Origin of the sequence: Pedobacter gandavensis, from assembly GCF_014172405.1 — a bacterium.
Lineage (GTDB): Bacteria > Bacteroidota > Bacteroidia > Sphingobacteriales > Sphingobacteriaceae > Pedobacter > Pedobacter gandavensis.
On record NZ_WNXC01000008.1, the window covers coordinates 230,686 to 288,356 of the forward strand.

General features: G+C 40.2%; 56 protein-coding genes (2 of these 56 only partly in view). 39 read left to right on the forward strand and 17 right to left on the reverse strand.

What is annotated here, in order from left to right:
- The 8 genes from GM920_RS19700 to GM920_RS19735 all read left to right on the forward strand — a co-directional run.
- Nucleotides 1-228: the 3' portion of a cytochrome c oxidase subunit 3 gene (locus tag GM920_RS19700; RefSeq protein WP_182960684.1), read on the forward strand. Its footprint begins 480 nt before the window's first position; the window shows 228 of its 708 coding nt (coding positions 481-708); its start codon lies beyond the left edge, outside the window; it ends in the stop codon at nt 226-228.
- Nucleotides 229-247: 19 nt separating this feature from the next.
- Nucleotides 248-595 (forward strand): cytochrome C oxidase subunit IV family protein, encoded by a 348-nt coding sequence (locus GM920_RS19705; protein ID WP_182960686.1) that lies wholly within the window; start codon nt 248-250, stop codon nt 593-595.
- Nucleotides 595-1,302, forward strand: coding sequence for an SCO family protein (locus tag GM920_RS19710; protein WP_182960688.1), 708 nt, complete (start codon nt 595-597; stop codon nt 1,300-1,302). Before GM920_RS19705 ends, GM920_RS19710 begins: the two co-directional genes overlap by 1 nt.
- Before the next feature lie 22 nt (nt 1,303-1,324).
- A complete protein-coding gene (locus GM920_RS19715) occupies nt 1,325-1,894 on the forward strand; it encodes a DUF420 domain-containing protein (RefSeq protein WP_182960690.1) in 570 nt (189 codons plus the stop codon).
- Between the two features lie 135 nt (nt 1,895-2,029).
- Nucleotides 2,030-2,278 (forward strand): hypothetical protein, encoded by a 249-nt coding sequence (locus GM920_RS19720; RefSeq protein WP_182960692.1) that lies wholly within the window; start codon nt 2,030-2,032, stop codon nt 2,276-2,278.
- 50 nt (nt 2,279-2,328) lie between these two features.
- Nucleotides 2,329-2,727, forward strand: a complete 399-nt coding sequence (locus GM920_RS19725; RefSeq protein ID WP_182960694.1) for a DUF983 domain-containing protein — start codon at nt 2,329-2,331, stop codon at nt 2,725-2,727.
- A complete protein-coding gene (locus tag GM920_RS19730) occupies nt 2,724-3,386 on the forward strand; it encodes a DUF2461 domain-containing protein (RefSeq protein WP_182960696.1) in 663 nt (220 codons plus the stop codon). Before GM920_RS19725 ends, GM920_RS19730 begins: the two co-directional genes overlap by 4 nt.
- Before the next feature lie 5 nt (nt 3,387-3,391).
- A complete protein-coding gene (locus GM920_RS19735; protein ID WP_182960850.1) occupies nt 3,392-4,234 on the forward strand; it encodes an OmpA/MotB family protein in 843 nt (280 codons plus the stop codon).
- A 94-nt stretch (nt 4,235-4,328) separates the two neighbouring features.
- Here the strand turns inward: GM920_RS19735 and rfbC are convergent, their stop codons facing one another.
- The 3 genes from rfbC to GM920_RS19750 are packed head-to-tail and all read right to left on the reverse strand — an operon-like array spanning nt 4,329 to nt 7,018.
- Nucleotides 4,329-4,883 carry a dTDP-4-dehydrorhamnose 3,5-epimerase gene (gene rfbC, locus GM920_RS19740; protein ID WP_182960698.1) on the reverse strand — a complete coding sequence of 185 codons (555 nt, stop codon included), beginning with the start codon at nt 4,881-4,883 and terminating at the stop codon, nt 4,329-4,331.
- A gap of 6 nt (nt 4,884-4,889) precedes the next feature.
- A complete protein-coding gene (locus GM920_RS19745; protein ID WP_182960700.1) occupies nt 4,890-5,192 on the reverse strand; it encodes a DUF4286 family protein in 303 nt (100 codons plus the stop codon).
- 17 nt (nt 5,193-5,209) lie between these two features.
- Nucleotides 5,210-7,018 carry a tetratricopeptide repeat protein gene (locus GM920_RS19750; protein ID WP_182960702.1) on the reverse strand — a complete coding sequence of 603 codons (1,809 nt, stop codon included), beginning with the start codon at nt 7,016-7,018 and terminating at the stop codon, nt 5,210-5,212.
- Nucleotides 7,019-7,244: 226 nt separating this feature from the next.
- Between GM920_RS19750 and GM920_RS19755 the strand changes: the two genes are divergently transcribed.
- From GM920_RS19755 to GM920_RS19765, 3 genes are read left to right on the forward strand one after another with little or no spacing between them, the layout of a single operon-like run.
- The gene (locus GM920_RS19755) at nt 7,245-9,140 is read left to right on the forward strand and encodes a S9 family peptidase (protein ID WP_182960704.1); all 1,896 of its coding nucleotides are present in this window, start codon (nt 7,245-7,247) and stop codon (nt 9,138-9,140) included.
- 11 nt (nt 9,141-9,151) lie between these two features.
- The gene (locus tag GM920_RS19760; RefSeq protein WP_182960706.1) at nt 9,152-10,819 is read left to right on the forward strand and encodes a sensor histidine kinase; all 1,668 of its coding nucleotides are present in this window, start codon (nt 9,152-9,154) and stop codon (nt 10,817-10,819) included.
- 5 nt (nt 10,820-10,824) lie between these two features.
- Nucleotides 10,825-11,514, forward strand: coding sequence for a response regulator transcription factor (locus GM920_RS19765; protein WP_182960708.1), 690 nt, complete (start codon nt 10,825-10,827; stop codon nt 11,512-11,514).
- On the opposite strand, the gene GM920_RS19770 is transcribed toward GM920_RS19765, so the two are convergent.
- From GM920_RS19770 to GM920_RS19795, 6 genes are all read right to left on the reverse strand, one after another.
- Nucleotides 11,511-12,392, reverse strand: a complete 882-nt coding sequence (locus tag GM920_RS19770) for a UbiA prenyltransferase family protein (protein ID WP_182960710.1) — start codon at nt 12,390-12,392, stop codon at nt 11,511-11,513. The genes GM920_RS19765 and GM920_RS19770 overlap by 4 nt on opposite strands.
- A gap of 17 nt (nt 12,393-12,409) precedes the next feature.
- Nucleotides 12,410-13,687: a metallophosphoesterase gene (locus GM920_RS19775; RefSeq protein WP_182960712.1), complete on the reverse strand. Its 1,278-nt coding sequence runs from the start codon at nt 13,685-13,687 to the stop codon at nt 12,410-12,412.
- 42 nt (nt 13,688-13,729) lie between these two features.
- Nucleotides 13,730-15,226 carry a sigma 54-interacting transcriptional regulator gene (locus GM920_RS19780; RefSeq protein ID WP_182960851.1) on the reverse strand — a complete coding sequence of 499 codons (1,497 nt, stop codon included), beginning with the start codon at nt 15,224-15,226 and terminating at the stop codon, nt 13,730-13,732.
- A 25-nt stretch (nt 15,227-15,251) separates the two neighbouring features.
- Nucleotides 15,252-16,349, reverse strand: a complete 1,098-nt coding sequence (locus GM920_RS19785; RefSeq protein WP_182960714.1) for a vWA domain-containing protein — start codon at nt 16,347-16,349, stop codon at nt 15,252-15,254.
- A gap of 193 nt (nt 16,350-16,542) precedes the next feature.
- Nucleotides 16,543-17,424 carry a cupin-like domain-containing protein gene (locus tag GM920_RS19790; protein ID WP_182960716.1) on the reverse strand — a complete coding sequence of 294 codons (882 nt, stop codon included), beginning with the start codon at nt 17,422-17,424 and terminating at the stop codon, nt 16,543-16,545.
- A gap of 406 nt (nt 17,425-17,830) precedes the next feature.
- Nucleotides 17,831-18,376, reverse strand: coding sequence for a fasciclin domain-containing protein (locus GM920_RS19795; RefSeq protein ID WP_182960718.1), 546 nt, complete (start codon nt 18,374-18,376; stop codon nt 17,831-17,833).
- Nucleotides 18,377-18,500: 124 nt separating this feature from the next.
- On the opposite strand from GM920_RS19795, the gene GM920_RS19800 reads away from it, so the two are divergent.
- From GM920_RS19800 to GM920_RS19810, 3 genes are all read left to right on the forward strand, one after another.
- On the forward strand, nt 18,501-20,456 hold the full coding sequence (locus GM920_RS19800) for a DUF1800 domain-containing protein (RefSeq protein ID WP_182960720.1): 1,956 nt from the start codon (nt 18,501-18,503) through the stop codon (nt 20,454-20,456).
- 12 nt (nt 20,457-20,468) lie between these two features.
- The gene (locus tag GM920_RS19805; RefSeq protein WP_182960722.1) at nt 20,469-21,734 is read left to right on the forward strand and encodes a DUF1501 domain-containing protein; all 1,266 of its coding nucleotides are present in this window, start codon (nt 20,469-20,471) and stop codon (nt 21,732-21,734) included.
- A gap of 91 nt (nt 21,735-21,825) precedes the next feature.
- The gene (locus GM920_RS19810) at nt 21,826-22,992 is read left to right on the forward strand and encodes a formylglycine-generating enzyme family protein (RefSeq protein WP_235964590.1); all 1,167 of its coding nucleotides are present in this window, start codon (nt 21,826-21,828) and stop codon (nt 22,990-22,992) included.
- Nucleotides 22,993-23,027: 35 nt separating this feature from the next.
- On the opposite strand, the gene GM920_RS19815 is transcribed toward GM920_RS19810, so the two are convergent.
- A complete protein-coding gene (locus tag GM920_RS19815) occupies nt 23,028-24,338 on the reverse strand; it encodes a DUF3472 domain-containing protein (protein WP_235964591.1) in 1,311 nt (436 codons plus the stop codon).
- Between the two features lie 167 nt (nt 24,339-24,505).
- On the opposite strand from GM920_RS19815, the gene GM920_RS19820 reads away from it, so the two are divergent.
- On the forward strand, nt 24,506-27,664 hold the full coding sequence (locus GM920_RS19820; protein WP_182960726.1) for a glycoside hydrolase family 2 TIM barrel-domain containing protein: 3,159 nt from the start codon (nt 24,506-24,508) through the stop codon (nt 27,662-27,664).
- Nucleotides 27,665-27,811: 147 nt separating this feature from the next.
- Here GM920_RS19820 and GM920_RS19825 read toward each other — a convergent pair whose 3' ends face one another.
- The 3 genes from GM920_RS19825 to hemW all read right to left on the reverse strand — a co-directional run bounded on the left by GM920_RS19825 (nt 27,812) and on the right by hemW (nt 30,180).
- Nucleotides 27,812-28,141 carry a phage holin family protein gene (locus GM920_RS19825; RefSeq protein ID WP_182960728.1) on the reverse strand — a complete coding sequence of 110 codons (330 nt, stop codon included), beginning with the start codon at nt 28,139-28,141 and terminating at the stop codon, nt 27,812-27,814.
- A 96-nt stretch (nt 28,142-28,237) separates the two neighbouring features.
- Nucleotides 28,238-29,023 (reverse strand): SDR family oxidoreductase, encoded by a 786-nt coding sequence (locus GM920_RS19830; RefSeq protein ID WP_182960730.1) that lies wholly within the window; start codon nt 29,021-29,023, stop codon nt 28,238-28,240.
- A gap of 14 nt (nt 29,024-29,037) precedes the next feature.
- Complete coding sequence (gene hemW / locus GM920_RS19835) at nt 29,038-30,180, reverse strand: radical SAM family heme chaperone HemW (RefSeq protein ID WP_182960732.1); 1,143 nt, start codon at nt 30,178-30,180, stop codon at nt 29,038-29,040.
- Between hemW and GM920_RS19840 the strand changes: the two genes are divergently transcribed.
- From GM920_RS19840 to porN, 9 genes are all read left to right on the forward strand, one after another.
- On the forward strand, nt 30,118-30,366 hold the full coding sequence (locus GM920_RS19840) for a hypothetical protein (protein ID WP_182960859.1): 249 nt from the start codon (nt 30,118-30,120) through the stop codon (nt 30,364-30,366). The genes hemW and GM920_RS19840 overlap by 63 nt on opposite strands.
- Before the next feature lie 25 nt (nt 30,367-30,391).
- Complete coding sequence (locus GM920_RS19845) at nt 30,392-30,850, forward strand: mobile mystery protein A (protein ID WP_182960734.1); 459 nt, start codon at nt 30,392-30,394, stop codon at nt 30,848-30,850.
- On the forward strand, nt 30,841-31,437 hold the full coding sequence (locus tag GM920_RS19850; protein WP_182960736.1) for a mobile mystery protein B: 597 nt from the start codon (nt 30,841-30,843) through the stop codon (nt 31,435-31,437). The genes GM920_RS19845 and GM920_RS19850 overlap by 10 nt, the downstream gene beginning before the upstream one ends.
- Nucleotides 31,438-31,773: 336 nt before the next feature.
- Nucleotides 31,774-32,757, forward strand: a complete 984-nt coding sequence (locus GM920_RS19855; RefSeq protein ID WP_182960738.1) for a DUF4271 domain-containing protein — start codon at nt 31,774-31,776, stop codon at nt 32,755-32,757.
- A gap of 17 nt (nt 32,758-32,774) precedes the next feature.
- Nucleotides 32,775-33,545 carry a uroporphyrinogen-III synthase gene (locus GM920_RS19860; protein ID WP_062550569.1) on the forward strand — a complete coding sequence of 257 codons (771 nt, stop codon included), beginning with the start codon at nt 32,775-32,777 and terminating at the stop codon, nt 33,543-33,545.
- A 221-nt stretch (nt 33,546-33,766) separates the two neighbouring features.
- Nucleotides 33,767-35,128, forward strand: coding sequence for a T9SS ring complex lipoprotein PorK/GldK (gene porK / locus GM920_RS19865; protein ID WP_182960745.1), 1,362 nt, complete (start codon nt 33,767-33,769; stop codon nt 35,126-35,128).
- A gap of 32 nt (nt 35,129-35,160) precedes the next feature.
- Nucleotides 35,161-35,964, forward strand: coding sequence for a type IX secretion system motor protein PorL/GldL (gene porL / locus GM920_RS19870; protein ID WP_182960747.1), 804 nt, complete (start codon nt 35,161-35,163; stop codon nt 35,962-35,964).
- Between the two features lie 45 nt (nt 35,965-36,009).
- Entirely contained in the window at nt 36,010-37,548 is a 1,539-nt protein-coding gene (gene porM / locus GM920_RS19875) for a type IX secretion system motor protein PorM/GldM (protein WP_182960749.1), read from the forward strand.
- Between the two features lie 8 nt (nt 37,549-37,556).
- On the forward strand, nt 37,557-38,441 hold the full coding sequence (gene porN / locus GM920_RS19880; protein ID WP_182960751.1) for a type IX secretion system ring subunit PorN/GldN: 885 nt from the start codon (nt 37,557-37,559) through the stop codon (nt 38,439-38,441).
- Nucleotides 38,442-38,509: 68 nt separating this feature from the next.
- On the opposite strand, the gene uvrC is transcribed toward porN, so the two are convergent.
- Genes uvrC through porW form a run of 3 tightly spaced genes read right to left on the reverse strand, consistent with a single transcriptional unit; the run spans nt 38,510 to nt 45,382 of the window.
- Nucleotides 38,510-40,330: an excinuclease ABC subunit UvrC gene (uvrC, locus tag GM920_RS19885; RefSeq protein ID WP_182960752.1), complete on the reverse strand. Its 1,821-nt coding sequence runs from the start codon at nt 40,328-40,330 to the stop codon at nt 38,510-38,512.
- 22 nt (nt 40,331-40,352) lie between these two features.
- A complete protein-coding gene (locus tag GM920_RS19890) occupies nt 40,353-42,575 on the reverse strand; it encodes a transglycosylase domain-containing protein (RefSeq protein ID WP_182960754.1) in 2,223 nt (740 codons plus the stop codon).
- A 2-nt stretch (nt 42,576-42,577) separates the two neighbouring features.
- Entirely contained in the window at nt 42,578-45,382 is a 2,805-nt protein-coding gene (gene porW / locus GM920_RS19895; protein WP_182960756.1) for a type IX secretion system periplasmic lipoprotein PorW/SprE, read from the reverse strand.
- A 110-nt stretch (nt 45,383-45,492) separates the two neighbouring features.
- Between porW and GM920_RS19900 the strand changes: the two genes are divergently transcribed.
- The 10 genes from GM920_RS19900 to GM920_RS19945 all read left to right on the forward strand — a co-directional run bounded on the left by GM920_RS19900 (nt 45,493) and on the right by GM920_RS19945 (nt 52,627).
- Nucleotides 45,493-45,714, forward strand: a complete 222-nt coding sequence (locus GM920_RS19900; protein ID WP_182960758.1) for an AtpZ/AtpI family protein — start codon at nt 45,493-45,495, stop codon at nt 45,712-45,714.
- Between the two features lie 51 nt (nt 45,715-45,765).
- Entirely contained in the window at nt 45,766-46,155 is a 390-nt protein-coding gene (locus GM920_RS19905; RefSeq protein ID WP_182960760.1) for a hypothetical protein, read from the forward strand.
- A 14-nt stretch (nt 46,156-46,169) separates the two neighbouring features.
- On the forward strand, nt 46,170-47,324 hold the full coding sequence (gene atpB, locus GM920_RS19910; protein ID WP_182960762.1) for a F0F1 ATP synthase subunit A: 1,155 nt from the start codon (nt 46,170-46,172) through the stop codon (nt 47,322-47,324).
- Between the two features lie 41 nt (nt 47,325-47,365).
- Nucleotides 47,366-47,575, forward strand: a complete 210-nt coding sequence (gene atpE / locus GM920_RS19915) for an ATP synthase F0 subunit C (RefSeq protein ID WP_062551197.1) — start codon at nt 47,366-47,368, stop codon at nt 47,573-47,575.
- A 77-nt stretch (nt 47,576-47,652) separates the two neighbouring features.
- Nucleotides 47,653-48,147, forward strand: a complete 495-nt coding sequence (locus tag GM920_RS19920; RefSeq protein ID WP_182960764.1) for a F0F1 ATP synthase subunit B — start codon at nt 47,653-47,655, stop codon at nt 48,145-48,147.
- 31 nt (nt 48,148-48,178) lie between these two features.
- Entirely contained in the window at nt 48,179-48,727 is a 549-nt protein-coding gene (gene atpH / locus GM920_RS19925) for an ATP synthase F1 subunit delta (RefSeq protein WP_182960766.1), read from the forward strand.
- 51 nt (nt 48,728-48,778) lie between these two features.
- Nucleotides 48,779-50,353, forward strand: coding sequence for a F0F1 ATP synthase subunit alpha (atpA, locus tag GM920_RS19930; RefSeq protein WP_182960768.1), 1,575 nt, complete (start codon nt 48,779-48,781; stop codon nt 50,351-50,353).
- Between the two features lie 28 nt (nt 50,354-50,381).
- Nucleotides 50,382-51,266: an ATP synthase F1 subunit gamma gene (gene atpG / locus GM920_RS19935; RefSeq protein WP_182960770.1), complete on the forward strand. Its 885-nt coding sequence runs from the start codon at nt 50,382-50,384 to the stop codon at nt 51,264-51,266.
- Nucleotides 51,267-51,418: 152 nt separating this feature from the next.
- Entirely contained in the window at nt 51,419-51,634 is a 216-nt protein-coding gene (locus tag GM920_RS19940) for a hypothetical protein (protein WP_182960772.1), read from the forward strand.
- Nucleotides 51,635-51,775: 141 nt separating this feature from the next.
- Complete coding sequence (locus tag GM920_RS19945) at nt 51,776-52,627, forward strand: DUF4349 domain-containing protein (RefSeq protein WP_182960774.1); 852 nt, start codon at nt 51,776-51,778, stop codon at nt 52,625-52,627.
- A 97-nt stretch (nt 52,628-52,724) separates the two neighbouring features.
- Here GM920_RS19945 and ruvC read toward each other — a convergent pair whose 3' ends face one another.
- Nucleotides 52,725-53,288, reverse strand: coding sequence for a crossover junction endodeoxyribonuclease RuvC (ruvC, locus tag GM920_RS19950; RefSeq protein WP_182960776.1), 564 nt, complete (start codon nt 53,286-53,288; stop codon nt 52,725-52,727).
- Nucleotides 53,289-53,331: 43 nt separating this feature from the next.
- Here ruvC and GM920_RS19955 point away from each other — a divergent pair, with 43 nt between their 5' ends.
- The 5 genes in view from GM920_RS19955 to GM920_RS19975 are tightly spaced (at most 28 nt apart) and all read left to right on the forward strand, a layout consistent with a single transcriptional unit that may run on beyond the window.
- Nucleotides 53,332-54,309, forward strand: coding sequence for a lysylphosphatidylglycerol synthase transmembrane domain-containing protein (locus GM920_RS19955; RefSeq protein ID WP_182960778.1), 978 nt, complete (start codon nt 53,332-53,334; stop codon nt 54,307-54,309).
- Entirely contained in the window at nt 54,287-55,423 is a 1,137-nt protein-coding gene (locus tag GM920_RS19960; protein WP_182960780.1) for a glycosyltransferase family 2 protein, read from the forward strand. Before GM920_RS19955 ends, GM920_RS19960 begins: the two co-directional genes overlap by 23 nt.
- The gene (locus tag GM920_RS19965; RefSeq protein ID WP_182960782.1) at nt 55,423-56,514 is read left to right on the forward strand and encodes an ABC transporter permease; all 1,092 of its coding nucleotides are present in this window, start codon (nt 55,423-55,425) and stop codon (nt 56,512-56,514) included. Before GM920_RS19960 ends, GM920_RS19965 begins: the two co-directional genes overlap by 1 nt.
- Nucleotides 56,515-56,542: 28 nt before the next feature.
- Entirely contained in the window at nt 56,543-57,154 is a 612-nt protein-coding gene (locus GM920_RS19970; RefSeq protein ID WP_182960784.1) for a ribonuclease HII, read from the forward strand.
- 18 nt (nt 57,155-57,172) lie between these two features.
- Nucleotides 57,173-57,671 carry the 5' portion of a glycosyltransferase gene (locus GM920_RS19975; protein WP_182960786.1) on the forward strand. Its footprint extends 704 nt past the window's final position, so 499 of the gene's 1,203 nt are visible here — the first part of the coding sequence; the start codon lies at nt 57,173-57,175; its stop codon lies off the right edge, out of view.

Genomic DNA, 57,671 nt, shown 5'->3' on the forward strand with positions numbered 1-57,671 from the left:
TCTACCGTATCTGCTTTACAGTTTTCAAATCTATTTTTCACGATTACAGGATTCCACGGATTTCACGTATTTACTGGAGTGCTTATCAATATCATCATCCTAATCATGACCATTAATGGTACGTTCGAAAAACGTGGACATTACCTAATGGTGGAGAAAGTTGGTTTATACTGGCACTTCGTTGATTTGGTATGGGTATTTGTATTTACATTCTTCTATTTAGTTTAATCATTCAATAAAAAATATTATGTCAGATCACGCACACACAGAGCACGGACACGGAGAACACGAAGGTTTATCCAAGAAAAAAATATGGCAAGTATTCGGTATTCTTTTACTGATCACATTAATTGAATTCTTTATTGCCCTTTGGGTATTGCCACATGGTTACATGAGTCATGGATTCGGTAACTTCGTTTACATCGCGCTTACTTTGTTGAAAGCATTTTATATTGTTGCTTACTTCATGCACTTAAAGTATGAGAAACTCGGGTTGCAATTAGCATTAACTGTATCGTTTATTTTTATTTTCTATTTTACAACACTTATGCTAATTGAAGGCGGGTATCTGCATCTTCATATGCCCCTTGTTTAATGAGTAGTTCACAAATAAAAAAAATATTAATCCTGGTCACCATTTTAGCGGTACCAGGATTTTTGTATTATTTACTACAGGAAAAAGGAAAGAACAGGTATAAACCACTCCCTGTTTTTGGCCCTAAAGAGGTGGCATCTACCTTTCATTCTGTTAAGGGTAAACAAATTCCTGACACCATTTACCACCTTGTTCCTGACTTTAAGTTAGTCAATCAAAATGCCGATAGCATCAGCTGGAAAAACTACGAAGGAAAGATCCTGGTATTAAATTTATTTTATACCACTGGAAATTCCGGAGCGGTAAGTTTTGCCAATAAGGCGATGAAGGCTTTCGAAACCACTTATGATCATAATAAGACGGTTAACTTTGTTGGGATTACGATAGATCCTACACGGGATACACCTGAGGTACTGTCAAAATATGCACAGACACTGGATGCAAAGCCGGGGAAATGGGATTTACTAACAGGTGATAGTACGACGATTTATAGTTTATTGAATAAGGGACTATTTATCGATGCACATCAGGAAATCGCTGCTGGAGATCGCAAATTCGTTTATAGTAATATGTTCGTTTTACTTGACCCTCAACGTCGCATTCGTGGGTATTATCCAGCCAGCAGTCAGGAAGCACTTTCTCAGCTGAATGATGAGATCAAGGTATTGATCACAGAAGAATTAAGAAACAATAAAGACGGAAGGTAAACCTTTCAAAATACCAATTAAGATGAATAATGATAAGTTTTTTCTAAGACTAATTTGGATCGTAACGGCCGTTGTACTAACTGTTGTGATTGCTTTAAAACTAGTTCCACCTCCAAGTAATAAACCTGCTTTCATTTATTTGTTACCTCATATTATTGGGGGCATCAATGCGACTTGTTCAGTTTTACTGATTGTGTCCTTGATCTTCATTAAAAAGGGGAACATTAAAGCGCACAAAATAACGAACATTGTTACCTTTCTTTTATCGGCTATATTCCTGATTTTCTATATTCTATTTCATTTGTATGAGAAGGATACTAAGTTTGGTGATATTGACCATAATGGTATTTTATCAGCTGCAGAACTGGCAGCCGTTGGAAGCACCAGGTACATCTATTTCTTTATTTTAGCGACGCATATTATCCTTGCAGTGGTGGTATTGCCCTTAATCCTGGTGAGTTTTTACAGGGGATTAACGATGCAGGTTGCACTTCATAGGAAGATCGTTCGCTGGTCTTACCCGGTGTGGTTATACGTAGCAGTAACGGGGGTTATTGTTTATTTGATGATCTCTCCTTATTACAATTTTTAGTCGGGTTATTTACAATTAACTCTTGTACAAATAACAAAAAAGGTTGCTGAATTCGAATTCAGCAACCTTTTTTATGTGATATTTTTTACAATAGCAATTGCCTTATTCTTAGCGTTCTTTCTCTATATTTGTAGGATGAAAAAGATAGTTTTTATCTTCCTTTTTATGGTCACCTTGTTGATCTCTATTGTGCCGGCAGCAAATGCACAATGTGCCATGTGTACTGTAAGTGCAGAGCAAAGTGTGAAAAACGGGAATACACAAGGAAATGGCCTGAACTCAGGAATCCTTTACCTATTGGCAATTCCTTATTTGTTAATTACTGGAATGGGCATTCTTTGGTATGTTAAGTTTCGTAAGAAAAATACAGAAGAAGTCGCTTAATATTTTCGAAATTATTCCCGCTCATCGCCTGTTGCGATTTACTGATCTTTATGAAGAAAACATCAAAATTGTACGCAGTTGTGCATGGTAAATGCCCACAATGTCGCAGAGGCGATATTTTCAGTGGGAGCATGTATGGTTTTAATATTCAACGAACCAACACCAATTGTAGCCATTGTGGTTTCCGATTTGAGATTGAACCGGGATATTTTTATGCGGCTATGTATGTAAGTTATGCAATGAATTGTGCAGAAATGATCAGTTTGGGTGTTGCAGCTTATGTGTTATCCGGCGGTTGGTTAGATTACGATTCTTTCTGGATGTATATTACTGTCATCTTTACCGGGTGTTTAATTTTAGCACCTTTTAACTATCGTTATTCGCGTGTGATGTTATTACATTTTCTATCCCCCAAAATAAAGTACAAACCAGCCTACGATAAACCATGATTAAACCAGAAACATTTGCTTTTATCACCGATGTGGCCCGAAATAACAATCGGGAATGGTTTGGGGAGAACAAAGCAAGATATGAAAGCGCAAAGGAAGATGTATTGGCCTTTGTAGCGCAATTAATTCCTGTCCTGGCAGGAATAGACCCTCATTTTTCTATAGACACCCCAGCAAAGAAATGTTTGCTGCGTATTTACAGGGATGTGCGGTTCAGTAAGAATAAAGATCCCTATAAGAACAATTTCGGAATTTCCTTTAATATAAAGGGCAGTGGTATTCATGGCCCGGGATATTATCTTCACCTTCAACCTGGAGAATGCTTTTTAGGTGCGGGTTTCTGGATGCCAGAAGCTCAGGTACTAAAAAAGATCAGGGAAGAGATCGATTACAATAGCTCGGAATTTTTGGACATTATTCATGCTAAAAGTTTTGAAAATACGTTTAAGCTAAGTACGGAAGATACTTTGAAAAATGCGCCGAAGGGTTATGAGCTCGATCACCCTCAGATCGAATTTTTGAAACTGAAGAGCTTTATTGCGGTTTATCCTTTATCGGATAAGGCGTTTTTACAACCGGGGATTGTGGACCAATTGAAAACAGCCTTCGAAAGTGTATATCCGTTTATATTATTTTTGAGAAATGCCGTAGCGCAATAATTATGATGAGAAGAATTGCTTTGTTTTTATTTGTTGGATTGTTTGCTTGCGCATTCAGTGCCTGTGTGGTTTTATCGCCACAAAAATATAAGGCCTTATTGGCGAAACAAGATTCGTTGAGTACTGGTTTAGATCAGTCTCAATTGAAAAATGAATATCTGGAAGATTTGATCGCCAGATTAAAAAAGGATACGACCGGGCTTAGTGCCTCATTAAATGACCTGAGGGGGAAGTATTCTGAAATCGATAACAATTATGCCAAGTTAAAGGATAATAGCTCTACAGAGATCAATAAGCTGTCTCAGGACCTTAAAAAACGTGAGCAGCGTCTGAAAGAAGTGGAAGAGATTTTGCGTAAACGTGACGAAGCAACCAATCAATTGAAAGAAAAGCTGCAACAAGCTTTATTGGGCTTTACAAAAAGCGGTTTAACGGTAGAGATTAAAAACGGAAAAGTATATGTGTCCTTAATGGATAAATTATTGTTTCCTTCTGGTAGTATTGTGATTGATGAAAAAGGGAAACAAGCATTGACACAACTGGCAACTGTATTGAAGGAGCAACCAGAGATTAATATTGCGGTTGAAGGGCATACAGACTCTCAAAAGATCAGCAACCTTGGGCAGATCAAGGACAACTGGGATTTGAGCGTATTGAGGTCAACTTCTGTCGTCCGGTACCTGACTGAGGTCGCTAAAGTAGAAGGGGTAAGAATGACAGCCACTGGAAAAGGAGAGTTTCAGCCCTTGGCATTAAATACCAATGCGGATGGAAGAAGTAGAAACCGTAGAATAGAAATCGTACTTTCTCCAAAATTGGATGAGTTGTATAACCTGATTAAACAATAATATAGGTGTTTAAAACACAAAGCCCGTCAGGATGATCTCCTAACGGGCTTTGTGTTTTTATGGAATTTCTTCTGTTAAAAAAGAGTTTTTTCTCTTAAAATGGGCTGCTAAAATCTTTGAAAGCAGGTAATACCAGGTCTTTATCAGAAAGTAAAAGATCTTCCAGGGGAATGTCTTTACTCCAATTGATGTTTAATTCTGAATCATTCCAGATCACGCCTATTTCTGATTCCTTATCGTAGTAATTACTTACTTTATAAGTGAAAATCGTCTGATCTTCTAAGGTTAAGAAGCCATGTAAAAAGCCTGGTGGTACCCAAAGTTGTCTATGGTTCTCTCCACTTAACTCTATGGTAAAATGTTGGCCGTAAGTAGCAGAGTCTTTTCTGATGTCTACTGCGACGTCTAATACTTTACCCTGGATCACTCGTACGAGTTTTCCCTGGGCGAAAGGAGCTTTTTGGGCATGTAGGCCACGTAAAGTACCCTTCTGAGAGAAAGATTGATTGTCCTGAACGAAGTTGACATTCACGCCGGCTTCTGAAAGGGTTTTTGCATTGAAACTTTCATAGAAATAGCCACGGTTGTCATTCCAGACTTTAGGCTCTATGATCAGCAGATCAGCAATAGGGGTTTCTAAAATATTCATATATGATTAATCGATGATTTCCATTAATGTTCGAAAAGCAACAAGTTGATTTTCGAATCTTAGGGTAACTTCCGCCTGTAAAGCTGGTGCGAAGTTTTCCTGATAATCCAGGTAAGCGTCCATGTCATCTACCGCATATTGCGCACAATAAGTAACGCCTTCATTTGGAGAGTCTACTACTTTAAGCAAACGGTGGGAAGCAAATTTCCCTGTGGCCATTACAGCTGGAATATGTGATTCCTGCATCCATTGCAACCAGCGATCTGCTGCTGCATCTTCAATTATTGAGGTAACATTGTATACTAACATTTTGCAAAGATAGGATATTATGTACCAATAATATCCCCGCGAAGTTTTCTAAAACGTTTGCGTGCTTCTGTGGTGTACATACTGCCAGGATAATCGTTGATGAGCTTCTGATAGACGGCTTTAGCTTGCTCGGTATCTTTCAGGTTATTTTCATAAAGACCGCCAAGAATGAACAAAGCATCGTCTGCCCAGATACTGGTGCCATGTTTTTCAGTCAGGAGTTTTAATACTTCGATTGCCTTATTAATTTCGTTGTCCTTTATCCATATTTTAGATTTCGCCATCAATATGTCGTCCTGTAAACTATTGTTTGGAAATGTGATCTCGATGCTGTCTAATTTGACCATTGCCTGGGAGGAAAGGTTTCTAAACTGCAGCATTTCTGCATCTGCGTACATTTTTAAAGCACTGCTGTCTGTTGGGGACTGTAAGTTGTCTGAGATGAGCAGGCTGAGGTTGAGCGCATCATTGGCAATTAGCTGGGAAGTGGAAGCTTTGAGGACATCCGCTTGTGATTTTGCATAAGCGAAATTACCCTGATAGTAGGATAACCTGGCCGAACGGTATCGCGCTTCATTGCCGATCGCCTGGTTTTCGAATTGTTTCGCTACCTGTTCATAAATAAGAATAGCTTCCCAAGGTTGTTGTGTTAAGATATAAAGATCTCCGAGTTCTAGTTTAAGCTGTCCAAGGTCTGTTAGCGAGAGGCCGGGGATTTTAATGGCTTCTTCTAGTGCCTTTTCGGCGGTTTCTAATTGATTTAGATAGTAAGCCTGTAGGTTAATCCATTTTTTTAGGGCGAAAACAGTTAGTGGCGTTTTGCCATATTCATCAAGAATAGATTGGTAGGCTGCTGCCAGTTCTGTAATCGCATTCTTATCATATTTCCCGGCAATTAAGAGTTCATATCGGGTATTAATGAGTTCCACCTTTGCAGGAAGGTAATAGGTGTTTTCTTTTCCTTTTAGTAACAGGTATTCATAAGCTTTAATTGCTACTGTATAGGCCTGATTGCTGAGAAAAGTATTTGCAGCCTGGTAAAGAATTCCTCCATCATCTTTGATTCGCTTATCCTGGGCAATCAATTGCCTCAATGCCATTTCATATTCCTGCTGCTGGAGGTATTGCCAGATGAGCAATTTAGTATAGATTTCTATTTGTGGTTCTTTTTGGATTTTCTTTAATAACGCTCCTTGTAGTAGTTGGTAGTCGCTGTTTTCTTCAAATATGGTAGAAAAAACACTTTCTGCTTGTGGCAGGAGTTGTGGCATTTCGGGTAAGGCATCCAGGTATTCCTGAATGAGCATTTGTTTGTCTTTTTTATATCGATAGATACTCAATAGCTCAAAAGTGAAGGGCTTATTGCTTTTTAAAAGTTTCCTTCCTTGCTGGAAAGCAGTAATGGCAAGATCATAGGCTTGGAAGTTGTAAAATTGGGTGGCAATTTCTCTGATTTTGAACTCATCGGCAGGAAGATTACTGAGGGCTTCCATGTACTGTTTATTGGCTTCCTGGGCTTGTCCTTTTTCCTGAAATAACCGGCCAAGTGCAATGCTATAGGTCAGATTCTTAGGATTTTGCTTTAAGTTCTTCCTGACTAGTTTTTCTGCTTCTTCAAATTTCTTGATTTTTAAAAGGCTGCTGAAATACAGTTCAAAATAAGTTTCATTTTTGTTCTTATTGTAGAGCTTTTCGAATAGAATGGAGGCTTCCTGAAATTGTCCTTGTTGGTAATACTGGTAAGCGAGTGCATCATCAGTATGATCTTGTGCAGCACATAAGAATCGGAGCAGGCAAAAGGTACAGACTAAAACTAATTTCTTCATGGAGGGAGTAACAAACAGGAATCTAAAAATAACGATTTAAATAAGAATGTAGCATGTCATGTGACAAGATTAATACCCAGGGGTATTTTAAATGTTACTAATTTATATTTTCATAGCCCGAAAAAGTATTTATATTCATCAGTTGCGGAAATGTAATAGTAACAATATTGGTGTATATCTGCTATAGACAGGTTGGGTTCCGTAGCTTTGTTAGCGATAAAATAATATGATGAGATATAAAAGATACTTTTTCCTGTTTTTAATATCTCTTGCTTTTGCTTGTCAGCCGAAGGGGGAAGGGGAACGAATTATTCCCCTGGATGATTTCTTTAAATCGCAGGACAGGATGACGTATCGGGTGTCCCCGGATGGATTAAATCTTTCTTATTTGAAGTTAGAGGGACAAAGTTTAAACCTTTACATAGAAGATATTGCTTCCGGAAAAGCGACGAAGATTACGCATCTGGAGGATAAAAATATTGTGTTTTACTTTTGGCTGAGTAATAACGAACTGATTTATTATAAAGAAGTGGATGCTGCGAAAAGGCGTTCAGATATTTTCATAATTAATAAGGAGGGTGCGAATGAGCGTCAGCTGAGTAGTAATGAAAAAAGTAGGATGCGTGTGATCGAGGATCAGCTGATTGATGATAAGTACCTGCTGATTTCTTCTAATAAAAGAGATTCTACGGTTTTTGATGTTTACCGGTTAAATGTGCGGAATGGTGGGATGGAAATGGTGGCAAGAAATCCGGGAAACATTAGCGATTGGCGTACAGATTCTGAGGGTAAGTTAAGACTTGCGGTAAGTACAGATGGTGCAAATACGACGATGTTGTACCGGGCACAGGAGAGCCAGCCTTTTAAACCGATCATGACCAATAATTTTACGACTGTATTCAGGCCTATTGCTTTTAAACACGATCGTCCGAATATTATTTACGCAATTTCTAGTGTAAACAGAGATAAAAGTGCTTTGGTAGAGGTAGATTGTAATACTGGGAAAGAGCTTAAAGTTCTTTTTGGGAATGATTCTCTAAACATTACCGATGCGCAGTATTCCAGAAAAAAGCAGCAGTTATCTTTCGTGATTTATGAAACCTGGAAAAAGGAAAAGCATTATATGGATGAGTCCATAAAATCCCTTTATGAAGATCTGGATAAACTTTTGCCGAAAACCGAAACTAGAATTCTAGACCGTGATCAGGCTGAAAATGTATTCGTTTTACGAACTTTTACCGATCGGAATCCGGGGTCTTATTACCTTTATTTTGCGAACAAGCGTAAACTTAAAAAGTTAAGCGATTTTAATCCTTCCATTAAACAGGAGGAGATGAGTGAGATGAAACCAGTTAGTTTTCAGTCGAGGGATAACCTTAAAATAAACGGCTACCTGACTTTGCCGCTCCATGTGAAACCAGAACACCTACCCGTGGTGGTTCTCCCTCATGATGGCCCGGTAGACCGGAATCTATGGGGATACAATGCAGAAGTTCAGTTTCTGGTGAACAGGGGTTATGCCGTGTTCCAGGTCAATTATAGAGGCTCTTCCGGTTATGGGAAAGCATTTATGGCCGCTGGATTTAAACAATGGGGTGGGAAAATTCAGGACGATATCAATGATGGTGTAAAATGGCTAATTGAGAAAAACATTGCGGACCCGAAACGCATTGGCATTTATGGGGCTGGATTTGGGGGTAACATTGCACTGAACAGTGCCTATCTGAATCCCGGAATGTATGCTTGTGCCGCTTCGAACTCTGGTGTCATCAATCTTTTTGCCTATTTAAAGTCTATTCCGCCATTCCTGAAGAACAGCTTACAGATGTATTACGAGATTGTAGGAGATCCGTTAACTGATGCTGATCAGATGCGTAAGGCCTCTCCATTATTTCAGACTGATAAGATCAATACCCCTGTATTTATCTCTCAGAACGTAAAAGATCCAAATGCAAATGCTGCTGAGACTTTACAATTTGTGAAAAACCTCAAAAAGAGAAATGTGAATGTGACTTACCTGGAGAATGAAGGGATTGTATTTCCGACTAAAAATCTGGAAAGCAGGCACCAATTTTATACTGCTCTTGAACAATTTTTAGAAATCAACCTTAAAAACAGGTAAATTCGGATCGCATGATCTCAGAAAAAAAAACAGGTTATCGTAAGAACTTTTCATTAATCCTTACATTCATCGTACTGATGTCTGTACTGTTTTCGCTGTCTTTGTATCTCGCTTACAACTTTAGTAAGAAATACATAGAGGGTGAGTTTGTGTCTGAGAAAGTGAATGTCCTGGAGCAAACAATTAAACCTTATAATGATTTCTTTCAGAAGAAGCTACCCGAAGTTTCTTATTACAATGGCTACCTCGATTCCGCTACTGCGGCTAGCTTTGTAGACACGGTATTACTGGAATATCCTTTTGTATCCAGGGTCGTTTTTTACGACTCTGAAGTCAAAAACACACCTGTTAGCGATGGATTAAATACTGGGAAATTTTCCTTTGGGCCTAAAGATATTTATCAGTTTGGAAGTCTGATTCCATCGGATTCTGTACGACTTTTTTCTAGGGCTAATACCCGTAATTTTATTGTGGGTGATGATTTTAATGCATTGGCATTGAAGTTGGCTTCTTATATCGAAAGTTTGGATACCAATAAAGTCCCTAGTCAGGACGAACTATTTAGTAACTTTAGTAATGTTCGTTCCAATAAAATTACCTACTTAAATATCCCAAGAATAGAAGATCTGAAGATGTATAAGCGGATGCTTAGGGCTACACTAAATCCACAACCCGTATATCAACAGGATATGCTCTCCTTTCACCTGGATCCTTATAAGCTTAAAATCATCAATTCAAGGCCGCTATTGTACCAATACATAAAGATTCAACCCTCCACTTATGATCCTTTAGATACTTCTGAAACCTACTTGAGCACGGAAATTACCTTGCCAGGTGCTTTTTCAGATTATAAGCTCTACTTCCTTTCTTCAAAATCATTTGTAGACCGTGAAATCCTCAGTTATTTTTTACCTATTGCCGCGGCTATATTAGTCTTTTACGGGATTGTGGTGCTGGTTGCCTACCTGATTTACAGAAATCTGAATATAAACCAGCGCATGTTCAAATTGCAATATGATTTTGTAAACAACCTGACGCATGAGTTTAAAACGCCCGTCAGTGTGATAAAAATAGCTGGGAATAATATCAAAAGTGCGACTTCGCTGACGGATAGAGAGTTGAAACTCTATGGCAAAATACTGGATGAAGAAGCCGATAAGCTGAATGGCTTAATGAATAAATTATTGGCTTTCACGCAAATAGAAAATAAGGCAATTCAGCTCAACCGGGATGAGATCTATATTGAGGATTTTATAGAAAGTACGGTAGAGTCGCATAAATTGAAGCATCCTGATTTCGACTTTACCTACGAGGTGAGTGGATTTAGCACATTTGTGACCGATCCTGTACTTTTAGGCAGTCTTTTTGATAACCTTGCAGAGAATGCTTATAAATATTCTCCGCCAGAACGGAAAAAACTACACATCAGTGCCCGTCTGATTAAAGGAAGGGTGGTGTTTAGGTTTACCGATCATGGGATAGGCATTCCTTCCTCCGAAATTAATAATATCTTTAAGAAGTTTTTCCGCATTCAGAACCAGTACAACCAGAATGGAAGTGTTGGCTTGGGCTTGGCTTTCTGTAAGGAACTTGTTAATTTTATGAAGGGTGAGATTACGGTGAAAAGCAGGGTGAATAAAGGAACAGAATTTAAAATTGTACTACCATATAACGATTAGAAAGTATGTCTAAGGGAATTAAAATATTAATAGTTGAAGATGATGAGAACCTAAGGTTTTTAGTGGTCCACCGTTTAAAAGCAGAAGGATATGAAGTTCTGGAGGCTGGCGATGGCGAGACTGCAGAAAAGATGATTTTGGCAGAAAAACCAGATATTGTTTTATTAGACTGGATGTTGCCTGGTAAACAAGGATCTGAGGTTTGTGAAGCAGTTCGTAAACAAGGTTTTGAAAATCTGATCATCATGATGACTGCTAAAGCACAGGATGTAGATAAGATTGATGCCTATAATTTTGGTGTTTCTGACTATGTCACTAAACCTTTTAATATGGATGTACTGGTTGCTATGTTGGACAATAAAGTGAAATTTTTATTGAACAATGATCGTTCAGAGATCCATCGTTTTGGAAATATGGAACATCATCCAAATATTCACACCTTGTTCAGGAATGAAAAGAAAATAGAGCTGACTATTCTAGAAAATAGGATTTTACTTTATTTCTTAAGAAATCCGAATAAAGTGATCAATCGTGACGAGTTGATGTTGGTGGTTTGGGGTTATAACTCAGATGTCAATACCAGAACATTAGACATGCATATCGTACGTTTGCGTAAAAAGATCGAACTTAATCCTGATAATCCTCAGCTGTTACAGACGGTAAGAGGAGTAGGGTATCGTTTCAATCCTGCTTAGAAAAATAGGTGTAGCAGTACCAATAAAAGGTACTGCAATAACATCATCCCGTCTAAATACAGAAAATAATAGTATTCATTTTTCTCCGTATTTGATTTATAGATTAACCAACCTGTTAACCCGATGGTAACCGTTAGCGAAATTACCTCAAGGTTGACAGTTTGCCGGAATAAGACCAGTAACAGCAGGTATCCTCCAAGTAGAAATTGACAAAATAGAAAAGCCTTTTTATCTCCTAATAGGGCAGGGATTGTTTTCAGCATCACAATTTTATTCTGAAATAGATCTCTAACATCAAAAGGAACAGTGATTGCTGCAATAAATAAAAAGCGCATAGCGACTAAGAGTAGCGTCTCACCAGTAGAGATATTGAGCAGATGATTGTGTTCGGTCTCTACAATAGGAAGAAGGACACAGCTTATTGACCATATGAAAGCAACCAGGAAGAGCTTAATCAGGGGAATGTTTTTCAAACCTATTTTTTGCCCTCCCAGTGTTAAAAACGGAAGGTTATAGCTGATGGCCAATGCCCCGGTAAATAACATCAACAATTTCCCTTCAATACTTAAATAAAGCAATCCTAGTGGGATAAGGCAAAGCGCAGAGATCAGCGTGATGGAAATAATTAACCGATGGTGTGAAAAGATCCAACGGACCCTCATCAATGGAGAATTTGCAGGATCTTTTGGTTTAGACAGCAGCATGCTGAAATTGTACAGTCCTAAGGTCCCAAAAAAGATAATCGCAAGAATATATTTATCGGGTTGAATTCCGAGTAAATAATAAGTAACCAGGCCTTGGGCAACTGCACAAATGGCAATAAATAAATTGCTGAACAGCAAAAAATCAAGACTGGATAACAGTACTTTTTTTACCATATGGGTTGGAAGCTTAGCTAGGCACGTTTCAACTCAAATATCGTGATTTCTGGTAGAATTCCAACCCTTCCAGGATAGCCAAGGAAGCCATATCCCACATTCACATAGAGTTGCTGTTGCGCTTCCTGGTATAGACCAGCCCATTCGTTATAGATATATTGCACCGGACTCCACTGAAAATCTTCTGTTCTCACACCAAATTGCATTCCATGGGTATGGCCGCTGAACATGGCGTCTATCTGCGGATATTTAGGCAATACTTCTGCTCTCCAATGAGAAGGATCGTGCGATAACAGGAGCTTAACAGGGAGGTCGTCTGTATCTTTTGTGGCCAGATCCATTCTTCCGTATTTCGGAAATCTTCCGGTACCCCAGTTTTCGATGCCCAGAATCCCGATTTCTTCTCCGTTTACTTTGAGGCGTCGATGTGTATTCATTAACAGGTCCCAGCCCATTCTTTCATGAGTTTTGATCACCTCCTGCAGGTTTTTAGTTTTGATAGCAGAAGGTTCCTTTCCAAAGCGATACTCACCATAATCGTGGTTACCTAATACAGAGTAAACCCCTAGCGGTGCTTTCACTTTTTTAAAGATATCCTGATAATCTCTCATCTCTGTGGCCATGTCATTTACCAAATCTCCGGTAAAAAATACCACATCTGGTTTTTCTGCCATCAGCATTTCCACGCCTCCCAAAACGGCCCTTGGATCGTAAAAACTTCCGGAGTGGATGTCGGAGATCTGTCCCAATTTCATGCCATCAAATGAAGCAGGAAGGTTTGGGAGCAGCAGTGTGCGACGGATAATCTTATAGTCGTAAGCCCCTTTAACGATGCCCCAGCTTAAAGAGGTTAAAGGGATGGCTGCTGTAATCAGTCCGGCTTTTACTAGAAAAGAAGAGCGGCTGATGGGCTCAGCGTGTGATGGCTGTGTAATGGTTTCTGGAAGTGCCGGGTCAATCAATTGTCCTGTTTTCGGTTTTGTAGGCCTCGACAACTTCATGATAAACCTTCTCAAGTCATCTATGACCAAAAATGGAAGTAGGACTAACTTACAGGCAACCGTCAGGAAATAGGCGACTAAAATTACCGATTTAAGGCTTAAAAACAGGTTTGCATAAAAGGTACTGAAGACACCAATGAGCAGTACAAAGGTATAGCCCCACCAGAGGATGGTAAACAATTTTCGCGTTCCTGGTTTCCATTTTTTGAAAACGCTAAGAATGGCACGAAAACAGTAATAATCGAATGCCAACAGTAAGACTGATAAAAATATAAAGACGGGTAATCGGCCCATTAGGTTGTTATAAGGGTTATTTATTGTGTAATTAAAATTGTTTTACCTGAAGTCCATGTCATCTTCTTCCTCATCCGGACTGGTATTAAACAGGCTGTCGAACATATCAGAAAATCCAAATCCACTTAACAGGTATTTTTTATTGAGCTGTGAGTATTCCGCTAGCCCGTGCAATGTAAATTCCATCATCAACAAGCTCTGATTAGCGCTCAGTTTCGGATGAAACTGTTTCACCAATTCGCTTAATCCATCTACCTGCATCAATTCCTTTTTGTACTTAGCGAGGGTCAGCTGATCTGAAATGTCCAGCGTATTTCCTTCCGTAAACCATTCTGTGATGCGGAAGTACGGATTAGCAGACTTGCTCTTTTTTGCTTTCTCCGGATCCGGAAAATAGCGGTTGAACAGCGATTTTATGGCTTTACCGATTAATGTATGTGCTACTTTTGCCGGACCTTCCAATTCTCCTTCATATACCAGTTCGATTTTTCCGGTAATGGCGGGGGTAATTCCTACTAAATCGGATAGTCGTACAAAAGTGTTTTTTTCCTTATTGATGAGCATTCTTCGCTCTGCGGTGCTGATCAGGTTTTCATAAGCAGAGATTGTTAATCTGGCGGAGACACCAGATTTCTGATCGATAAATTCACTTTTTCTGGCTTCAAAAGCGACTTGTTCTACCAGGTCTTTTATCAGTCCGTCTGCTTCTACAGTCTCTTTTTGTTCGACGGTTATTTTCGCTTCCTGAGCGGTAATCTCTCTGGAAATGGCAATTGTTTTTGGGTAATGTGTAAGAATCTGACTTTCGATACGGTCTTTTAAAGGCGTTACAATCGAGCCTCTATTGGTATAATCTTCCGGGTTAGCGGTAAATACAAACTGTACATCTAGCGGCAATCTCAATTTAAATCCCCTGATTTGGATGTCTTTTTCCTGGAGCATATTGAATAAAGCCACCTGAATTCTGGCTTGTAAATCTGGTAGCTCATTGATTACAAAAATACTGCGGTGTGCCCTTGGAATCAGTCCGAAGTGAATTACACGTTCATCATTATAGGTCAATTTAAGTGTGGCAGCTTTGATTGGGTCCACATCTCCGATTAAATCGGCAACAGTAACATCCGGGGTGGCTAGCTTTTCCGTGTAGCGCTCGCTACGGTGTTGCCAGCTGATTGGCGTATCATCTCCGTGTAGGCTCATCTCATGTTTTGCATACCATGAAATCGGATTCAGGGGGTCATCAAAAATCTCACTTCCGGCAACATAAGGAATATATTCATCCAATAGGTTCACCATCAGGCGGGCAATTCTTGTCTTTGCCTGGCCTCTTAAACCTAACAATAGGATATTATGTCTGGAAAGGATGGCCGTTTGAAGCTCGGGAATAACCGTTTCATCATAGCCTAAAATCCCTTCGAATCCTGCCTCATTGCTTTGCAGCTGGCTGATTAGGTTTTTGCGAAGTTCGTCTTTTACGGCAAGCGACTTATAATTTGAGGCCTTTAATTGGCCAAGGGTTTTTATCGTGATGTGATCCATGTGATGTCTTCGTGTTGAGGAGGTGCTATCGAACTGTTTTTCTTCTGTTTTTAATATAATCTTCAAAGATGTATTCCCCTAATCCGTTGAGGGAACTGTAAAATGCCCTTCCGCCATTAATTTGGGTAAATTCCCTGACAAACTGTTGTAAGTAGGGGTCTTGGGCAATCATAAAAGTGGTAATTGGAATATTTAGTCTTTTACATTGGGCAGCCATATTTAAGGTCTTATTAACCACTTTTCTGTCCAACCCCATACTGTTTTTATAATAAGTGCCATTTTCCTTCAGACAGGTAGGTTTCCCATCGGTGATCATGAAAATCTGCTTGTTATGCGTTTTACGGCGTCTTAGAAGATCTGCTGCAAGTTCCAGTCCGGCGAAAGTATTGGTGTGATATGGGCCTACTTGTAAATAAGGCAGGTCTTTGATGGTGATCGGCCAGGCATCATTCCCAAAAACGACAATGTCTAAAGTGTCCTTTGGATACCTGGTTCTGATGAGTTCTGCCAGCGCCATGGCTACTTTTTTTGCGGGAGTGATCCGGTCCTCTCCATAAAGTATCATGGAATGTGAAATATCAATCATGAGCACGGTAGAGGTCAGGGTTTTGAAATCCTTTTCTTCAACTTCCAGATCGCGCTCTGTCAAGGTGAAATTACCGATTCCATGGTTGATTTGTGCATTGTGGATCGAGGCGGTCATGTCGATTTGATCGAGGCTATCTCCAAAAGTATATTCCCTTCTATCGGCATTTTTCTCTTCGCCAATTCCGGAGATATTGGTGTTATGGTTTCCTCTACCTGCTTTTTTTAGCTTGCCAAAAATCTCTTCCAAGGCCGACTGGCGGATGGTTTGCTCCGTTTTGGCGGTAATACGCATATCACCATTTACTGGATTTTCCTTTATATATCCCTTTTCTTTAAGGTCATCAATAAAGTTTCCCATCCCATAATCGTTATTGGTAAACTTATATTTTTTGTCCAGTTCATTCATCCATGCCAATGTTTCTCCAGCATCGCCGGCTGTATAATTGAGCAGCTGGGTGAAGAGCTTCAGCATTTCATCGAAACCACCTTTCGGTAAGTCATCTGGCTGGAAATTAGAAAAATGGAAACCTCTCATATATTCGTTATAAACGGAATATCGAAGGTAAAAGTTTGAAAAGGGAGTAATGTTATCCAGTTGTAAAAATACCTTGTCGGAAAAATGGGGCTTAAGGTGTAGCTTTTGCTACTGGTCTTAGGAGTTTAAATTCAGGGAACCACATCAGCAATGCCCTGAATTTAAAAGAATATAAAAGATTTTATCTTTTTAACTATTTCGGAGAGCCATTTGCAAGCGCACGTTCGGCTCTTTTTATCGCAACTTTTTCTCTGTATTTAGCATAAGGCGCTTTAAATGCCATCTTCAACACACTATCCAGTCCGCCTTTTATAGCCAGATTGAATACACTTTGTGCTTTTCTGGTGATTGAAGCATCCCATGCCCTTAAGCTTAAAGAGAAAGAGCCATCCAGATATTTCATCCAGTGCCACATTCCTGTAGGCATAAATAAGGTGTCACCATGTTCCAGGAAGACTTCATAACCTTCCACACCCTTTAAAGCTGGGAATTTTTCGAAATCTGGGTTTGCTACATCATAATCCTCTAGTGCATAAGTTGCATTAGGGATACAGTATAACCTTTTCTTCCATTTGTTATCGAACAAAATGATGTGTTTTCTTCCACCAAAATGGGTATGGAAAAGGTGTGGTAAATCAATGTCATAATGTAAAAAAGTAACCGAGTTGGAGCCTCCAAAAAACATAGCAGGCATACTTTCAATGAAGCCACCCATCAGATCTTTTGGTAATACAATGTCTTTAATCAGGCTAGGCACATGCTTAAACAGGTTAAAGAAGAAGATACGAAGTTCAGTAGGTTCTCTTTTGATCAAATCCAGGTAGTCGCCAAAACGCATATTAGCTACAGAAGCATTAATAGGCTTCGATGGATCGGCTTTAGAATTGTCCATCAAGCTGACATTGATGTCGCCGGCAATTTCTTTTAAATATTCAGTCGTCCATTTCTCTCTGGCTGGCCATGATTTAGTCAATCCTTTTATAATTAAAGGACGTCTGGGATCTAAATAATTCTTTTTGAAATCCTCAGGACTAATGTTTTCAACGGTATCTACCGGCTTCAATATAAAGCTCATAATTATCAAGGTTAAAGGACAAAAGTGTAAATTAAAATTTAAACTTATCCATCTCCGAATAATTATTTTTGCCAGTTAGGAACGTTGCCGCAATAATTTATCCGGGTTTCTGATTCGCAAGGGCCTTGTCTGCTCTTTTAATGGGGAGTCTTTCCTTCCATGTCCTATACTTTTCTTTAAAGTTAGCATTCATGAAATCATCAAACTTGCGTTGTATTTGGAAAAAAATAATCCTGTTCTCGGACTCAAATCTTTTCCAAAGGGGAAAACATCTGAAGGTCTTCGAACAGGATCAATTTTCATGTTTAATAATAAAGGTTCTGAATTTTAAGCATCAATGGATGATCATAGGTAGATGATACTGAGGATTGATAGCTTCTTTTTAGAGCCCTTAGCACTGCATTTTTTATTTAGGCATTAATACCGTATCAACAACATGGATAACGCCGTTTTTTTGCATCACATTGGCGATGGTTACGGTAGACATTCCGCCTTTTTCATCTTTCAGTACTAATTTATTTCCTTTCATCCATGCCCATAATTTCCCACCACTGGCTGTAGTTAATTCTGCCTTGCCATTTCCTGCTTTGATTGCTTTTGCAATATCGGCAGAGGTCATTTTTCCAGGAACAACATGGTAAGTTAGGATTTTAGCCAACATGGCTTTATTTTCTGGTTTTAAAAGCATTTCTACAGTTCCTGCGGGAAGTTTTGCAAATGCTTCATTGGTCGGTGCAAAAACAGTGAATGGCCCTGCGGATTTTAAAGTCTCTACCAATCCGGCAGCTTTTACTGCGGCAACCAGGGTGGTATGGTCTTTTGAATTTACAGCATTATCAACAATGTCTTTATTGGCATACATCGCTGCGCCTCCAACCATTGGATTTTTTTGTGCTTGAGTCGTGAATGCCAAAGCTACTAGGGCAATTACGGTAAAGAATGTTTTTTTCATGATAGTGGTTTTGTATGGGCAGATACGAGGAATTGTTCGGGTCGGTTTTTGTTATATTTAAAAAAGCGTTAATCTTTTTTATATTCTATTGGTCATAAGTATCATAACTCAAACAACCACCTCTATGAAATCATCATTAAAGGTTATTTATTCATTTTTAGCTGTGCTACTCTTCACTATCATTTTCTGTTCATTCAAGAATGGGAAATCGGAAGCTTATAAACCGGCTTTTCCCTATCGGCAGGCCGGATTAACCGAACGTCAGGCGGCAGCACATTTATTGAGCAGATTTACCTATGGGGCGAAGAAAGGAGAATTGGATGCCGTTGTGAAGATGGGTTTAGAGAAATGGTTTCAGCAGCAGTTGGATGGCACGATGCCAGATGATACCCTAAATTCATTATTGAGTAAGTATGAAGATAGAAATTTGAGTAATACCGAAGTTGAGAATAAATATCCCAGAGCAAACCGGGTATTGAAGCTAGCCATACAAGATGGCTTTATCAATAAAGATTCCGTCAATAAAGGAGATCAGCCGGCGTATCGCGCACAGATCCGCGCTTATATGGAACAGAAAGGGCTGAAGCCAGAACAGGAATTGTTACGTCAATTTATCAATCAAAAGATATTGAGGACAGCTTATACGAATAACCAGTTGAGGGAATTGTTAACTGATTTCTGGTTCAATCATTTCAATGTATCGCTGACAAAAAATCAATGTGCATCTTTTGTACCTGCTTATGAGCGCGATGTCATCCGCCCAAATGTAACGGGGAAGTTTGAAGATTTACTCCTTGCCACCGCGAAATCTCCGGCAATGCTCGTTTATCTGGATAATTTTAGCAGTACCGGAACTCCGTTGAAGAACAATAATGGGCAACAAGGCATCGGTCTGAACGGAACTGCCGTAATGGGTAATGGACAGCAGCTGAAGAAAGTTCGGCAGATGAGAAATCAGCAGCAGGTAATGAATGATAACGTTAAGCCGGTCCAGCCAAAAAGAAAATCCGGCGGTCTCAATGAAAACTACGCCAGGGAGGTAATGGAACTTCATACCATGGGTGTGGACGGCGGATATACACAGTCTGATGTAACTCAGGCTGCAAGAGTCTTAACCGGCTGGACTATCGCGCCAATGGGCGAGGAGGGTTATGGTGCCGCGATGAAAAAGATCATCGATCAGGTAGGGACGGAAAATTTAGAAAAGAGAGGTTTCGTAAAGGATGGCGATTTTCTATTTGTTCCAAACCGTCATGACAATGAAGAGAAAACGGTATTAGGTAGGGATTTTCCTGCGGGTGGGGGATATGAAGAAGGCATTGCCTTATTCGATTTGCTGGCGCATCATCCATCAACCGCTAAATTTATCAGCACAAAAATAGCCACCAGGTTCGTAAATGATCATCCTCCACAAAGTCTGGTCGACAAGATGGCAAAGACTTTTACGAAATCAAAAGGAGACCTCAGACAAGTCATGATGACCATGGTTTCGGCTCCGGAATTTTGGAGTAGCCCTGCTGTGCGCGAAAAAACAAAATCTCCTTTTGAATTGACCATTAGTGCCGTTAGAGCATTGGATGCGGACATTACACAGCCCTATCAGCTTTTCAATTGGATCAATAAAATGGGGCAAAAAATGTACTATTATCAAGCGCCTACCGGTTTTCCTGATCAGGGGCAATATTGGATTAATACCGGGTCTTTATTGAATAGAATGAACTTCGGACTGGCCATTGCTGCCCAGCGTATTCCTGGGGTGAAGGTGAACCTGGCGGCCTTAAATGATTATCATGAACCTGAAAGTGGAGAAGCAGCATTGCAGACCTACGGAAAGATGATGATGCCTGAACGCAATTTAACGGAAACTTTTAAAAGGCTGAAACCAATGTTGAATGATCAGGACTTGACGAATAAAGTGGCGAATGCTGCAGATAAAACGGTAGGTGTAGCAGAAAAAGAACAACAGATCAGTAGTCAGAAAGAAGCACTGCCAATGGGATCAAAGGAAAAGAATAACCATGCGATGTTGGCACAAGTAGTTGGCGTGATCATTGGGTCACCGGAATTTCAACGTAAATAAATTTAGAAAACCATGACTTCAAGAAGAGGATTTATTAAAGGAGGTGGCCTGGCATTATTTGGCATTGGACTGGGTGGAATACCGGGCTTTCTGGCAGAAGCAGTAGCCAAAACTTCGGCACCAGGTTTGTTCAACAGAAAGAAAATACTGGTTTGTATTTTTCAGCGCGGTGCGATGGATGGACTAATGGCGGTTACGCCATTTACAGATCAGTACCTGCAGCAAGCCCGGCCAAATTTATTTATGAGTGCTGCTAAAGCAAGTAAAAATACACCCTTGATAGATCTGGATGGGCGCTTTGGACTTCATCCTTCCATGGCTGTGTTTGAGCAGGTATTTCGGGAAAAAAGGATGGGAATCGTGCATGGTATCGGCTCTCCTAACAATACCAGATCTCATTTTGATGCCCAAGACTACATGGAGTCAGGAACTCCATTTAAAAAAGGGACAGATAGTGGCTGGTTAAACCGGGCGGTAGGTTTACTGGGTCATGATGGCGCAACGCCTTTTCAGGGCGTTAGCTTAACGTCTTCTTTGCCAAGATCTTTTTATGGTGCAAATCCGGCACTGGCCATCAGCAACCTTCAGGATTTTAATATTCAAATGAGAGGGAATCTGAATGGGGCTAATCTGGCTGCCAAAAGCTTTGAAGATTTATACGATCAAACTTCCTCAGGTTTGCTTAAAGACACAGGAAAGGAAAGCTTTGAAGCCATAAAAATGCTGCAAAAAACTGATACTAAAAACTATAAACCGGCTAATAATGCGGTTTATCCGAATACCGCATTGGGTAATTCCTTAAAACAAATCGCTCAGCTGATCAAGATGAATGTGGGGATGGAAGTTGCTTTTGCTGAATCTGGCGGTTGGGATACGCATTTTAATCAGGGGACAGATACCGGGGTTTTTGCCAGAAATGTGAATGACCTAAGTAATAGTATGATGGCCTTTTGGGCAGATATGGGCACTTTACAGGATGATGTTACGGTGATGACCATGACGGAGTTTGGGCGTACCGTGAAACAGAATGGTACCGGCGGAACAGATCATGGCCGTGCTTCCTGCAATTTTATACTAGGAAATGGGGTTAATGGCGGATTGGTGCATGGCAATGTGCAACCGATGGCCATCGAGAATCTTGAAGATGGGAGGGATCTCGCCGTAACTACAGATTTTAGAAGCGTATTTTCTGAAGTGGCAGACAGGCACTTAAACCTCCACAACGATAAAGTCTTGTTTCCAGATTGGGATGGGCAGAAAATCGGAGTGATGCGGTAATAATCAGCTTAAATGAGCTGGGACTTTAATATTTTATCATTAATTTGGCCTTCATTAATCTGATTTCAGAATCGTATTCCCTGTGTTTTTTATGAAGAAAGAGTTTTTGTATTTGTTTTTAGCGTCGGCTATGGTAGCCTGCAATCAGAAGACTGAGCCTAAAGGCGGAGTTTCTACTACCGAAAATACCACAGATAGCATGGCCAGTGTAGGAATGACGAGCTCCCATCTCAGCGATGCTGCCAGCTGTAGCTCAAACCTTCCAAAACGATATGGTGCTGTTAGCGGAATGGAAACACTTTCCAACGATCAAAAAAATGAACTGCATGACCATGCGGGTATGAAATTTATTCCTGCAGGATCGTTCAAAATGGGTGCTTCAGACAAGGAAGGACGTCGAGATGAATATCCGGCACATGAGGTGAAAATGGATGGTTTTTGGATCGATGAAACTGAAGTCACCAATGCCCAGTTTGCAGCATTCGTAAAAGCAACAGGGTATATCACCCAAGCCGAGCAAAAGCCTGATTGGGAAGAAATCAAAAAACAATTGCCTCCGGGAACGCCGAAACCTTCGGAAGACCAATTACAACCCGCCTCTTTAACTTTCTCCCCACCTAAAGGACGTGTAGACATCAATGATGTTTCACAATGGTGGAGCTGGACTCCTGGTGCCAGCTGGAAACATCCACAAGGACCAAAAAGCAGTATAAAAGGTAAAGAAAACCATCCTGTTACACAAGTATCCTGGTTTGACGCCAATGCTTATGCCAAATGGGCAGGGAAACGTTTGCCTACAGAAGCCGAATGGGAATATGCAGCAAGGGGTGGTTTAAGTGGTAAAAAATATCCCTGGGGAGATGAAGATCTGGCTACTGGAAAGCTGAAAGCCAATACCTGGCAGGGGGAATTCCCGTATTCAGATCAGAAAACAGATGGTTATGGAAGTGTTGCACCTGTAAAATCATTCGCTGCAAATGGCTATGGTTTATACGATATGGCGGGAAATGTTTGGGAGTGGACCGCAGATTGGTATCGCGAAGATTACTATCAACAGCAAAAGGGAACCGTTGCAAATCCAAAAGGACCAAAAGATAGTTATGATCCGGCAGAACCTGGAATCCCTAAGAAAATCATCAGAGGAGGTTCATTTATGTGTCATTCTTCGTATTGTAAAGGGTATCGGGTAACTTCCAAAATGAAGTCTTCGATGGATACAGGACTGGAGAATACCGGCTTCCGGTGTGTGTCCATATGATATTCTTGAACCAGTCCTGATCGCAGGCTACCTACCTATGGCAGCTTATTGAAATCTATTTCAGGGTGTGTTTTTCCTGTAGATTTCCTATGAAATGGGGTCTTAATGGGAGTGAAATCATTAAAGAAACCGCAATTTTTTAAGTAGAAAGATGTACCATCGGTACCGCCGGTATAATCTTTTCTGTAGTTGATTCTTGCTGTTGCATCTGCAGTGAATACGACATCAGTTACCTCATGCCATTTTCCGGAAGCATCAATTGCCCATTGGTTTTTATAGTCGCCTCTGCGGGACTGATCACCAGTTGGTGGAGAGAAATTTTCCAGGAATGAATAGATACCGTTTAGGTATACTGCCGATTGTGGGCGATCAAAACTAGCCACCAATTGCCAATCGCCTTTTTCAAGATCCTTAAAATAGGCAGTATAAGTTGTGGTGTTCTTTGCCGGATTAGGCTGAGCATGTGTCAGGAATGCATAGGTCTTGCCTGCTCTCCATGGGTAAAGCATATAGCTTTGTCCGCCAGAACCTTCATTACCGAACTCTCCGGTTTTTGTGGTATTCCCTTTTTTCAACAACACAATCTTCATGCTATCAGGAATAGATTTTGGATCATCCGTTGTAAATGGGCTCCAGATAGAGAACAATACCCTACGCTCTGTTGGCGAGTTCACCTGCATGCCAAAATAACCACCGCTAAAGCCGTTGGCCATATAGTAAGTACCTTGTTTATCTTCACCAGTAGGGACCATAATTTCATTATAGAACCATTCTACTTTTTTTGCTGCTTCCGCAGGGATCACATAGTTTAAATGCACGGATGGACCTCTTCTGCCCCAATGAAAATAACCTCCTTCATTGTTTTTTACATAAACAGCGCCTTTTTCCAAAGCGCTACCACTTACTAATAAGTCTGAAACTTCGGCAAATACTTGTCCGGTTTTACTGATGCCTTTCAATTCGACTTTTACATAACCTGGAGTCTTGATCTCTACCTTACCTAAGGGGATGATCTGAATTTCTGCATTGTTTAGTTCTTTACTGAAAGTTTTCCCCGCCACACTCAGGCTGATTTTGCTGTTTCCTTCTGGAATACGCATTTTAAGCGATAAATTTGCTGTTCCTGCGGCTTCTGTTCTAAAGTAAATGGCAATTACATCTGAGGCTTTATTCCAATTGGTTAGGCCTTGATCTTTTATCCTTGCAGCGCCGCCTTTTTCTACATAGGCATTACCTCCAAGAGGGATGGTGATACTTCCAGGCTCGATTTCAGCCCTGCTTCCGGCAAATGTCACCGGAAGAATCAGCAGCTGAAAAGCAAGAAGGAAAAAGGTAAATTTCTTCATGTTCATTGTTGTGTTTCGTTGGTTTTGTGTGGTTTCGAAGATGAAATTAGGAAAAGAGACAATAAAAGAAGGATCTAAAAGCAGTCAAACGTTTGCGTTGCCCATTTAGGGCATAATTAGCTAAAATATCGTTACGTTCGATTTAGCAATACAATCTAAACACATAAATGAGAACAATTTTTACCACACTATCCTTATTATTGGCCTCTTCGGCAGTAATGAGCCAGCAATTACCCACGGAGTTGCAAACTCCAGAGGTGGTTTCTGTAAACAGGATGCCCATGCGTGCTTCGGCATTTGCTTATGAAAGTAAAGCATTGGCTGTAAAGCGTGAAAAGGAGAAATCAAATTACTTCTTAACCTTAAACGGACAATGGAAATTTAACTGGGTACAAGACCCACGTCAACGTCCGCAAGAATTCTTTAAGACCACTTTCGACGATACCAAATGGGATAATTTTAAAGTTCCTGCGAATTGGGAAACCAATGGTTATGGTATGCCAATCTACGTAAATCACCCTTATGAATTTGCAGGTCGCAAATTGATGGGAGAGCGAATGAACCCGCCATTTGACATTCCTGAGGATAATAACCCAGTAGGATCTTACAGAAAGAAGTTTACACTTCCAGAGAACTGGGATGGTCGTCAGACTTTCATCCACCTCGGTGCCGTAAAATCTGCTTTTTATATCTGGGTGAATGGTAAGAAAGTTGGTTATAGCGAAGATAGCAAGCTAGCTGCGGAATTCGACATCACCAAGTACCTGAAAAAAGGAGAAAATCTGGTGGCTTTACAAGTCTACCGTTGGAGTGATGGTAGCTACCTGGAATGTCAGGATATGTGGAGAATCTCTGGTATAGAGCGTGATGTTTATCTTTATTCTACGCCAAAAGTAGATGTTAGAGACTTCAAGACGATCGCTACTTTAGACAAGACTTTCAAAAACGGACTGCTATCTTTTAATGCAGAGATCAACAACTACAAAATTGAAAGAGGAACGCTTCACAGCACTCCAGATACTTTTTCTGTAGCTTTAGAACTGGTAGATCCGAAAGGGAAAACAGTTTATACAGAAGAAACAAAAGGAGTAAATAAGGTCATTGGAAACTATAAAACCAATGTAAAGTTGCAAACGGAAATCCCGAATGTAGCGGCATGGACTGCGGAGACGCCAAACCTTTACACCTTATTCATCAGCTTAAAAAATAAAAAAGGTGAAGTATTGGAAGTCATTCCACAGAGAATCGGTTTCCGTACTGTGGAGTTGGTCAACAATAACTTCCTGGTTAATGGAAAAAGAGTGTTCTTTAAAGGTGTAAACCGTCATGAGCACAATGCGACACAAGGACATACCTTAACTAAAGCAGACATGCTGAAGGATATGGAAATGATGAAGAAACTGAATGTAAATGCAGTAAGACACTCTCATTATCCACCGGATCCATATTGGATGGAGCTTTGCGATGAATACGGATTGTACGTTATTGATGAAGCAAATATTGAATCTCACGGTCGTTATTATGACCTTGCTTATACGCTTGGAAATGATAAAGAATGGAGAATGCCACATATGGAGCGCATTACAAGAATGTATGAGCGCGATAAAAACCATGCTGCAGTAATCACCTGGTCATTAGGAAACGAAGCCGGTAATGGAAGAAACTTCTATGAAGGTTACGATTGGTTGAAAGCTAATGATGGCCGCCCGGTACAATACGAGCGTGCAGAAGAAGATTTCAATACAGACATGATTGTGCCTCAATATCCTGATCCTGCCTGGTTGAAAAGCTATGCGAACAGCAAGCCAGACCGCGCTTTGATCATGAGCGAATTTGCACACATCATGGGAAATAGCCTTGGTAACTTCAAAGAGTACTGGGATGTCATCGAAAGTCAGCCAAACCTGCAAGGTGGATACATCTGGGAATGGATTGATCAGGCAATTGATACCGTGAAAAACGGAAAACGTATCAATGCTTATGGTGGTGATTTCCCTTTAAGTGGTCCGGTAAATGAAAACTTTAGCGACAACAACTTTAGTGTTAAAGGTGTGGTGACGAATCATCGTGGCATGACTCCAATGGCAGTAGAGGTGAAGAAGGTATATCAATACATCAAAACCAAATATAATGGCAACAATACCATCAGTGTCAACAACTCTTATTTCTTCAAAGGTTTAGACAATGTGAAGTTAAACTGGGAGCTGTTAGAGAATGGTAAGGTTGTTGAAAAAGGGATTCAGAATGTACTTAGCATTGCGCCAAGAGCAGAAAAAGAACTGAGCTTGCCGATCAAAACGAAAGCTAAAGCAGGTTCAGAGTACTTCCTTAACGTATATTACGACTTAAAAACGGCTGAGCCTTTCCTTCCTGTAGGATACACGATTGCAACGGAACAATTTGCATGGAATGGTACGCCACAAGTGGCAAATCAGGCAACAGCAACAGGTAAATTAAGCGTAGAAAAAGCAGCAGGAAAAACACTGGTTAAAGGAAAAGACTTCCAGGTGGAGTTAGATCTTGACAAAGGATTGATGACTGGTTACACGGTAAAAGGTGATCAACTGTTAGCTGAAGGTCCACAACCAGGCTTCTGGCGTGCACCAACCGACAATGATATCGGTGCTGGTTTCAATAGCAGTCTTAGAAAGTGGAGAAGCGCTTATGCAGAAGGTACAGTGAAAGCTGCGGAAGTGACTACTTCAGCTTCGGGAGAAGTGACTGTAGTGTTTAAGAAAGATGTGGTGAATGGCGATGCTACCGTTGAACAAACGATTACCATCAGACCTGACGGTGTTTTAAAAGTAAACAACCGCTTCACAGCGAATAAGGGGAAATATCCTTTAATGCTCCGTATCGGTAATGATTTACAGTTAAACGCAGGATTGAACAAGATCAATTACTATGGTCGTGGTCCAGGTGAAAACTATTCAGATCGTAAAACAGCTTCTTTTGTAGGGCTATACAGCCAGACTTTAGACGAGCAATATTTCCCTTACGCACGTCCTCAGGAAAGTGGTAATAAAACGGAAGTACGTTGGGTTAATTTCACCGATAAAAAAGGAAAAGGATTAAGCTTCGGTATGGCAGATAGCCTGTTGAGCTTCTCTGCACTGCCTTATAGTGTGGATGACCTTGATCCTGAAGTGAACAAAAAACAATACCATTCAGGTGAATTGGTAAAGAGAGATCGCATTTATATGCACCTTGACTTGATTCAGAGTGGTTTACAAGGAATTGATAGCTGGGGTTCTATGCCATTGAGCGAATATAGAGTTCCTTTTGCTGCACATGAATATACTTATTGGATCAAACCAATTAAATAGTCAACAGTAATAAAAAACAAAAGCGGCATTTGAATCTAGATTCAAATGCCGCTTTTTTATGCGATTTTGTTTTATAACCGAATGTTTTCTAGGTCATTAAAAAATAATTGCGCAAACGTTTGCGTCTGCTACAACCAAGCTCTCTTTTTAATGTTGTATGATCACTCCAACTATGGCCATCACTAAAGCGATGATTAGTGCGGGTACAAATCCAGTAACTTCGAAATCATCAAACAGCTTGTCTGCTATTTTGATCATCACGGCAGTTACCACCAAATGAACAAAGAAGGATAAGAATCCTAAGGTAACCACATTTAGCGGTACCCTTAGTACCCAACCTAAAGTTGTATTCAATAAGCCAATTACTAAGGCAACTACGATTGCTGTGCCATAATTTTTAATTCTTACAGTAGGAAGAACATAAGTCATACCTAGTAAAATACCGGCATTGACTAAGAGAGTGATGATAAAATTCATAGCTTTATTTTTGAATTCTCAATGGGTCAAAAATCAATCCAAAAATACGATGGGCTTCCGTTAATTGGAAGCCCATCGTATTTTATGAAGATTGGATTAAGTGACTTTTGCCGTTCTGATATATTTAGAAAATTTTAGGGGAAAGAATCGTTTCAACCAAACTCCTTTAACTTCTTTTCCTCCGATGTAGACTTCTTCTTTGTTTAACTTAACTGCATTTACAATCATTTGCGCACAAGTTTCTGGCAACATTCCGCGCTCCTGTGCTTCATCCATGGTTCCCTGTGGAGTTCCTGAAGGCGTTAAAGCGTTAAGGGTAACCTTAGTCTTGATGAAACCCGGACACACAATGGTAATGTGAATTCCCTGATCAAATAACTCCGATCTCAGGGAATCAAAATAGCCGTGTAAGGCATGTTTAGATGCGGAATAAGCAGAGCGAAGCTTGGTGCCAAATTTACCTACCAAACTACTGATACAAACAATATGACCACCGCCATTTGCAATCATCACCGGCAGTACTGCTTTACTTAAGGCAACGGTACCCCAGAAATTAACATTCATCAGACGCTGTTCTACGGCCAGATCGGTTTCTAAAGCCAATCCCCGCTGACTAATTCCGCCACTATTGATCAACAGGTCTATCTTCCCGAAAATTCGAATGGCTTCTGTAGCTTTTTCTGCTAAGGTGTCCGTTTTCTCCAGATCCAGCGACAATACATGGACGTGCATCTTATTTTTACAATTGCCTTTTACGCGGAACAATTCATCCCGGTTGCGGGAAGAAATGATCAATTTTGCGCCCAAATCACTATACGCATAAACCAATGCTTCTCCTATGCCGGATGAGGCTCCGGTGATCCATATCACTTTATCTTTCATTTCTGTAGGCTATTTTAACGGTGGTCTTCTGGTATTAAAAACAATTCTGAGGCAATATGATCTGCAAATAACTTCCCGTCTAAGGTTAAAGTTAAATGATCCTGCTCGTTTATTAACCATTGTCTTTCCACAAATGGTTGGATACTTTTAAGCGTATCCGCTAGGAATACTTTGCCAAAATCGGCTGCTATTTTATCCAGACTGGTTCCCCACATGGTGCGTAAGGAAGTCATGATGTATTCATTAAACCTGTCGTACAGGTCTAAGGTTTCTATGGTTTCAGGTAATCGGCCTTCTCTGATGTCACTTAAATAAGCGGCATTATTCGCCACATTCAGGTAACGGGTTTGGCCATCAAAGCCATGTGCAGAAGGGCCGATGCCCATATATGGAATGCCGCGCCAATAATTGGTATTGTGAACCGCATAATGACCAGGCTTCGCAAAATTAGAAATCTCATAATGTTCAAAACCACCTTCTTTTAATTTATCAATCAGCGTGATGAACTGTGCTGCACTTTGTTCCTCATTTACCGGTGTTTGTTTGCCTCTTTTGATGGCACTTGCAAGCGCCGTCCGAGGTTCAACGGTTAAAGAATACGCGGAAATATGCGGGGTTTGAAACTCAATGGCTTTATTGATATTGCTCAACCATTTTTGATCAGTGAGTAGGGGATAACCATAAATTAAATCGATGCTTAGGTTTTCAAATCCAGCATCCTGGCTTCTTTTGATACAATCTTCCGCTTCCTGTGCATTGTGCGCACGGTTCATCCAGATCAGGTCTTCCTCAAAGAAAGACTGGATGCCAATACTGAAACGGTTGACTGGCAATTGTCTCAATTCCTTGATCTTTTTAGCATCAAGGTCATCTGGATTGGCTTCAATCGTAATCTCTGCATCCGAAGCAATAGAAAAATGCTTGGTCAGGGTATTGAAAATCTTTTCAAATGCTGCGGTAGGAAGTACGGATGGTGTGCCTCCGCCAAAGTAAATGCTGCCTATCTGATGGTCGGCAACCCTGTCCTTTTTTTTGATGATTTCTGTGCAAATCGCATCAGTCATCTCATCAACGTATTTTAAGGAGGTGCTGAAATGGAAATCGCAATAAGTACAAGCCTTTTTGCAAAATGGAATATGGATATAAATACCGGACATCTGACAAAAGTAAATAAATTTAAAGGGCTTACAGAAAATCCTTTCTCTGCAGGGGCCAACTTAACCAGCCCCAGCATCTTTAGCGGTTATCGAGTACAATATTTTGAAGTGGATATAAAAATTTTGTCAAGCTATAGCTTTACTTTTATTTTTTTTTGTCAAGCTATAGCTTTACTTTTGGTGTAGTTTGTCAAGTTAAAACTTTACGTATATGGGAAAACAGTCATTAATGATTCAGCAACTAAATAAAAAGTTGCTAAGTTTTGCTTCCTTAAGACAGGTTGCTGTGCCGCCGAATGGTTGGATTAAAGCTATCCGTACTGCTTTGGGCATGTCAATGCAACAATTAGGTAACAAATTGTCTGTAACCAAACAAAGTATTCAGGATATTGAAAAAAGAGAAAAGGATGGTTCAATCACCCTAAAATCCTTAAGAGAACTGGGTAGGGTATTAGATATGGAATTAGTTTATGGTTTTGTACCGAAAGATGGATCACTGGATGCTCTTGTAGAAAAAAAGGCTTTGGAATTAGCTTCAAAAATTGTTTTACGTACATCTAATACGATGAAATTAGAAGCCCAGGAAAATTCTAAAGAGAGAATAGAAAAAGCGATTCAAGAAAGAGCGGAGGAAATTAAAAATAAAATGCCTAAAATTTTATGGGACTAGATATCGCTTATATTGAAGGTCAAACCCCGTTGGACGAAGAGGAAAAGGAAGGTTTGCTCATATCTACTATTGCTACAAGGGAAGAGTTGGACGAATTTGAACAGCAGAATATAGAAGAAGCGATAGTCTGGACTTTAGAAAGAAAAATTAAATTACATAACCTATGCACAGAAGTTTTCATCAAGGATGTGCATAAACGAATGTATCGAAATGTTTGGGCTTGGGCAGGAAGTTTTCGGAAAACAAATAAAAACATCGGTGTTGATAGATGGAGGGTAGCGGCTGAGTTAAGATCTTTGTTAGATGATGCCATGTTTTGGATTGACAATGAAATTTTTCCTCCTGATGAAATAGCAGTGCGTTTTAAACATCGGATTGTTAGTATTCACTGTTTTTCAAATGGAAATGGGCGCCATAGTCGGTTGATGGCTGATCTTATTATTGAAAAAATATTCAACATACCTGTATTTAGCTGGGGAGCAGGGAATCTTTCTAAAGAAAGTGAAAATCGAAAGATCTACCTGGAGGCACTGAAAGCTGCAGATGATGGAAATTACAAACTACTCTTATCATTTGCACGATCTTAATCTGTCATATTTCTTTGCATAAGCAAGCCCTTGTGGTCGGGAAGAGTCCAGATCCTGTAGGGAGTTGCCCTAGCGTTTGGTTAGGGTCTGGAATGCCAAAACCTACATCAACTCAAGACGAACTGCTGCTGTACCCTTACTATACCCCTTTCGAAGGCAAACCAGTACCCGACCACAACCCGGTCACAAGCCTGGTCGCTTCCCGGATTTTGCCTGGAATTCTTTGCTGCGTTTTTTCCGACGCTAAATTCGCTCGATTTTACCCGGATTTTTGCCGGAAAAGAGGATCTGAAAACCGTTGAAAAACTAATGCATTTTTAACCTAAATTTGCAGCAATGAATTTAAATCGCATCATCCTGTTGCTTTCGTTTTTTTGTATGGCTAGCTTTTTTAAAGGTTACGCTCAGACACCTGATGTTGCTGCGGATACGTTGCAGGTACAACCTGCCTATCCGAAGAGAATCGTCAAGGATGCGGCATACTATGCCAGGCAACAGTTTGTGACCGATTCCATCATCACACATACCTGGATATTACCCGATTCCCTGCTGGATAAAAACATCATTATCGACAGTATCATCAAAGCAAATACCACCGGTAGGGCAGACTTGCTACACCGATACCAGGAAATGGGAGATTTGAAGAAAGTGAGTGCCTTTCGTACCGGGAAACCATTGCCAAAAGGAGAGCGTTGGGTGCTCGCCGTATTGGTCGTTTTACTTTCCATATTCGCTGCTTTAAAAATTTCTTTCTCCAAACAATTGCAAAGTATTGTGCAGTCATTCTTCAGTAATCGGGTGCTGAATAACCTCAATAGGGAAGATAATTTGTTTACCTCATGGCCTTTTCTCCTGTTGTTTGTACAGTTCGGATTCACTTTAGGGATGTTTTTTTACCTGGTTTCTCAGTATTATCACCTCGCTTTTGTGAGTAGTGGTTTTCAATTTTATGCCAGTATTTCTGTCTTAATTATCGTTTTATACGTCGTGAAAATTCTCATTTTACGTCTTTTAGGTTATCTCTTTGAGGTGCAAAAAGCCGTAAATGAATATGTTTCCATATTATATTTAAGTTACTTTAATCTTTCCCTTGTTTTCATTCCCCTGGTAATTGCTTTTGCCTTATCTCCTTTAAGGTATGGAGTTTACTATGTGGTAGCTTCTTTTGTACTTCTCTCAATTATCTTTATTTTTCAGTTTATTAGGGCAGGGGTAAATATTTTATCTCATTATAGATTTTCTAAAGTGTATTTGTTTTTGTACTTTTGTGCCCTCGAAATTTGCCCTATATTAATATTAATCAAGGCAATAGGATTTTAAAGCGGTAATTAGGTAAAATGCAAGAAAAGACAGAAGATAGGTTACGTAAAGTGAAAAGTATACTGATCACCTTACCAAAGCCGGAAACAGAGAAGTCTCCTTATTTTGATTTGGCAAAGAAGTACAACCTGAAAATTGATTTTAGATCATTCATTCATGTTGAAGGAATTCCAGCCAGAGATTTCAGAAAAGACAAAATCACTTTGAGTGATTTTACTGCAGTAGTGTTTACCAGCAGAAATGCAGTGGATCATTTTTTCAGAATTTGTGAAGAAATGAGATACGATGTGCCTGCTGACTTGAAATATTTCTGTATTTCAGAATCTACCGCTTTGTACCTCCAAAAATATATCCAGTACAGGAAACGTAAGATTTTCTTTGGTAAACAAACTGCTGCGGATTTAGCAGAAGTATTAAAGAAACATTCTAACGATAAATTCCTATACCCATGCTCTGATATGGCAACTGAAGATACCATGAACTTCTTACAGAAGAATGGTTATGACTTTACGCCTGCTGTATTGTTTAGAACTGTGGTTTCGGATCTATCTGATCTAGCCGAAGTTTTCTATGATGTAATCGGATTCTTTAGTCCGTCTAGTATTCAGTCGCTCTTTACCAATTTCCCGGATTATAAGCAGAACAATACCCGTTTTGCAGCATTTGGATTAAACACCCATAAAGCGATAAGTGATGCTGGTTTAATCGTTGATATTGCAGCACCTTCACCGGAAGCTCCATCGATGATTATGGCCATCGAAAATTACATCAAAAAATCTAATAAATAACGTTACACGGTAAATTGCGCGTTATCGCGCAATTTATTCTATCTTTTTTTTGAGGGTTAGGGTTTTTTAATTTGAAGTAGAAAGCACTTTCTGACAGGGGATTGATGATCCGGAGGGAACGGATTTTCCTGTTCATTATTATCTTTCCTCGTATTTTTATGGCTTAATAGTTGTTAATGTGAATCTTAATATATAAAATTGCTATAAAATTGCGGGAATATATGAGGATAAACATCTACTTTTTGGGATTTATAGCTACAATACTTCTATCTAGTTGCGGAAAAGGCGGCCAGGGTGAATTGGTTGGGGTATACAATAAGAAGTTTAAAAATAATCGGGTGCCTTTAGGAATGGTGTATGTACCGCCAGGAAGAACCTTAATTGGAATGTCTGATGAAGACATTAACAATTCCCAGACTTCTCCAAGTCGAATGACCTCTTTTAGCGCTTTCTTTATGGATCAAACGGAGATCTCTAATGCAGAATACCGACAGTTTGTGAACTGGGTAAGAGATTCTGTTGCAGTCACCACACTTGGTCCAACAGTTGCCGCTAATTTTTATAAACCAGTTCCCGCAAATGCAGGCCCTACCTCTTCCTCTGAACGTTACATCGACTGGAGAAGAGTTGGCAATGGCTCTCTGTTATGGAGTAGAAAAAATGGGGGTTATGGCGCCAAATTAACCGACATGTACTATAGCGGTGCTGATGCCCTACCCGGTAGAACAGAAATTGATGTTAGAAAGCTGAGATATGCTTACAGCTATAAAAGTACCGATCTTGAAGCCGAAGGCCGTAAAGACCCAAGCAAAAAAAGACAGGATTTTATCATGACCTATACGGATCTTCCTGATCCGGAGAAACCAAACCAATTTCCGTCCGTAAATGTTTATCCGGATACCCTGGTTTGGAAAATAGATTATTCTTATTCTCAGAATGATCCTATGGTGAAAACCTATTTCAATCACCCTTCTTACGATGATTATCCAGTAGTAGGGGTAAGCTGGGAGCAAGCTACCGCATTCTGTGTATGGCGTACCCGTTTTTATGAATCAGTAGCTGTAGCCAGAAAACAACCGCTAAACTCAAGACCAGAATACCAATTGCCAAGTGATGCGCAATTCGAATATGCGGCAAGAGGTGGTAATGTGAAAACAAAATACCCTTGGGGTGGACCATATATCCGCAATACCAAAGGATGTATGCAAGCTAACTTTAAAGTGGGACGTGGAAATTATTCCGATGATGGCGGTTTATATACCGTAAATGTGAAGTCTTATTTCCCGAATGATTATGGCTTGTATAATATGGCTGGAAACGTTGCCGAATGGACCGTTACCGCATATAACCAGTCGGCAGCTCCATTATTGCTCGACTTCAACCCTAACTTTACTTACGTTGCTAAAACAACAGATAGCAAATACCTGAAACGCAAAGTAGTTAGAGGTGGTTCATGGAAAGACATCGGATTTTTCCTTCAAAACTCTGTAGGTACTTACGAATACCAGGATCAAGCCAGATCTTATATTGGCTTCAGATGTATTTCCTCTTATCCAGGATCTGATATCAGAAATAGAAACTAAAAACACAATATATACCAAACTCATCCTTAAAAATGGTAGCAAACCGTAAATTCGATAAAATGCACCTGGCAATATCGCTAGGCGCCAGCGTGGTTATTCTTGGCGCGCTTTTCAAAATCCTTCACCTTGGTGGCGTATGGGGTAATTACATGATTGGAATTGGATTAGGTGTTGAAGCAATTCTATTTGCTTTAACCGGATTTATCCAGCCAGAACCAGAACCAGCATGGGAAAGAGTTTACCCTGAATTGAGAGACGACTATGATCCAACAACGGCGCCTCCAAGACAAACTGTACAAGCGACAGGATTCTCTTCTACTGCAGCATTAGATAAAATGTTGACAGATGCAAAAATTGGCCCTGAATTGATCGAAAGCCTGGGCAATGGCCTACGTACCTTTGGTGAGAAAGTGGCTACTATTTCTAATGTAGCAGACGCTTCAACCGCAACGGCAGAATTTGCAGGAAAAGTTAAAACTGCCTCTGTAAGCTTTGACGCCCTGAACGGTGCTTTCTCTAAAGCAACCAGTCAGTTGGTTGAAATCGGCGAAAGTGCTGGTGCTTCTAAATCATACCATGAGCAGGTGAATGCATTGGCTAAAAACCTATCTGCATTAAACGCGGTTTATGAATTGGAATTGCAGGACTCTAATGCCCACCTGAAATCAATGAGCAAATTCTATCAAAACATCGCAACCACAATGGATAATTTCCAGGGTTCTATGGAAGATTCTAAACAATTTAAGGAAGAAGTTGGGAAACTGGCTAAAAACTTAGGTTCTTTAAATTCAATCTATGGTAACATGTTGTCGGCTATGAATCAGCCACGTGTTTAACCTGTATTTAATTAGTGTTCATTTAATCATCAGACTTAATTAAAAATGGCAGGGGGAAAACAATCTACGAGGCAGAAGATGATCAATATCATGTATTTGGTATTGTTAGCTATGCTTGCCTTGAACGTATCAGATACGATATTAAATGCTTTTAAGAACATCAATGATAGTTTGCTGACTTCAAAAAATAACGTGAGCAGCAGCATTGACCAATTGTTCGCAGCATTTCAAAATACAAAACTTAAAGAAGAGCCTGCAAGGGCGCAGCCCATTTGGGAGAATGCCAATAAAGCAAAGGCTTATGCCGATGAATTGAACAACTATATTGATAAACTGAAAGAAGAGTTTAAGGTAGCCGGGAAAGGAATTGACCCGGAAACTGGTGATTTGACGGAACGTTCCAATATGGACATTGCTCAGGGCATTATGATCAACCAGAAAAAGGGTGATGAGTTGCAAAAGAAAATCAATGAAACCCGCGAAAAATTAATCGCTTTGCTTCCAGCAAAAGATAGAGTACATGTGACCTTCTCTTTGGAGGCTAAAAATGCCGAAAAAGCAGTTAATGGAAAGAAAAACTGGGCAGACATTAATTTTGGTGAGGGTACGCCATTAACAGCTGCCAATACCATATTGACTAAAATTCAGTCGGATGTTAAAAATGCGGAAGCCGAAGTGGTGAAACGATTATTCGGAGATATGGATAAGGCCTTAGTAAATCTGGATCAGTTTGATGCAGTTGCAGTTGCACCTAGCTCTTATGTTATCCAGGGACAACCTTATACCGCGCAGGTGTTTTTAACGGCCAGCGATTCGAAGTCTAACCCGGAAATCTCTGTAAATTCAAGCCCGCTTTCTGTAAAAGATGGTAAAGCAACCTATACCGGTAGTACGGGTAGTGTAGGGGTATTCAAATGGTCAGGTACTATTCGTGTCAAACAAACAGACGGTAAAGTCGTAGAATATAGAACGCCTGAGCAATCTTATCAGGTCGCGAAACCTTCTGCAACAGTATCTCCTGACAAGATGAACGTGATCTATGCCGGTATTCCAAATCCTTTCTCTGTTTCTGCAGCAGGCTTTCCAATGGAGAGCGTAAAAGCAAGCATTGACGGTGGAACGATCTCTGGTGGTAGTGGTAAATTTACGGTCAACGTAAGCGGTGCACAGGTAGGAAAAGAAGTAAACATCAATGTTTCTGCAAATTCAGGTGGTAAAACTTTAAACCTGGGTTCTCAGACTTTCCGTGTAAAAGCTTTGCCAACACCTAAAGCTTTGGTGAAAGGTAAATCTGGAGGTAGCGTAGACCTGGAATGGTTGGAAAATGCCGGCCTGTTGGATACTCAACTGGATGATTTTGTTTTTGACGTAAAATATAAGGTAATTAGATTCGGTGCAACATTTATCAACCCGAGATCTGATGCCGTAACGATACAAAATAGTGGTGCTGGATTTAATGGTCAGGTAAAAGGTGCCTTAAATTCAATTAAACCAGGGGCAACAGTGATCTTTAAAGACATTGTATGTGAAGGCCCGGATGGCCGTCAACGTGTGTTGGATGGCATCACATTTAGTGCAAAATAGGATTGATTATGAAAAACATTTTAAGTATTTCGGCATTACTTTTATTCGGACTTACCGTTTCTGCGCAGGATGTTGTACCTCCGGCAACGAAGGGATCTCCAGTAAAAAAGGCAAAGATAAAGACGCCACCTAAAGATGGCTTTTCCGCCAGAAAAGATGTGGATAGTGCCATTATGGTTCCTTTTGCCGATGTGAGAGAAGAGGATGTATTTTATTCCAAAAGAGTTTGGCGTGAAATCGATTTAAGAGATACCATTAACTCGGTATTGAAAGCCGAAGGTGCAAGACTGATTGATGTTTTACTTGATGCAGTAACGAATGAGGAACTGACGGCATATTCTCCGAAAGATACCACTGCCGGGAAATTGCTGGAAGATAATGATTCTTTCAAGATTGCGCTGACTTCAACCCAGGCCTTACAAAATATGCGCGGTGTTTCAGAGGGCTCAGCTGATGCCACTACCGGCAAGATTTCAGAGCCGACATTGAAAAGGTTCAGACCTGATGAATTCATGAAATATAGAATTAAAGAGGATTGGATTTTAGATGTCAAGCGCTCGGTTTTTGAACCTAGAATTGTTGGTATTGCACCGATGAAATTGGTAGAAGGCAATTGGCAACCGGTTTTCTGGATCTATTATGATGATGTGAGAGAACTGCTGACTAAGAAAAAACTGATGAACCCGGGTAACGATGCTTCGGTATTGACTTTCGATGATTTCTTCGTTAGACGTTTGTTCTCTAGTTATGTAGTGAAAGAAACAAATCCTGGAAATAAAACGATTGTGGATATGTTAGGCTTAACTGATCCTAAAGATCCAAGGAAATTATATGAATCGGAAAAGATTAAAAAGTCTATTGCGGACTTTGAACAAAGTCTTTGGGAATATTAAAACCCCGATTCAAGGATAAAAAAAATCCGGTCTTTCAAAGAGACCGGATTTTTTTATGCGCTGTATTTTTAATCTGCTGATGTTGGTTTTGAATCTTTTTTGAAGTAATTGGTTAAGGCCACTACCTGTGCTTTATTCAATACTTTTTGCAATTCAGTAGGATCTGCTTCCCGGATCTTTTTAACGGATTTAAAATGACGTAAGAGCTTGTCGGCCGTCGTCTTGCCAATCCCCTCAATGTCTTCTAATTCTGTTTTTAAAGTGCCTTGGTCACGTTTCTTGCGGTGAAAAGTAATCCCAAACCTATGGGCTTCATCACGGAGTTGCTGGATCAGCTTTAAACTTTCTGATTTCTTGTCCAGGTATAAAGGATAAGGGTCGTTAGGGAAGAACAATTCTTCCAGTCGCTTGGCAATACCAACGATGGCTACCTTGTGTTCTATACCTAGCTTTTTCAAACTGCTCACAGCAGAGGATAACTGGCCCTTACCACCATCAATGATGATCAATTGCGGCAATGTACCTTCTTCTTCCAACATGCGCTTATATCGCCTGTAAACAGCTTCCTCCATGGTCGCAAAATCATTGGGACCTTCCACGGTTTTCACATTAAAATGTCGGTAGTCTTTTTTCGATGGTTTTGCATCTTTGAACACCACAATAGCGGATACCGGATAGGCACCCTGGAAATTGGAGTTGTCAAAACATTCAATATGCTTCGGCAATTCGCTTAAACCAAGATCCTTTTGCAGTTGCGTCAGGATGCGGTCTGTTCTTAAATCCGGGTTCAGTTTTTCATACTGGTTCAATTTCTCCTTTTTGAAAAACAAGACGTTTTTCTGAGAGAGCTCCAGTAGATTTTTCTTTTCCCCTAGCTTAGGGACGGTAAACTTGATGTTTTTATCCTCTAAGGAGATTTCAAAAGGAATCACAATCTCTTTGGAGGTACTGTTGAATTTGGTGCGGAATTCCGTAATCGCCAAAGTCAATAGCTCTTCATCGGTTTCATCCAGTTTCTTTTTAATCTCTATAGTTTGGGTCTGAATGATACTGCCGTTCATTACTTTTAAGTAATTCACAAAGGCATAGCGCTCATCAGAAGCAATGCTCACCACATCAATATTGGTGATAGAGCTACTCACTACCGTAGACTTGCTCTGGTATTTTTCGAGCACCAGTAGTTTCTTTTGATATTGATGGGCCAGTTCAAAGTTCAGGTCTGCAGCTGCATCTTTCACAATTTGTTTGACCTCCTTGATCACGCTTCCGATTTTTCCGTTCAGAATGTCTTTGATCTCTTCGATATTTCTATCATAGTCAGCAGCGTCCTGGTAAGCCTGACAAGGGCCTTTACAGTTCCCGATCTGGTATTCCAGGCAAACTTTGAATTTGCCATCATGGATGTTTTTCTCCGTCAGGGGTAAACTACAAGTACGTAAGCTATAAGTTTCCTTGATGACATCAAGAATGGTGTGCATCATGTGTACCGAAGCGTATGGCCCAAAATAGGTAGAACCATCTTTGACCATATTCCGAGTCCAGAAAACCCTGGGAAAAGGTTCTTTCTTGATGATGATCCATGGGTAGGTCTTATCATCCTTCAGCATGATGTTATATCTGGGCTGATGCTTTTTAATCAGGCTGTTTTCCAACAGCCAGGCATCAATCTCGGTATCTACAATCGTGAAGGTGATCTTCCTGATTTTGGACACCAGTACCCTGGTTTTCCCATTGAGCTGCTTGTCCGAAATAAAATAGGAACCCACCCGGTTTCTCAGGTCTTTGGCCTTGCCGATATATATTAAAGTATCCTCCGCATCCCAATACTGGTATACACCAGGTTTATGGGGAATATCGGCCAATACTTTTTTATATTCAAAAGTACTCATGGAAATCGATTTTAATCAAAGACTAGAAACCTAGCTTCTCGTCCAGTTCTGTGTCTTGCTCCTGCTGTTGGTATTGATTACAGTCGAAAGTAATGGTCGTTCCATTTTTCGGTGGTTCAAAATCAGCTTTGCTCATATTTAGGGTCTTACTGGCGTACACACGTTTCATAAATCCTGCATAAATAGGCAAGGCAGTGGTTGCACCGTCACCCTGTCTGGTACTGGTAAAGTGGAATGCACGGTCTTCACAACCCGTCCATACACCTGCAGCAAGCTGTGGAGTAATGGCCATAAACCATCCGTCAGAGTTGGCATTGGTCGTACCGGTTTTTCCACCGATAGGCCCTGTTACACCAAATTTTCCTGCCAAACGCCATCCTGTTCCATTGGTAATTACACCGCGCAACATTCTGGTCATCACATAAGCAACTTCTTCATTCAATGCAGGTACTGGAATCGGCGTGTCATTGTAAAGCACGACGCCGTTTTTATCCTGAATTTTTAAGATGTACGTCGGTTTTTTCCAGACACCTTTATTGGCAAAAACACTGTAAGCACCCACCATATCATATACGGAGGCATCAAAAGAGCCTAAGGCAATAGAAGGGACTGCTGGCACTTCTGAGGTAATCCCCATTTTTTTCGCCAGGGTAGCCACGGCAACCGGGCCGACTTGTTTCATCAGGTAAGCTGCAATATAATTTTGTGACAATGCCAATGCTTTTTGTAAAGTCAGGTAGCCTGGAACGGTTCCAGAAGATCTTGGCGTCCATGGTGGACTACCCGGAGTTTCAATCGTTACCGGCTCATTTAGTACGCTAAAACATGGAGAGTATCCATTTTCAATGGCAACAGCATAGGTGAAAGGTTTCGCTGTGGAACCTACTTGTCTGGTTCCCATTTTTACCTGATCGTATTTAAAATGCTCATAATTGATCCCGCCAACCCATGCTTTCACATATCCGGATTGCGGATCCATCGCCATCATGGCATTTCTCAATAGTAATTTATAGTACCTTACAGAGTCGATTGGCTTCATCAGCGTATCGATATTTCCTCTCCAGGTAAATATGCTGAGTCTGGTAGGGGTATTGAAGTCTGCCTTAATCTCTTCGTCACTCTTTCCTTCCAGCTGTAATGCTTTGTATCGGTCAGATCTTTTTACGCCCTGCTCAATCTGCATTTCTTTTCCTTTAAAAGGATTTTTACCTTTCCAACTGTCATAGAACGACGCTTGCAGGATTTTCATGTATTCCTTTTGCGCTTCTTCTGCATAAACCTGCATCTCATAATTGATGGTGGTGGTAATCTTAAGACCATCTCTATCCAGATCATATGGAGTGCCGTCTGATTTTAAGATCGAACGTTCCAGGAAGAGTTTTTTAATATCATTTTTAACAACTGCCCTGAAATAAGGAGCAATACCATCATTCACAGTAGCCGCACTAAAGCGAAGACCCAATGGTTTTTCTATTTGTTTTTCATAATCCTGCTCGGTTAAGAAATCCGCTTTTACCATTAATCCCATAATTGTATTTCTACGGGCCAATGCGCGTTCCGGGTTACGGGTTGGGGAATATCTGGAGATTCCTTTTAGGATCCCCACCAATGTGGCTGCCTGACTAACGGTTAATTTATCAGGAGTGGTATTAAAATATACCCTGGCCGCAGATTTAATTCCATAGGCTTGATTTCCGAAATCTACCGTATTTAAATACATCACAATGATTTCCTCTTTCGTGTAATTGCGTTCTAGTTTTACTGCAATCACCCATTCCTGGAACTTCTGTAAGATTCGCTTGGCAAAGTTTTTCTGTCTTCCTTCTTCAGAAAAAAGGTTCAGAGCCAACTGTTGCGTGATGGTACTTCCACCTTGTTTTTTACCAATGATGGCATATAAAAAGATGGTAAACGTACGTTTAAAGTCGATCCCGGAGTGTTCTTTAAATCGAATGTCTTCGGTCGCAATTAAAGCATTGATGACATTCGGCGAGATCTGGTCGTAAGTGACATTAGACCTGTTTTGCACAAAGTAAGTGCCCAGAATTTTGCCATCTTCTGTGATGACTTCTGAGGCTTGATTGCTTTTAGGATGTTCGATGTCTCTGAAAGAAGGGAGTTCACCAAAGAACCCAAAACCAACAGCGACGATAAATAGAGCGAATAAAACGATTCCTGCAATTAAGAGCTTCCAGATGTTGAAATTATACTTTCTGATGTCTTCTTGCGAAAGTGGTTTGTTCATTGTTAATAGTTGTTTTTATAAAATTCAAGGTACTTGTTCAATAGGTCCTTGCTGCTGAGCTTATCAAAGTTTTCTTTGCTGATGATAAAGCTTTTGTACAAGTTAGCAGGGACTTTCATGATCTGTTTTAACTGAGGATTTATACCATCAGCATACGTTTTTGCGTCGTCGAAAGTACCAAAGTTTCCTACAAATATAAGCTGATCATTGTCAAATTCCTTCAATTGATGACGGAGATTGTTTTCAGCGTAGTTTCCGCGGTTGTATTGACCGATGCCAAAACGGGAAGAACTGAGGGTTAAAGAGGCGTCAGCCACGTGTACCACGTAATAATATAGTTTAGAAGGGGCGGTATTAAAAATTCCTTCTGCCTTGACTGCCGGTGCTGGTACAACTGGTTTTTCAGCCGCAGGATTTTCTTTTACAGGGATCTCCGCTACCGGGATTTGCGGTACAAATGGAATTACTTTCGGAGGGCCGTCCTGGTCCTTGTTGGTTTTAGAGGCGACTTTATCTGTGGCTTTTGCTGGGAATTGCTGTGCAAAGAACTTTGGTTCATTGGCATCAAAATCAGCAAGGGCTATCGCTCTCTGTTTAAATTCTTCCAAATGCTGACTGATGTAATTGAGGTGTTCTTTCACCAATGGTACAATCAGCTGATCGTTCGGGTAGCTGACCTTAATCTTTTCGAAAGCAGTGATGAGCTGGTCTACATGAGCTGTTCTACCAATAGCAATGGCTTTTAAGTAGGCAAACTGTGGCGCTAAATAATTATCTGGACTGGCTTGTAGCACTTCATCCGCTTTCAGAATGACACTGGCAAAGTCTTTTTTCTCGTATAAGTCGAACAGGTCATTGTATTGCTTATTAACCACGATTTCCATTTCCGATTGTTTCATCGAGAAAGCAGGGTCAAGTATGGTTTTAGCGTAAGATGAGCTGGCAAAATCTTTCAGTACTTTCTGTTTATAGACTTCTGCTTTCGCTGGATCTATGGTTTTATTCGCTAAGAAGAGCCCATAGTAGATCGAAGCCAATCGGTCATTGTTAGGGAAATGTTTAAGTAGGGTTTCGTATACTTCTGCGGCTTCCTTTGGACTGTTTAGCTCTTGCAGGTAGAAATTGGCGATCTCATAATAGGCTTCCATTTCTTTCTGGTCAGATATGGCCAGGCCTGCAGCAGTAGTCGGGATTTCTGCAAGTAATGTTTTAATTTTCGAAGCAGAATCCGGCATGGCCGTATTTTTCTGGTCTGGATTTACGACCCCATTATTGGTCGCATAGTTTTTAGTAATCCCCTGATTGGTCTCTTGTGCAGAAGATTTTATGCTCTGGCGCCAGTTGAGTTCCAATTTACGGTTGCCCCATTTCTTTTTAAAGTCGTTAAAACCTGTGCTGATGGCCGCCTGATTCGCAAAATAAAAGTTACTTGACGCTGGACCTTTTTGGCGGGTATCATTGCCGGTAGGGAAGGGGCTTGCCGGAATGTTGTTAACGGTATTTATTGTTTTTGTTGCTGCAATTACCGGGTTAACCAATAAGCGTACCTTCGCTAAACGTTCCGCTTCAGGTAGTTTAGCCAACGATTGCAGGGTGTCCTGAAAGGCAATCTGCTCGTAGCGATCGGTTAGGTATTGCAGGTTCTGCGTCTTTTTTACCACCAATTCATAGCCTGGATAAGTCTTTGGCAGCGTGTTTACCGTGCTGTCATAATATAACTTTGCATGGATATAATCATGGAAATGCTTGAAATTCAGGTCGGCAATCTTTAAGTACGAAAGGCCTTTCTGGTACATGTTTTTTGTGCTGTTGCGCAGGGATAACTTATAATATTTATCGGCTTCCAGATAATTTTGATCTCTGGCATAGCTTTCCGCGACTTGATAATAGATTTGGTCGTGGTAATCCTCGTTTTTATCGTCTTTAAGCATGGCCAGTAATTCTTGCTGCTTGTTGATTTTTAAGCCGCTCATAAAGGCATTGAGCTTAATCCTGTTAAGATTTGCATTAAAATACATCTCAAACGGGGCACTACTTTTTTCTACTTTACGATAGTAACGTAGCGCTTCATTGTAGTTTTCTTGTTTTTCATACAACTGTGCCAGGATGTAATTCCAGCGAATGCGTTGTTGTTTGCTTGGATGCGCCTGTTGGGCTTGTTGTAGCAATTCGATGGCATCTGAAGCCATTCGCTGATGAATATAAATTTGCGCAATGGTGGCCAATGGCTCTGCTTTGTGGCTTTTTGTGCCGGAAATTGTATTGGATAAGGTATCCAGTACTTTTGCCGCTTCGCTGTATTTACCCAGTTGCATTAAGCTTCTGGCTTTCCAGTCCAGTGCGATTACGCGGCTTTTTGTATTGCCGGGATAGGTTTTGGCAGTATAGTCGAAATATTCTTCCGCATTAAAGTAGTTCCCTTTATAGAAGTTAGCCTTTCCAAGCAGGAGGTAGGCATCGTCTTGGTAGTTGCCATATGTTTTTTCTAATAGGAGCACTCTTGCTTTTTTGATGATCTCCTCCATATCCGGCATACTTCCACCTGGCTGGTCATTGAAAATATCATAGGCTTCAGGATTGACGTAAACTGGTAGGACTTCATCATAGTTGTCCGCATAAGCCTCTGTTAACGCTGTCTGATGTTGATCCAGGATCAGATTGGCATTGTATATATAGTTATATCTGGAAGTCAGGTTTTGCATGGCCCTACTCATGGCAGTGTCCTTGTTGGAGCTACAGGCATACAAGAGGCAGGAAAAAAAGATAACTAAGGTTATCTTTAGAGAGTTGATTGCGTAATTTTCCAAAAAAAATAGGTTGAGTTAATCTTATAAACAACAAAATATATACAAAAGTATTTTATTCAACACTAAGTTCTTAACAAATTAGATTTTATTTGCATTAGATTTTTATTCCTATGGATCCGAACGAAGAGAAAAAGAACGTTAATAATTTTGCGAGGTATTCCTCAATCAGTTTCCAAATGTTGGCCACAATTGGCGTTTTTGCGTTTGCAGGCTATAAAATTGATGAATATCAGCACAGTAAGCAGCCAATCTATGCCGCGATTTTAGGACTTTTAGGTGTAGTCGTATCCTTGTATCAGGTTGTAAAACAACTGAATAAAAACTCAAACTGATTATTTTAAACCATTGTAAATTCCTACTTTTGTAAAAAAATAGATACTGATTTGAGTTTAACACGGTTTACCCTTTATTATTTAGCGTTTTGCGCCGTTCTCGGTGGCATCGCTTATGCCCTTCCTGCTATATTTCCTGATCAGTTGATCTTAGTACCTAAATTCTGGTTGGTGTTTGGCTTCTTAGCCGGCATTACTTATATCGCTTATGGCGTGGCAGATTTGGGATTAAAACGCAATCCTGATGTTGGCGTGATGGCCATTATGGGATCAATTGCACTGAAGATGATTTTCGCAATGGCTTTTGTGCTGATTTACAGCCTTAAAAGCAAGGAAAACGGCTTTGTTTTCGTGCTGAACTTTTTTTCTTTATATTTATTGTTCAGCTTCTTTGAAATATACTGTTTGTTACGTAACTTGCGCCACCAAAATAAAAAGTAAAAATCTGCGAGTAAATGGATTGTAGCCACGTTTTTGAGTTTAAAGTGAAGAGGTTAATTGTTGTTTTTACGCTCTTTTTAGCGTTTTTTTCTGTTACACCTGCTGCTTTCGCACAGGTTGACACAGCACAAGTAACAGAAGGTTCTCATGCCCAGCCGGCAGCTGAGAAAAAGTTTGACATTGGTAAGTTTGCACTACACCACATTGCGGATTCGCATAGTTGGCATGTAATTGGACATACCTATATCGACCTTCCGGTAATTTTGTACACCAAAGCTGGTGTTGTAAACTTCAGTTCTGCTGATTTCACCACGCTGGAGGACGGAAAAGTTGTTCGCGATGATGAAGCTAAAGTAGTAGTAGAGCAAAAAGGACAACGCTTTGTGAAGATGCACGAGAAAATCTATTATGCGTCTGACGTTGCGAATGAGCACGGTCAGTTTGTAACTTTAGATGAGAAGCATCATGCCACAAATGCACGCCCGCTGGACTTGTCCATGACAAAGAATGTGGTCACCTTGTTTTTATCTATCATCATCATCTTAGCGGTGTTCTTGAGCGTTGCTAAAGGATATAGAACCAACAAAGGTAAATCACCAAAAGGAATCCAGTCTTGGATGGAGCCAATCATCTTGTTTGTACGTGATGACATTGCTATTCCAAACTTAGGTCATAAATACGAGCGCTTTATGCCGTACTTATTAACCGTGTTTTTCTTTATCTGGTTTAATAACATGTTGGGCTTAGTTCCATTCTTACCTGGTGGTGCCAATTTAACTGGTAACATCGCAGTAACGATGATCCTTGCATTGGCTACATTCTGCCTAACGGTGTTTAACGGTAATAAATATTACTGGAAACACATCTTTATGCCTGATGTACCATGGTGGATGTATGTCGTTATGGTTCCGGTAGAATTGTTCGGTATCTTTACCAAACCTATCGCCCTAATGATTCGTTTGTTTGCTAACATTACTGCAGGACACATCTTGGTGTTGTCATTGATCTGCTTGGTGTTCGTATTCAACAGCTTGTACATTGCACCAATTTCTATCGCCTTTGCAGTATTTATCGGCGGAATCGAATTACTGGTTGCATTTATCCAGGCCTTTATTTTTACGATCCTTTCTGCCCTGTTTATCGGAATGGCAATTGATGATCACCACTAATTAGAATTATTTTTTAACAACAATTAATATATAAAATCATGATTACAGGAAGTATTGCTGCAATTGGTGCAGGATTAGCTGCGATTGGCGCTGGTCTAGGTATCGGACGCATTGGTGGTTCAGCTATGGACGGTATTGCTCGTCAACCAGAAGCTGCCTCTAAAATTCAAACTGCAATGTTAATCGCTGCTGCCTTCGTTGAAGCTGTTGCGCTTTTCGCAGTAGTTGTTGCCCTAATGGGTAATGGCTAGAAATTAAACGGTGCCAGATAGCGATATCTGGTGCCATTTATTGTTAAAAAAGAACAAAATATTTTATACATATACAGATGGAATTATTATTACCTGAATTCGGCCTAGTTATCTTTCAATCCATTGCTTTCTTATTGCTAATGTTTTTATTGGCAAAATTTGCCTGGAAACCAATTCTTGCAGCAATTAAAGAACGCGAAAAATCGATTGATGAAGCATTAAGCAAAGCTGAATTAGCAAAACAAGAGATGGCTCGTTTAACTTCTCAAAATGAAGAGTTAATGAAATCTGCCCGTGCTGAACGTGATTTGATCTTGAAAGAAGCAAAAACGCTTAAAGATAGCATCATTAATGAAGCAAAAACTTCTGCTCAGACTGAAGGTGCTAAATTAATTGAGAAAGCTAAGATCGAAATTGAAAATTCAAAGAAAGCTGCTTTAGCAGAATTGAAACACCAGGTTTCTTCTTTATCATTAGATATCGCGGAACGTGTATTACGTAATCAATTACAAGACAAAGCTACTCAGCAGGATTTAGTTGCTAATCTTTTAAAAGACGTTGAATTAAACTAGTCTGTAGTTTATTTAGCCAAATTAGATAAAAATGTTAGAAAATAAAGCAGCATCGAGATACGCCAAATCAATGATTGACCTTGCTCAAGAGCAAAACTCTTTGGAAGAAATCAAGAATGATATGGTGCTTTTAGATCAGGTGATTGATCAGAATCCAGAATTGGAAGCTATCCTTAATAACCCTATCGTTCCTTTGGACAAAAAATCAGGGATTTTAGAAGATGTATTTGGTGCCAAAGTAAATGTGGTAACAAAAGCCTTCTTAAAGCTGATTGTGAATAAAGGACGTTCAGCGATTTTATTCGGAATGGCAAAATCTTTCATTCAGCAATACAATGCCATTAAAGGAATTGTTACTGCTGAAGTAACTTCGGCAATCGAGCTGACTGATGCAAACAGAACAGAAATCGTAGCTTTAGTGAAAAAAGAAGTAGGCGCTAATGAAGTGGTTATTAAAGAAAAAGTTAATGACAAACTAATTGGCGGATTTATTTTGAAGGTTGGAGATAAGCAATTTGATGCAAGTATCGCCAACGGTTTGAATAAACTTAAAAAAGAATTTGCTCAGGGTATCGTTTAACTTGAGTATTTAAAATAGAAGATAACATATACTAAGAAATAATATAAAATTATGGTAGAGGTAAGACCAGACGAAGTATCGGCAATTATCAGGCAACAATTGGCGGGCTTTAAATCAGAAGCAGAACTTGAAGAAGTTGGTACCGTATTGCAGGTGGGTGATGGTATTGCCCGTGTTTATGGTTTAACTAAAGTTCAATCCGGTGAGTTAGTTGAATTTGAAAACGGCTTACAAGGTATTGTTTTGAACCTTGAAGAAGATAATGTTGGTGTGGTTTTATTAGGCCCATCTGACACGATCAAAGAAGGTGATACGATTAAACGTACTAAGAAAATTGCCTCTATTAAAGTTGGTGAAGGTATGTTAGGTCGTGTAGTTAACACGATGGGTGAGCCAATCGATGGTAAAGGACCAATCATTGGACAGACGTATGAAATGCCTATCGAGCGTAAAGCTCCAGGTGTAATCTACCGTCAGCCAGTTACTGAACCTTTACAAACAGGTATCAAAGCGATTGATGGTATGATTCCAATCGGTCGTGGTCAACGTGAGTTGGTTATTGGTGACCGTCAGATTGGTAAAACTGCGGTTTGTATCGATACTATCATCAACCAAAAAGAATTTTATGAAGCAGGTAACCCTGTTTACTGTATATATGTAGCTTGTGGTCAAAAAGCAAGTACTGTAGCAAATATCGTACGTACATTAGAAGAAAACGGTGCAATGCCATACACGGTTGTTGTTGCTGCTTCGGCTGCTGAACCTGCTCCATTGCAGTTCTACGCTCCTTTCTCTGGTGCTGCGATCGGTGAATTTTTCCGTGATACAGGTAGACCAGCATTAATTGTTTATGATGATTTGTCTAAACAAGCTGTAGCTTACCGTGAGGTGTCGTTATTACTTCGTCGTCCACCGGGCCGTGAGGCTTATCCTGGTGACGTGTTCTACCTTCACAGTCGTTTGTTAGAGCGTGCTGCTAAGATCAACTCAAATGATGAGATCGCACAAGCAATGAATGACCTTCCTGAATCATTGAAAGGTATCGTTAAAGGTGGTGGTTCATTAACTGCACTGCCAATTATCGAAACTCAAGCTGGTGACGTTTCTGCTTATATCCCTACGAACGTAATTTCGATTACTGACGGACAGATCTTCTTAGAAACTAACTTGTTCAACGCAGGTATTCGTCCAGCGATTAACGTAGGTATCTCGGTATCTCGTGTAGGTGGTAATGCGCAGATCAAATCAATGAAAAAGGTTGCTGGTACTTTGAAATTAGACCAGGCTCAATACCGTGAGTTAGAGGCTTTCTCTAAATTCGGTTCTGACCTTGATGCAGCTACTAAATCTGTACTTGATAAAGGTTCACGTAACGTGGAAATCCTTAAACAAGGTCAGTTCTCTCCAGTAACAGTAGAGAAACAAGTAGCGATCATCTATATTGGTACTAAAAACTTAATGCGTTCAGTTCCTATCAATAAAGTAAAGGAATTTGAAGCTGAGTACTTACAACAATTGGAATTACGTCATCCAGATACTTTGAAAGCTTTAAAAGCTGGTAAATTTGATGATGCAATTACCGGAGTATTGGAAACTGTAGCAAAAGAGCTTTCCAGCAAATACTAAATTACTCTTGACTGAAGAATAAAAAAGAATGGCTAATTTAAAAGAAGTAAGAATTCGTATATCATCGGTGCAATCTACACAGCAGATCACCAAGGCCATGAAAATGGTTTCGGCTGCGAAGTTGAAGCGTGCGACCAATGCGATTGTTCAGCTACGTCCGTATGCTACAAAGTTGAAAGAGATCCTAGGAAATCTTTCAGCGAGCTTAGAAGGATCATCGTCTCCGTTTATTCAGGAACGTGAACCAAATAAGGTATTGATTGTAGTGGTTTCTTCTAACCGTGGTTTAGCTGGTGCCTTTAACATGAATGTGATTAAAGAAACCAACAATTTAATCTCGGAAAAATATAGCGAACAATACAAAAAAGGTAACGTGAGTATCGTAGCTATCGGTAAGAAAGCACATGATTTCTATGAGAAACGTGGATACAATGTTATCGGAAATAACAATGAAGTATATGCTGCGCTTACTTTTGAAAATGTAACCAAGATCACCAATTCGATCATGGCAGGCTTTGAAAAAGGCGAATTTGATAAAGTAGAGTTAGTATACAACAGGTTTAAAAATGCGGCAGTTCAGATCTTAACGACTGAGCAGTTATTGCCTCTCCCTAAAACTGAAATTGCCGAAGGTGCAGACACTGCTCATGCAGTAGACTATATCATGGAGCCTTCTCAGGAGGAGATCGTATCGCAGTTGATCCCTAAGTCGATCAAAACTCAGGTATATAAAGCAGTATTGGATTCTCATGCTTCTGAGCATGGTGCCCGTATGACTTCAATGGATAAAGCAACTGAAAATGCTGGTGATTTGATTAAAGCGTTAAAGCTTTCTTACAACCAGGCACGTCAGGCTGCGATTACTACAGAGCTTACAGAGATTGTAAGTGGTGCAGCTGCACTAAACGGGTAATCATCCGAATCGTATTAAAAGCCCTTATCCACACGGATAAGGGCTTTTTTTATTTAGATCAGAGGTGTTTTTCTATAAATTGAAATTTATCACGCTGTTATACTGCTTTTTGTTTAATTAATATTATTTTTGTGCCATTAATAGAAAACACTATGGAACAGATACAACCTCATAATACTCCTAGCATGAAAAGAGCTAACGAGACATCCATCTATAAATTAATGGCTGTAGGAATTGTAATTGCCGTAATTGGCGTTTATTTGCGTTTTGCTGGCGATTCAATGACTTTATCTTTGGTATCATGGGCGATTTTATTTATCGGTGCATTCATCGCTTGTAAAGGCGTATTCAAAATATTAGCATCTTAGTTTTTTAAAAGCTTGCTGAAAAACCTCCTCAACTTCGGTTGTGGAGGTTTTTTTTTGTGGTCACATTTCTAGGACACTGTTTATTCTTAGGTTACCTTATCAGCTGCGTTGTATTAAGAAGAAACCTAACTATTAACGCTTATGAAAAAGTATCTTGCTTATTGCGCCGTCGCCCTCTTATTTGTAGCCTGTAATCAGGGAAATAAATCTCATAGGGAACCAACTTCGGATGCTGTGGATAGCCTCGCGGAAATCGCGGATAGTAGCTCATCAGAGAAAATTATCAAGACTGCCGATATGCGCTTTCGCGTCAAAAATGTACAGCAGACTAAAGTGAAACTAGGCGAACTGATCAAAGCGGAAGGTGGTACCCTGGCCGAATTCTCTATTCATAGTGATGTATACCAGTCAGAGAAAGTTCGTTATTCCACAGATTCCTTATTAGAACTGACTTCTTACCGTACCGAAGGCTCCATCGTGGCCAAAGTACCAGCCGATAAATTGGACGAATTTACAAATAGAGTAGCAGGTATGGCTGTATTTGTAGATCAGCAGTCGATGAAGTTTGATGATCAAAGCATTGCTTATCTCTCTAATCAATTGAAAAACCAGAATAGGGTAGAGGCGGTTAAACAATTGAATAAAAACGCCAATAAGAAAAGTAATAATGTGGAGACTGCGCTCGAGTTAAAAGACGATTATGTAGATCAGAAGATTCAAAACATGAGGATCAATGAGCGGGTGAAATATAGTGACATCACGCTTTCTTTTTACCAGGACAATACGGTGAAGAAATTGGTGGTTGGAAATGATAACCTGTCGGATTACCGTCCTTCATTTTTCAGAAGGTTAGGATTAAATATCCAAAATGGCTGGGTAATCTTTATGGAATTCCTATTGTTGCTGGCAAACCTTTGGATGTTGATATTGCTGGTCATAGCTGGTTTTTTTGCTTTTAGCGTGTACCGTAAAAGAAGAAATGCAAAGGCTTAGTTTTTTAACTCATCAAGTATTACTGAAGCCTGTTATATAGCAAAAATGCCCAATCCGGAAATCCAGGTTGGGCATTTTTGCTATTTATACTTTTTGGTTATTTAACACGCTTTTTATTGTCTTTTGCGAAGGCTTCCCATCCGGAATAAGATTTTCCTGAGCCGGAAGTACTCACTCTTTGGAAGGAGTGACAAACGGCAACAGCCAGACCATCGGTTGCATCCAGGAATTGTGGGGTCTCTTTAAACTTAAGTAAGGTTTGTAGCATCGCTGCCACCTGTTCTTTTCCTGCACTTCCGCTTCCGGTAATGGATTGTTTAATTTTACGCGGTGCATATTCCGTGATCGGAATGTTTCTGGATAAGGCTGCTGCCATGGCTACACCTTGCGCACGACCTAGTTTTAGCATCACCTGGATGTTTTTTCCATAGAAGGGAGCCTCCAATGCCATCGTATCTGGTTTATACTCCTCAATCAGGTGAATCGTCTTTTCAAAGATGCGTTGAAGTTTTAAAAAGTGGTCATCCATATGGTCCATTCGAACGATCCCCATGGTAATCAATTCGAGCTTACTTCCCTTTTCCAATATCACCCCATAACCCATAATCGAAGTGCCCGGATCTATGCCCATGATCACCCTTTCCTTTTTTTCCACCAACATAGAACAATATTAAGCATATTTGCACAGAGTAAAAGCAAAAAAGTTGACATCACAGTACAAAAAAATAGTTTCTTATCTCCTTAAAGCCGGCATTGTTCTTTTCGCATTTTGGTTTGTATATAACAAATTAACGGAAAACAAGAACCTTCAGGATTTCAAAAATCTGCTGAGTAAACTTCCGCAATGGGAAATTATTTCGGTCATGGGATTCGTCCTTTTTCTGATGCTGGTAAACTGGGGATTGGAAGCCATAAAATGGCAGCGATTGATTGCCAGTGTAGAACGGATTAGCCTTTGGAAGGCGGTAGCATCCGTTTTTTGTGGCCTAACCTGGGCAGTATTTACGCCCAATCGGATTGGAGAATATGGTGGGAGGGTGTTTTTCCTTTCGCCCAAAAGGCGTGTGATTGGCGTAGTAGCGATGGCTGTTGGTAACATCGGACAAATGGTACTGACCAATGTCTTTGGTGCGATCGCATTTTGTGTTTTCGTTTATAGGTTTGTCGACATTGATCCCCTGCTGTTTTATGCATTGCTGTTCTTTGCACTCATCTTTTGCTTGTTCTTCCTGATCTTTTATTTTAACATCAAATGGCTGAATGGACTGTTACTGTCTATGAAGTTCAGCAGAAAATATAAAAAGTTTTATAGCATCCTGGCGAGGTATCAAAAGAAGGAACTACTGAAAATTCTTTCCCTTTGCTTTTTAAGATACCTGGTTTTTAGCACCCAATATTTCATCCTGTTTTTCTGGCTGATTCCCAACCTTCACTATATGGAGATCCTGATGATGGTGAGTATCCTGTTCTTCGTACAGTCTACACTTCCTTCGCTGGATTTATTTGATATTGGCGTGAGAACTGCAACTGCCTCGTATTTCTTTAGCTCGATTACAGATCAGGAAGTGGCAGTGATTGCATGTACGGCCAGTATCTGGCTGATAAATATTATTATTCCTGCTATATTAGGCACTTATTTCGTATTTAAACTTAATTTTTTTGGAAATCCACAGCGTAGCTAGTTATATCACTTCTATTTTAACGGTCTTATATGTGTTCGTCGTGTTCAGCTTTATCAGAGGCTGGCATAAGCTGAGCTATTATCAACCGAAAAAGCCAGCTTTAAAAACTAAAGTCTCCATTTTGGTAGCTGCCAGAAATGAAGCAGAAAATATCAGGAGGACCCTGGATGATCTTTGCGCACAATCCTACGATAAAGCACTTACCGAAATCATCTTTATCGACGACCATTCTACAGATGATACTGCCGCAATCATTGAATCTTATGCCTCAAAAGGCGTAAAGCTGATTCGTTTGAATGAAGATCGCGCACTGAATTCTTATAAGAAAAAAGCCATTCAAACGGCCATCGGTCAATCTACCGGTGACCTCATTATTACTACTGATGCCGATTGCAGAATGGGTAAGGATTGGTTGAAAACGATTATCGGTTTTTATGAAGAGAAAGACTATAAAATGATTTCCTCGCCAGTGGCTTATTTTGAAGAAAAGAGTTTCTTTGAAAGGGCACAGGCATTAGAGTTTCTATACCTGATTGGTCTGGGGGCTTCTACTATTGGCAATAAAAAACCTTCCACCTGTAATGGGGCCAATCTGGCTTATGAAAAGGCAGCTTTCTATGAAGTTGGCGGTTTCAAAGGGATCGATGACCTGGCTTCGGGAGATGATGAACTGCTATTGCATAAAATGGCTGCTCGTTATGACAACAACATTGGTTTCCTGAAAAATGAGGACGCAGTGGTTTATACGCATGCTAAAGCAACGCTTGGAGAGTTTATTCAGCAAAGAAAACGCTGGGCTTCGAAGAGTACCCGGTATAAAAACAAGGCGATCATTGTACTCGGTGTGGCAATCTGGTTGTTTAATGTGAGTATCTTGTTAAATATTGCCATTGGCCTGTTCATCGGATTCTATTTTAAACTGGCTTTAGCACAATTGCTGATTAAGATTCTGGTAGAATTTATATTTTTATATCAGGTTACGGGTTTCGCAAAACGAAGAGCACTATTGGTGTTATTGCCATTGCTCAATTTGATGCACATCTTGTATATCGTTTATATTGGGGTGGCAGGAAATTCAGGAAAGTACAATTGGAAAGGTAGAATGGTGAAATAATGGAAAACAACAATAGTCCGTCGAAGGAGGTATGGAAGCGGTTTAAGCAAAACAAAATGGCTTTCTCCGGACTATTATTTATTCTGTTTTTAATGTTGATCGGGATATTAGGTTACCTGATTACACCAGATCAAACGCCTTTTGCCAATACCATGCATTTGCAGCTGAGCAATAAAAAACCTGGTCGGAGTTTTGACTTTCTCATCATCAGCAGAAATTCAGACGTTAAAAAACTGAACTTCCTGCAGAAGATGTTCTCCGGGCAGGAGGCAGACTATAAAAGTATTCCCATTACTTCTTATCGGGAAGTAGGGAATAAGGTACATGCAAAGGAGTACATTGGGGATGATGAGCAGGCAGAAGAAACGATCTATCCTTTAGTAGCAGGGAAGAACAGGTACAGTCAGACTTTCTGGCTTGGTACAGATGTCTATGGCCGTGATTTGTTGAGTAGGTTGATGATTGGCGTCCGTGTTTCTTTATCCGTTGGCCTCATGGCGGTACTCATTTCTCTGCTCATCGGCATTAGCTTAGGTGCTTTAGCCGGTTATTTTTCGCGGAAGACTGATGCAGCCATTAGCTGGTTCATGAACGTGATCTGGTCACTCCCTTCCTTGTTACTCGTGATTGCCATTTCCTTTGCACTGGGAAAAGGTTTCTGGCAGATATTTATCGCCGTTGGATTGTCTACCTGGGTAGATGTTGCCAGATTGGTGCGTGGGCAGGTGATGGCCTTGAAACAAGTGGAATTTGTGGAAGCCGCGAAAGCACTTGGCTATTCTACCCCTCGCATTATCATCAAACACATGTTACCCAATATTGCCGGCCCAATCCTGGTGCTGGCCTCTGCAAATTTTGCTGCTGCAATTTTATTGGAATCGGGATTAAGCTTCCTTGGCTTTGGCGCACAGCCGCCCATGCCCAGTTGGGGAGGGATGATCAAGGAACATTATGGCTATATCATTATGGATGCTGCTTACCTGGCTATTTTACCAGGCCTGGCCATCATGATCACGGTTTATGCTTTCAATCTGCTGGCCATCGGCCTGAGAGATGCTTTTGATGTAAAATCTCAAAATATTTCTGTTTAATCGTCAGTTCTTGGCTTAACTTTGTGGGATGCTGTTAAACTGTTATCAGAACGAATTAGTAGAGGCCGGCTGCGATGAAGCAGGTAGAGGTTGTCTTGCAGGCCCTGTTTTTGCTGCCGCTGTTATTTTGCCAAAAGACTTTATTGCCGGTCAACTGAACGACTCTAAGAAACTGAACCATAAACAGCGTGAAGCCTTAAGGATCATCATTGAAAAGGAAGCGATTGCCTGGGCAGTAGCAGAAGTAGACCATGTGGAGATCGATAAGATCAATATTTTAAATGCTTCTTTCCTGGCCATGCATCGGGCAGTAGAAAAGTTATCCGTTAAACCAGAATACCTGGTGATCGATGGTAACCGTTTTAAAACCTATCCTGAAATTCCACATGCCTGTATTGTGAAAGGGGATGGGAAGTACCTGAACATTGCTGCTGCTTCTATTCTGGCGAAAACTCATCGTGATGAGTTTATGGAAAAGATTGCGGAAGAATATCCGGTTTATCAATGGAAACAGAATAAAGGATATCCGACTATCGTGCATCGCAACGCAGCTTTAACACATGGCTTATCACCATACCATCGTAAAACTTTCAGTATTTCTAAGCCACAACTCGCACTGTTTTCTGAAAGCGAAGGATAATTCGTATTTTCACATAATTTGAAAGCACTGATCCTCACCAACAGAATACCCTTTCCGCCCAATAGTGGCTATCCGATTGTGGTCTATAATACCATAAAAGGGTTGTTAAATTTGGGGGTTGAAATCACTTTGTTTAGTATTAACCCTAAAAAGTATCAGGTAGATGTAGAGGAAATCTATGATCCTTTATTTCAAAAGATCAAATTTTACTCCATTGATCTGGATACCGGGGTCAATGTGTATGGGGCGATACTCAATCTCTTTTCCAATCAATCTTATAATGTTTCCCGCTATTATGATGAGGGTGCTGCCAGTTTACTTGCAGAGGTATTGAAGGAAGATGATTTTGATATCATTCAGTTTGAGGGACTTTTTGTGGTTCCTTATTTGGACGTAGTCAAAGAAAATAGCAAGGCGAAAGTGATTTACCGTGCTCATAATATAGAGTTCGATGTCTGGGAACGCATCGCGATGACAGAGAAATTCACGCCAAGGAGAAGTTATCTTCAATTTCTTG

Coding starts and splice junctions, on each gene's coding strand:
- GM920_RS19890 (WP_182960754.1), bottom strand. CDS start 42,575: ATGAACAAACCACTTTCGCAAGAAGACATCAGAAAGTATAATTTCAAC.
- atpH (WP_182960766.1), top strand. CDS start 48,179: ATGTTAGAAAATAAAGCAGCATCGAGATACGCCAAATCAATGATTGAC.
- GM920_RS19735 (WP_182960850.1), top strand. CDS start 3,392: ATGAGAAGAATTGCTTTGTTTTTATTTGTTGGATTGTTTGCTTGCGCA.
- ruvC (WP_182960776.1), bottom strand. CDS start 53,288: ATGTTGGTGGAAAAAAAGGAAAGGGTGATCATGGGCATAGATCCGGGC.
- GM920_RS19850 (WP_182960736.1), top strand. CDS start 30,841: ATGGGACTAGATATCGCTTATATTGAAGGTCAAACCCCGTTGGACGAA.
- GM920_RS19710 (WP_182960688.1), top strand. CDS start 595: ATGAGTAGTTCACAAATAAAAAAAATATTAATCCTGGTCACCATTTTA.
- GM920_RS19745 (WP_182960700.1), bottom strand. CDS start 5,192: ATGTTAGTATACAATGTTACCTCAATAATTGAAGATGCAGCAGCAGAT.
- GM920_RS19765 (WP_182960708.1), top strand. CDS start 10,825: ATGTCTAAGGGAATTAAAATATTAATAGTTGAAGATGATGAGAACCTA.
- GM920_RS19795 (WP_182960718.1), bottom strand. CDS start 18,376: ATGAAAAAAACATTCTTTACCGTAATTGCCCTAGTAGCTTTGGCATTC.
- GM920_RS19830 (WP_182960730.1), bottom strand. CDS start 29,023: ATGAAAGATAAAGTGATATGGATCACCGGAGCCTCATCCGGCATAGGA.
- GM920_RS19725 (WP_182960694.1), top strand. CDS start 2,329: ATGAAGAAAACATCAAAATTGTACGCAGTTGTGCATGGTAAATGCCCA.
- GM920_RS19755 (WP_182960704.1), top strand. CDS start 7,245: ATGATGAGATATAAAAGATACTTTTTCCTGTTTTTAATATCTCTTGCT.
- porK (WP_182960745.1), top strand. CDS start 33,767: ATGAGGATAAACATCTACTTTTTGGGATTTATAGCTACAATACTTCTA.
- porL (WP_182960747.1), top strand. CDS start 35,161: ATGGTAGCAAACCGTAAATTCGATAAAATGCACCTGGCAATATCGCTA.
- GM920_RS19780 (WP_182960851.1), bottom strand. CDS start 15,226: ATGGATCACATCACGATAAAAACCCTTGGCCAATTAAAGGCCTCAAAT.
- GM920_RS19790 (WP_182960716.1), bottom strand. CDS start 17,424: ATGAGCTTTATATTGAAGCCGGTAGATACCGTTGAAAACATTAGTCCT.
- GM920_RS19785 (WP_182960714.1), bottom strand. CDS start 16,349: ATGAGAGGTTTCCATTTTTCTAATTTCCAGCCAGATGACTTACCGAAA.
- atpA (WP_182960768.1), top strand. CDS start 48,779: ATGGTAGAGGTAAGACCAGACGAAGTATCGGCAATTATCAGGCAACAA.
- GM920_RS19920 (WP_182960764.1), top strand. CDS start 47,653: ATGGAATTATTATTACCTGAATTCGGCCTAGTTATCTTTCAATCCATT.
- GM920_RS19845 (WP_182960734.1), top strand. CDS start 30,392: ATGGGAAAACAGTCATTAATGATTCAGCAACTAAATAAAAAGTTGCTA.
- GM920_RS19705 (WP_182960686.1), top strand. CDS start 248: ATGTCAGATCACGCACACACAGAGCACGGACACGGAGAACACGAAGGT.
- GM920_RS19750 (WP_182960702.1), bottom strand. CDS start 7,018: ATGAAGAAATTAGTTTTAGTCTGTACCTTTTGCCTGCTCCGATTCTTA.
- GM920_RS19730 (WP_182960696.1), top strand. CDS start 2,724: ATGATTAAACCAGAAACATTTGCTTTTATCACCGATGTGGCCCGAAAT.
- GM920_RS19840 (WP_182960859.1), top strand. CDS start 30,118: ATGGAAATCGCAATAAGTACAAGCCTTTTTGCAAAATGGAATATGGAT.
- GM920_RS19940 (WP_182960772.1), top strand. CDS start 51,419: ATGGAACAGATACAACCTCATAATACTCCTAGCATGAAAAGAGCTAAC.
- GM920_RS19770 (WP_182960710.1), bottom strand. CDS start 12,392: ATGGTAAAAAAAGTACTGTTATCCAGTCTTGATTTTTTGCTGTTCAGC.
- GM920_RS19965 (WP_182960782.1), top strand. CDS start 55,423: ATGGAAAACAACAATAGTCCGTCGAAGGAGGTATGGAAGCGGTTTAAG.
- GM920_RS19760 (WP_182960706.1), top strand. CDS start 9,152: ATGATCTCAGAAAAAAAAACAGGTTATCGTAAGAACTTTTCATTAATC.
- rfbC (WP_182960698.1), bottom strand. CDS start 4,883: ATGAATATTTTAGAAACCCCTATTGCTGATCTGCTGATCATAGAGCCT.
- uvrC (WP_182960752.1), bottom strand. CDS start 40,330: ATGAGTACTTTTGAATATAAAAAAGTATTGGCCGATATTCCCCATAAA.
- GM920_RS19945 (WP_182960774.1), top strand. CDS start 51,776: ATGAAAAAGTATCTTGCTTATTGCGCCGTCGCCCTCTTATTTGTAGCC.
- GM920_RS19800 (WP_182960720.1), top strand. CDS start 18,501: ATGAAATCATCATTAAAGGTTATTTATTCATTTTTAGCTGTGCTACTC.
- GM920_RS19860 (WP_062550569.1), top strand. CDS start 32,775: ATGCAAGAAAAGACAGAAGATAGGTTACGTAAAGTGAAAAGTATACTG.
- porM (WP_182960749.1), top strand. CDS start 36,010: ATGGCAGGGGGAAAACAATCTACGAGGCAGAAGATGATCAATATCATG.
- GM920_RS19855 (WP_182960738.1), top strand. CDS start 31,774: ATGAATTTAAATCGCATCATCCTGTTGCTTTCGTTTTTTTGTATGGCT.
- GM920_RS19815 (WP_235964591.1), bottom strand. CDS start 24,338: ATGAAGAAATTTACCTTTTTCCTTCTTGCTTTTCAGCTGCTGATTCTT.
- GM920_RS19825 (WP_182960728.1), bottom strand. CDS start 28,141: ATGAATTTTATCATCACTCTCTTAGTCAATGCCGGTATTTTACTAGGT.
- GM920_RS19720 (WP_182960692.1), top strand. CDS start 2,030: ATGAAAAAGATAGTTTTTATCTTCCTTTTTATGGTCACCTTGTTGATC.
- GM920_RS19775 (WP_182960712.1), bottom strand. CDS start 13,687: ATGGGCCGATTACCCGTCTTTATATTTTTATCAGTCTTACTGTTGGCA.
- GM920_RS19715 (WP_182960690.1), top strand. CDS start 1,325: ATGAATAATGATAAGTTTTTTCTAAGACTAATTTGGATCGTAACGGCC.
- GM920_RS19970 (WP_182960784.1), top strand. CDS start 56,543: ATGCTGTTAAACTGTTATCAGAACGAATTAGTAGAGGCCGGCTGCGAT.
- GM920_RS19900 (WP_182960758.1), top strand. CDS start 45,493: ATGGATCCGAACGAAGAGAAAAAGAACGTTAATAATTTTGCGAGGTAT.
- atpB (WP_182960762.1), top strand. CDS start 46,170: ATGGATTGTAGCCACGTTTTTGAGTTTAAAGTGAAGAGGTTAATTGTT.
- GM920_RS19810 (WP_235964590.1), top strand. CDS start 21,826: ATGAAGAAAGAGTTTTTGTATTTGTTTTTAGCGTCGGCTATGGTAGCC.
- porN (WP_182960751.1), top strand. CDS start 37,557: ATGAAAAACATTTTAAGTATTTCGGCATTACTTTTATTCGGACTTACC.
- GM920_RS19805 (WP_182960722.1), top strand. CDS start 20,469: ATGACTTCAAGAAGAGGATTTATTAAAGGAGGTGGCCTGGCATTATTT.
- GM920_RS19820 (WP_182960726.1), top strand. CDS start 24,506: ATGAGAACAATTTTTACCACACTATCCTTATTATTGGCCTCTTCGGCA.
- hemW (WP_182960732.1), bottom strand. CDS start 30,180: ATGTCCGGTATTTATATCCATATTCCATTTTGCAAAAAGGCTTGTACT.
- atpG (WP_182960770.1), top strand. CDS start 50,382: ATGGCTAATTTAAAAGAAGTAAGAATTCGTATATCATCGGTGCAATCT.